We start from the raw sequence: 57,671 nt of genomic DNA, 5'->3' as shown, positions 1-57,671 counted from the left end.
GCGAGCGGGCGGCCGCCTTGACCTTCTCCGCCAGGTCGCCGAAGGGGTGCGGCTCGCCCGGGGAGGGCTTTCCGACACAATCGAACGCACCGATTTCCAGCGCGGCGAGCGTCGCATCCGCCCCGCGATGTGTCATTGTGGATACCATGATGACCGGCATAGGCCGCAGCGTCATGATCTTTTCCAGGAAATCGAGGCCGTTCATGTTCGGCATCTCGATATCGAGCGTGACGACGTCGGGATTGAGCGCCTTGATCGCGGCGCGCGCTTCGAGCGCGTCGCCGGCCTGGCCGACGACGTCGACCTCCGGGTCGGAGCGCAGTACCGCGGTGATCAGGCCACGCATGGTCGGGGAATCGTCGACCACAAGAACACGGGCAGCGGCGCTCATGGTTTTCTCCCCGCGTTTTTACCGAGATAGCGGTAGGTCGTAATGCCGACATTGTCGAAGAGGTGTTTCGCCTCGCCGGAAACCCGCTCGGAATGGCCGATATAGAGGTGGCCACCCTCCTGCAGCTGTCCGGCAAAGCGCGACCAGATCTTCACCTGCGTCGGTTCGTCGAAATAGATGACGACGTTGCGGCAGAAGATGACGTCGAAGGTGCCCTTGAGGGGCCACTGCGCCATCAGGTTCAGCTCGTTGTAGGTGATCAGCCGCTTGACGCGATCGTCGATCTGGAACTTGCGTCGCCCCTGAACATCGACCTCGTGGAACCATTGCTTGCGCATGGCAGGCGAGATCGTCTCGAGGGCTGCTTCGTCATAGGCGCCCGCGCGGGCGAGACTCAGGATCTTGGGGTCGATATCCGTCGCCAGAATCTTGAAGTCGAAGTCCGCGGCATTCGGCATGAGCGCCAGAACCGTCAGCGCTATCGAATAGGGCTCCTGCCCGTCGGAACAGGCAGCCGACCAGATCCGCACACGGCCTCCGGCCTTGGCGCGCGCGAGGAGACCAGGCAGAACCTCATCGCGAAGATGATCGAAATGATGATTTTCCCGGAAGAAACGGGTGAAATTGGTCGTCAGATGCGACAGCATCTCGCGCCGTGCAGCGCTTCCCGCCGGAGAGGAGACCAGCAGGCAATAGTCGCGAAAGCCCGGCAGGCCCAGCGCGCGAATATGCTTCGACAGCCGTGAATAGACCAGCGACGCCTTGCTTTCGTTGAGGGAAATGCCCGCATCCGCATAGATCATGGCGGCGATCTCGGCGAGATCGCGCCGGGTCAGCGGATATTCGCCGCTGGCCAGGACCTCGTCTGGCGATGCCTTGAGATCTATTGCTCCCATCACGCTCATGCAGCTTCGCTTTCGTTTTCAGGGAACAGGGCTTCCAGTTCGATCAGGCAGATCATGCGGCGCTCGATTGCGACGATGCCGCGCGCGAACTGCCGTTCATGGTCGGAAGAGACTTCCGGTGTCGGCTGAATATTGTTGGTCGTGATCGTGAGTATGTCGGACACGGCGTCGACCACAAGGCCGACGACCTTGCGCTTGACCTGCGCCACGATGATGACATGCCGCGCAGTCAGTTCCGCACGCTTCATACCGAGCCGGGCCGAGAGATCGACGATCGGCAGCACCGCGCCGCGCAGGTTGATGACACCAAGCATATAGGCCGGCGCATGCGGCATAGCGGTTGCGGGTGTCCAGCCGCGAATTTCGCGAACCGACATGATGTCGACGCAAAACTCCTGATCGCCTATCCGGAAGGCGATCAGCTCGTTGGCCTCCTGCGTCAGGTTCTTGGCGGCAAGGGACATGGGTCACCCTACCGCCGCGTAGGACATTTCGGCCTTCAGAGACTGACCGCGCGAGGCGCCGACCACCGCATCAACATCGAGGATCAGGGCAACGCGGCCATCGCCGAGGATGGTCGCGGCCGCAATGCCGGGCACATGCGTGTAGTTCGCCTCGAGGCTCTTGATGACGACCTGACGCTGACCCTGGATGGCATCGACCATGAGCGCACGCTGACCGCCACCTTCCGATTCGACCAGCAATGCCACGCCCTCGACCGGATTGGCCTGGGTGGCGCGGAAATTCAGGATGCGTCCGACATCGACCAGCGGGCAGAAGCTGTTGCGGATGGAGATCAGGCGATGGTTCGCGCCGAAGGAATGGATGGCGGCGGCCTCCGGCTGCAGCGTCTCGACGATCGCGGTGAGCGGCACGACCAGGGTCTGGCCGGCAACCGTCACCACCATGCCGTCGAGGACGGCAAGCGTCAGCGGCAGGCTCATGGTGAAGACCGAGCCATGCCCCGGCTTGGAGGTGATGTTGATGCGGCCGCCGAGCGCCTGGATCGAGCGCTTGACCACGTCCATGCCGACACCACGTCCCGAGATGTCGGAAATCTTGTCGGCGGTCGAAAAGCCCGGCAGGAAGATCAGGTTATCGATCTCCTCGTCGGAAAGATTGGCGTCGGCCGCGATCAGATCATTGTCGATCGCCTTCTGGCGCACCTTTTCGCGGTTGATGCCGGCGCCGTCATCGGCAAGCTCGATCAGGATGCGGCCCGAACGGTGCTTTGCCGTCAGGCGAACGGTACCTTCCGGGTTCTTGCCGAGCGTCCCGCGCTTTTCCGGGGTTTCGATGCCGTGGTCGACGGCATTGCGGATCATATGGGTCAGCGGTTCGGCGAGCTTGTCGATAACTGTCTTGTCGACCTCGGTGTTCTCGCCCTCGGTGATCAGGCGGATCGACTTGCCCGTCATGTCGGCGATTTCGCGCACGATACGCGACATGCGCTGGAACACCGGCTTCACCGGCTGGGCGCGGATCGCCATGACGCTGTCCTGGATCTCGCGGGTGAGCTGCTGCAGCTCTTCGAGACCCATGTTGATCGAGGATGCGCCGTTGTTGTCGTTTTCGATGACGCTCTGGGACAGCATGGCCTGGTTGATGACGAGCTCACCCACCAGATTGATCAGCCGATCGACGCGGTCGAGGTCGACGCGAATGGTCTGTCCCGCAGCGGCGGCAGCGCTATTCTGCGCGGCGGCGGCATTGGCAGCGGCGGCGGCCGCCAGGGCTGCTTCCTTCTTTTCGACGCGAGCGGCGACGGCGGCGAGCTGTGTGACATTGCTGGCGGTTTCAGCCGCCGCAACGGCCGCGGCCACGTCACTCTTCGGCAGCGGTGCTTCCTCGATCGGCTCGGCTTCCGGCCCTGTGCCCTCCTCATCGAGGACGGAAAGATCGAAGGGCACGGGCACCATCGGCAATTCTTCGTTGCCGGAAGGCCCGGCGGCATCTGCGACCTGCCGGACATCAAGGTCGCAATCCCATTCGGCAAATTCGAAGACGGTGCGAATTGCATCCTCGCCCTTGTCCGTCTTGATCGAGATCGTCCACTTGAAATAGGCCGCTTCCGGATCGAGTTCGGGAAGACCCGGCAACTCATCCACGTCGCAATAGATGCTCATCTCGCCCAAGCGCGCGAGATCGCGCAGCAGCAGCGTGGCATCATTGCCCTTGGCGTAGAGATCGGAGCGCGGGCTGAAGCTCACTTCGTATTCCGGTACGGCGTCAGTGGCCTCATCGGCACCGAAATCATCATCGAAGCTGAAGGGGATCGGCTGGAAGCCGCTGTCATCCGTCGGCGCGGGCGCGGGTGTGGCGGCCTTCGGAGCCGCCTCGGCGACAACAGCGGCGGATGGTGCCGGCAGGGCACCGTGCGCCAGCGCCTCCAGCTCCTTGACCAGGCCCCGGCTGCGGGCCTGATCGACACTGCCGCCGTCGCGGGCGGCATTGGTCAGGTCGGCCAGAACGTCGGCGGCCTTGAGCATGACCTTCAGGACATCCTGAGTCGGCTCCAGCTTGTTGGATCGAACGCAATCGAGCGTGGTCTCGAAGACGTGGGCGAATGCGACCAGGTCGTCCAGACCGAAGGCCCCTGCCCCACCCTTGATGGAATGAACGGCTCGGAATACGGCATTGACGGTTTCCGGGTCGCGGTCGCCATCATTCATTTTCAGGAGACCGGATTCCAGTTCGGCGAGTTGCTCTTCGCACTCCTGGAAGAAAATCTCTTTGATTTCGTTCATATCCATGAGGGGTGGATCCTGTTTAAGCGGTTACACGCTCGATGGCATCGATCAGCTTGGCGGGATCGAACGGCTTGACGATCCAGCCGGTCGCGCCGGCCTGGCGGGCACGGTTCTTCTTTTCAGCATCGCTCTCGGTCGTCAGCACGAGGATCGGAACGGCGCGGTATTTGTCGTTGCGGCGCACGCCCTCGATGAAGCCGAACCCGTCGAGACGCGGCATGTTGATGTCGGTGACGATGACGTCCGGGTTGGCTTCTTCGAGAATTTCCAGGCCCTCGACACCGTCTTCGGCCTGAATGGTCTCGAAGCCCGCATTGTTGAGGGTGACGAGAAGCATGTTTCGAATGGTCCGTGAATCATCCACGGTCAGCACTTTTTTCTTCATTGCCGGATCTCCTTGGCAAGCAGATGAGAGATATCCACCCCGATCACCTGCATCGTTTTCTGAAATGCGTCCGACACCTTGGAGAAGGTGAAGGACAGCTTGTCTTCATTCCACGTCTTGGCAGCGGCCATGATGACCTGAACGCACAAGGCCCCGATCCTCTCGACGCCGGACGCATCGATCACGACATTGCTGCCGCGCAACCCCATCAACTTGCCGCGAAGTGCCGCGGCCTCGTTGAGGTCCAGCACCGCGGCCAGACTGACTGCCTTTTCGCTTTTCCTGCTCGGCATCGCTTCATTCCTTAGTTGTCTGAAATCGGGCCTGACGGCCCGCATGCGCATGAAACAGAGACATCAATAGGCATTCCGCTCGCCTCCCAGCCCGATCCTGCGAAGCGGAAAGTCGAATTCGGACACATCGTCCTCATCCCGCCCGGCAACGAACTCGTCGCGACCGGGAAGCTGGCGCTGGCGCGCGGCCGCCACCTGCACCGGCGCGGCAGCATGGCGCCGTTCGCGTTCGATGCAGAATTCGCGGATCGTCCGGCCAAGCTCGACGACGACGGTCTGCAAATGATCGGCGCCTTCGTGCGCGCGGCTTGCGAGGTTTTCCCCCGCAGCGGCGCGTTGGCTGAAGCCGCCGATATCGGTCGTGACCGAATGCAGGCCGACGGCCTGCTCATCGCTGGCCGTCGCGATCCCGGAAATGACGTCATTGATGTCGGTCACCTGGCGAACGATGCTGCCGATCGCGTCCTGCGTACGACCGACCATCTGCACGCCGGCATCCACCTGCGCCTTGGTACCGGTTACCAGAACCTTGATCTCGCGGGCGGCATCGGCGGAGCGCTGCGCAAGGGCTCGAACTTCCTGCGCGACAACGGCAAAGCCGCGACCGCTGTCGCCGGCGCGGGCGGCTTCGATGCCGGCATTCAGGGCGAGCAGATTGGTTTGGAAGGCGATCTCGTCGATGACACCGATGATCTGGCCGATCTTTTCGGCCGAGGTCTCGATATCCGACATGGCCGATATGGCCTGGCCGACAATCCGGCCACTGTCTTCCGCAGCCACCCGGGTTGACGCGGCGGCGCGCTCGGCCGAGCGCGTATTGGCCGCATTGCCGCGCACCTGATCGGCCAGTTCGGCGAGCTGTCGCGCGGACGCCGCAAGCCCTTGCGACTGTTCTGCCGAATCCTGGACGAAGGATCTGGACGCGCGGGCGATGGCGTCCGTTGCGGTCTCCGCCGCCTGAACGCCACCGGACAGAGCGACAAATTGCTGCTGGATATCGTCCAGAGCCGCGTTCAGGGCCTCGGCCACTTCCGCATAGGCTTCGGGACAATCCATAGGCAGGCGAACCGTCAGGTCGCGCGCGGCAAGACCGTTGACGACGTCCGCAATGAGATCGGCCGCCTCGGCACGATCGGCGGCCCGCTGCTCCGCAAGCGCGCGCTGATGGCCGACACGCAATTCATTGAACCGCAGCGACACGGCAATCTCGACATCCATCATGACGAGGCGAATGACCGCGGCGACGAGCTCGCTCAATTCACGGGCACGACGTTTGCTTCCCGGCAGGATAGCGCGGCCGCCCATCTCGTCGATGATGCCGGCAAGCATATGCTCCAGAACCACGCCGTGGCCGGCGACATGCCAGCGCGGGTCGAGCCCCATCTTGCTTTCGCTGTCGGAGAGAACCTTGACACGCTCGGCATAGAGGCTGTCGAAGCGCGCATCCGTCAGCACGTCCCAATGCGAGGTTTGCAGATCCTGAAGCCGCTCGAGCTGGCTTTCGCTGGCAAAATTGCGGGCGGCGTCCGGAAAGGTTTGGAACCGGTGGAAAAGATCGCGAAGGCCGGCCTTGAGATGGACTTCGAGCATCGGCCGGTTGCGGCGCACGGTTTCGCATTGTCCGGCGTCGAGACCCGCAAAACGCAAGCGGTCGCGAAGGCTGCCAGCCTGCGCCCTACCTGCCTGATCTGACGGCGAATCCTGCGCCAAAATCGTCCCCGCAACTGCCGCACGCTCAAGCGCCGGCGAAACCGCTGATGATCCGCGCCAGACGCTATGAAGAGGCGAGAAAGGGTACTTAGCCTTCGATCGTGTGATCTAGGCGCTGAAGCTCGCTCGTTCATCAAAGTCTTTTGCGGACCTGTCTGATGAGATGGATACCGGATCTACACGGTACGGCGGGGCGGCTTCATGCCTGGTGAGAACGAGTCACAATTTTCCCATTCCGACGTTCAAGCTCAATGTTTATGGTTAATTCCTTGCCCGAAGGTTAATGACATCAGGCCGAGCGCCCTGTTTCGAACAGCCCTAATTTAGCGATGCACTTCATGAACGTTCAGCCGACCGAAAAAAACTGCCGATCGCAAGTCACGAGCAAGCTTCATGCCCTACTGCTGAAGGCATAGACACCTTCGATGTCGATACGGAGAGAGCAATGATTGTTCTTGGTTTGACCGCTTCGCTGATGGCCGGCTTGACGCTCGTGGCGTTCATGCTTCTCTGCCGCATAGAAGAGGCGCGCGGCAAGGCCGCATCTCGCGTCCTCTAGGGAGGACGAACCCGAGATCTCGGGCGTCGAAATCAGTCGCAAGGCTTTTCGGAGGCGGCGACAGCGGGCGTCCCGCCATCTTTCTCGACCGCCGGGAGCTAGCATTGGGCTTGATAGTTCCGTATTAAGCCTCACGACCCGGCACCGAGATCCATCAGTCAATGCCCGATACCGCCCATTCCCGAACAGACACCCAGAAACTATCGCTGGGGCTCGGCCTTGCAATCATCTTCGGTGTCACGCTTTGGCGCGTGATCATGTTGCTGCCCAACCGGACGGATCTGTTCGTCGACGAGGCGCAATACTGGTTCTGGGGCCAGAACCTGGACTTCGGCTATTATTCCAAGCCGCCGATGATTGCCTGGGTCATCCGCTTCTTCAACGCCATATCGGGATCGGATTCCACATTCTGGATCCGCGTATCGGCACCGCTCTTCCATCTTGCTACCGCCCTGATGCTGATGCGCACGACGCGGCGGCTGATTGACGGAGACGCCGGGCGCGATATAGAGTCGTGGGTCGGCGTGATTTTCATCACCCTGCCGGCCGCTTCGCTCTCGGCCGTGCTGGTATCGACAGACACGATCCAGATCCTGTTCGTGACAATTGCGATCTGGGCTTTTCTCGGCCTGACCAAGCGCTCCTCCGTTTCCGAGGCGCTGATCCTGGGCATCAGCCTCGGCATAGCCTTCCTGACCAAATATTCGGTACTCTTCCTGCTGCCGGGCGTTGGCATCGCCATGCTGACGCTGCGCTCTGCACGCATCGCCTGGCGCGACGTCGCAATCGCCGCCATTGCGGGCGCCATTGTCGTTGCGCCCAATCTGTGGTGGAACCTCACCCATGGTGCGGCGACCGTGCGCCATACGCAAACCATCGCCCATTGGGGCACGGGCGGCGGCGACAACGGCGGGCTGCTGAAACATGTGTTGAGCGCGCTCGGTTTCGTCGGGGCGCAGTTCGGCGTGGTCGGGCCGGTCATCTTCTATGCCATGCTGTGGGCCGCATGGCGGCTGATCCGGGGCCAGAGCGACGACAGAGAAAAGCTGCTGTTCTGGTTTTCCGTTCCGGTGGTGGCCCTGATCACGTTGCAGGCCCTTTTCGCCAAGGCCTATGCCAATTGGGCTGTTACCGCCTATGCCGCCGGTACCATCCTCGCCGTGTGGCTGCTCTACCGGCTGACGAAAAAGGGACTGGTCACCTCATTGATCATCGGTGGCGTCGTCGCCTTCGTCATCCCGGTCCTGACCGTCTTCGCCTATGACATCAAGCTGCCGAACGGCGATCTCATCATGAAGCGCTATGTCGGCCGCAGCGCCATCAGCCTGGAAATCGCCGACATCGCTACAGCGGCGAAGACGCCGGATATCGTGGCCGAAGACCGCGATATTCTCGCCGATCTCTTCTATACGCTGAAGGGCAAGCCGTTCCAGATCTATGCCCGCAACTTCGGCGGCTTCCCGAAGAGCTATTACGAGCAGAACTTCTCTCTGCCGTCGACCGTGACCGGCAGCGTACTCTATGTCTCCGACGATCCGTTCGACTGTGCTGGGGGCCAAGCAGAGCTGGTCAAGAGCTGGTCGCCCGATCTCGGCGACATGAAGGGAAAGACGCTCTACGCCTATCGCGTCCCGGCGGGCTGCCTGGCGCCCAAACCCTAATCGCGAATTACAGGCGCGCGCGGGCAAAGCCCCCAGCCGAGACCCGGCATCTCAGTGAAGACGACGCCGCCTTCCTCGAAGGCGAGGCGCAGTTGCGCCTCGGTCGCCCGGTGGATTTCGTGATGGCCACCTTCATAGTCGCGTATCGTGCTTCGTGATACGCCAGCCTTCTCCGCTATATCCGATTGAGTCCAATCGAGCAGGCCACGTGCCGCGCGACAAAGCGCTGGAGTCAGAATCATTGGTTTCATGCCTTGATTCACAATCAAAAACCAACCATATTGGTCAACATAAACCAAATTATAGCATAATTATACGGGATTTCCAGCATCGAGGAGACGACAATGCCACATGACACACCTTTGATTTCGACCATCGTCATAGGCCTTGTCCTGGCATTCATCCTCGGCGCCATCGCCAATCGCTTCAAACTGCCGCCGCTGGTGGGATATCTTATCGCCGGCGTGCTGGCCGGCCCGCATACGCCGGGGTTCGTTGCCGATCAGAACCTCGCACCGGAACTGGCGGAAATCGGCGTCATCCTTCTGATGTTCGGCGTCGGCCTGCATTTCTCGCTGAAGGATCTCCTGTCGGTGCGCGGCATCGCCGTTCCCGGCGCAATCGTCCAGATCGGCTTTGCCACCCTGCTCGGCTGGGGCCTTGGCACGCTGATGGGATGGCCGCTCGGCGGCAGCCTGGTGTTCGGCCTTGCGCTTTCTGTCGCGTCGACGGTCGTGCTTCTGAAAGCCCTGCAGGAGCGGCGGCTGGTCGAGACCGAGCGGGGCAAGATCGCAGTCGGATGGCTGATCGTCGAAGACCTGGCAATGGTTCTGGCTCTCGTGCTCATCCCGGCCGCGGCCAGCATTTCCGGCGACGGCCACGGCAGCGTCGAGCCGCTGTCGGCCGGCTTGAGCCGCCTGCTCGGCCTCGATCTCGGCATCACCGGCATCATCGGGGTGACGTTGCTCAAGGTCGCGGCCTTCGTCGGCCTGATGCTGGTTGTCGGACGGCGGGTCATTCCCTGGATCCTCCACCGCATCGCTCACACCGGCTCGCGCGAACTTTTCCGCCTCGGCGTCCTCGCCATTGCGCTCGGTGTCGCCTTTGGCGCCGCAAAGCTCTTCGGCGTCTCGCTGGCGCTCGGCGCCTTCTTCGCCGGCATGATCCTTTCGGAAAGCGAGCTCAGCCACAGGGCCGCGCAGGAAAGCCTGCCGCTGCGCGATGCCTTCGCCGTGCTCTTCTTCGTTTCCGTCGGCATGCTGTTCGACCCCAATATCCTGATCGACAATCCGCTGCCGTTGCTCGCGACAGTGTTCATCATCGTCATCGGCAAATCGGTCGCCTCCTTCGTTATCGTGCTCGCCTTCCGCAAGCCGATGAGTACGGCATTGATCATCTCCGCCAGTCTGGCGCAGATCGGCGAATTCTCCTTCATCCTCGCCGCCCTCGGCGTCGAACTCGGCCTGCTGCCGAGCGAAGGTCGCGACCTCATTCTCGGCGGCGCGATCATCTCGATCATCCTCAACCCTCTTGTCTTCATCGCCTGCGACTGGTTGCGCAAGATGCTGGACACCAGGCGGCAGGGCGGCGAGACACCCGAAAGCGGAGAGCAGCCGGCAGTGCAGGCCGATAAGGCGGCGACCGTCGAGCCGTCGCCCATTCCTGCCGAACAGACAGCTGCCGCCGAAGTGGATGAAGAGTTGCGCACGGTCACCATGACCGGTCACGCCGTGCTGATCGGCTATGGCCGGGTCGGCAGCATCGTCGGCGAGAATCTGAAATCGTCCGCTACGCCCTTTGTCGTCATCGAGGATTCCGAAAAGCGGATCGGCGAGCTCAAGCAGGCGGGAATCGAGGCGATCTACGGCAACGCCGCCTCGGCGCTGGTGCTGGGATATGCCAATATCGCCGCAGCCCGCAGCCTGGTCATCGCCATTCCCAACGCATTCGAAGCCTGCAGCATCGCCGAGCAGGCTCGGGCGATCAACCCTCCGCTGCTGATCGTCGCGCGGGCGCATTCCGACATCGAGATCGACGTGCTGAAGCAATACGGCGCCGATACCGTCATCATGGGAGAGCGAGAAATCGCGCTTGGCATGGTTGACCGGCTCGCGCAAGTGCATCATGACAGGCCGCACTATGAAGACGCAGAGCGTCCTGATATCATGACCGAACCGCCGGAGCCCGCGCCGGCAAAGGAATGAAGGCATCTTTTACCGTTGAACCCGCTCGAATTCGGCGTCGCCGACAGCGAAGATAAGGACAACAGGACGCACCGCGCCGGAGCGCGCGTGATCGCCTCGCTGTTCCTCGCCTTCTTCGCTTATCTCGGGCTGGCGCTTGGCGGCGGCATCAATCTTGCTGCGCGGTCGGACGCGGAGGCGCTTTCCTCCGGCAAGGACAATCAGCCGCTTTATCTTTCCCTGCGGGACCCGGTTCGCGGCATCGTCGTCGCCGACCGCACGGCGCTGCCGAAAGCCACCTGGCATGATATCGGGCCGATAACGCTCGCGGCCACTCCATCATTCAGACTTTTCATCGACCCCTGGCAGCCGCGTGAACGCAGCGACGTCACGCAGCCTGAAATCTTTGCGTTTCGCGCCTATCTCGCCCGCGCTCCGCCGGCCGGCCTCGTCTGACCGGTTAACGCGCCCGTCGGCGCATCCCCGACATGACATGACCTACGTCCGCCAGCGGCTCAGCCGCCGGCATCAGCGTATTTCCAAGGATAATACCCATGCGCACTTCACCATGGCTGGTGGCACTCTACTCGGTGATCATCGTGCTTGGCTTTCTCGTTGCCTTGCCGAACGTCCTTCCGCAGTCCGCTCTCAGCAAAATCCCAAACTGGCTGCCGCATAGCCAGGTACCGCTCGGCCTCGACCTTCGCGGCGGTTCCTATCTCGTCCTCGAAGTCGACGAGAAGGACCTGACCAATGGCCGGCTGCAATCGCTGCAGCAGGATTCGCGCCGCGTGCTGCGCGACAAGAACATCCAGACCCGCTCGATTGTCCGCAACGGCAACCAGGTCGTCGTAACGCTCACCGATCCCTCGCAGAGCGGCGATGCGGTGACGCAGTTGCAGACGCTTGCCAACACGGTCACCTCAGGCCTCTCCGCCGGCCAGTCCGACCTGACGATCGCGCCGAATGGCGGCACGATCACCATGTCCTTCTCGCAGGCCGGCATCGCCAGCAATGTCGATTCCGCCGTCCAGCAGAGCCTTGAAGTCATCCGCAAGCGCGTCGACCAGGTGGGCGTTGCCGAACCGACCATCCAGCGTGTCGGCCCGAACCGCGTTCTCGTGCAGCTTCCGGGCGCACAGGACCCGTCACGCCTGCGCGAGCTTCTCGGCTCGACCGCGAAGATGTCCTTCCACCTGCTTGCCGACAATGTCGACCCGAACAATCCCGGCCCAGGCGTTACCATTCTCAAGGACGACCAGGGCAACAGCTATCCGGTCCTCGACCGTATCGAGCTTTCCGGTGACCGCTTGACGGACGCCCGCGTCAGCTTCGACCCGAACACGCATGAGCCGCTCGTCACCTTCCGTTTCGACAGCGCCGGTGCCAATCGCTTTGCCGAAATCACCCGCGAAAACGTCGGCAAGCCTTTCGCCATCGTGCTCGACAACAAGGTGCTGAGCGCGCCGAATATCCGTGAGCCGATCACTGGCGGTTCGGGCCAGATCTCCGGCAACTTCACCGCCGACAGCGCCACCACGCTGGCAGCCCTGCTGCGCGCCGGTGCGCTTCCGGCCAAGCTGACCGTCATCGAAGAACGCACCGTCGGCGCCGACCTCGGCGCCGATGCGATCCAGAAGGGCATCTATAGCGGCCTGGTGGGCTTCGTCTTGGTTGCCGCCTTCATCTTCGTGCTCTACGGCGCCTGGGGGATCCTCGCGAATGTTGCACTGCTCATTCACACGATTCTGACCTTCTCGGCCCTGACGCTGGTCGGCGCCACGCTGACGCTGCCCGGCATCGCCGGCATCGTCCTCGGTATCGGCCTTGCGGTTGATGCCAACGTTCTCATCAACGAGCGTATCCGCGAAGAAACCCGCAAGGGCCGCGGTGCCTTCGCCGCCATCGATAACGGCTTCAGGAAGGCCTATTCGACGATTATCGACGGCAACATGACGGCCCTGATCGCGGCTGCGATCCTATTCTACTTTGGCTCCGGCCCGGTTCGCGGCTTTGCCGTGACCATGGGTCTCGGCCTCATTATCTCGATGTTCACCTCCGTCGCCTTCGTGCGCGTCGTGATGATCGCCATCACCCGTCGCCGCAAGCTGAAGGTGCTCAACATCAGGCCGCTGATCCCCTTTAGCCCCTATGACAAGCATATTCACTTCATGAAGGCCCGCTTCTTTGGCGTCACCGTCTCAGCGATCCTGTCGATCGCCTCGGTGGTACTGTTCATCCATCCAGGCCTCAACTACGGCGTCGATTTCCGCGGCGGCATCCAGATGTCGGTCAAGACCAAGGACGCGGCCGATTTGTCGACGTTCCGCGAGGGCCTGAACACACTCGGCCTCGGCGAAATCGCACTGCAGTCTTTCGGCGACAACAACAGCATCCTTGTCCGCGCCCAGCGCCAGGACGGCGGCGAAGAGGCACAGACAGCAGCGGTGACCAAGCTCAAGGCAGAAATCACCAAGATCGACCCAGCCGCGACCATTGAAGGCACCGATGTCATCGGTCCGAAGGTCTCGGGCGAGCTTGCCTGGGCCGGCATCCTGTCGGTCGTGATCGCCAGCCTGGCGATGCTCGTCTACATCTGGGTGCGGTTCGAATGGCCGTTCGCGGTCGGCGCCATCGTCACGCTGGTACTCGACGTCACCAAGGCGATCGGCTTCTTCGCGATCACCGGCCTCGATTTCAACCTGACGGCCATCGCCGCGATCCTGACGCTTGTGGGATATTCGGTGAACGACAAGGTCGTGGTCTATGACCGCATGCGTGAAAACATGCGGCTCTACAAGTCGATGCCGCTGCGCGAGATTATCGACAAATCGATCAACGAGACCCTGGCGCGAAGCCTCTATACCAACGCCACCGCCTTCCTGGCGCTGGTGCCGATGGCGATCTGGGGCGGTAGCGCCGTCTCCAGCTTCGCGATCCCGATGGTGTTCGGCATACTTGTCGCCGGCGCCTCGTCGATCTTCATCGCAGCACCGATCCTGCTGTTCCTCGGCGACTGGCGCCGTCGCCATGCCAAGCCGGTTGCCAATGACGCGGTACCGGCAGACGGCAAGTCGAGCAAGGGCAACAAGCAGATCCCCGCCGCGGAATAAGCGGTAGCGCGATTGGAACGGGACATGCCCGGCCTCCGGGCATGTCCACCGGCGTTCACACTGGACACTGGAACCCCCTCTAGCACTCGGTGGCTCTATCCAAGCCCATACCCGCCAAAAACCGCCAGCCCGCAAAGGCACGTCTCATTATCATGATGGCGACGGGCGACGAAGACAGGGCGGGAGTGAAAGACCGTTTCTGCAAGCAGGCCGCAACGCCGGTTGCGAACAACGATACGCCCGATTTCTGCTAGGTCTTTTCCGGAGAAGCCCGGTCGATGACGGACATACTTTCGCGGGCACGAGAGCTGCTTCAGCGATCATATCGACGGTGGATATGTAAGCGGCCCGTCGGCTCCTGCGAACCGGCGGGCCGATCTGGCGCTAACTGGCACTAAATTGCGTTATGGATAGCACCTGCAAGCGCCGGAGATCCGCCAGAATAGCCCGAGATCGCTTTCGCAAGTGCCGGATTGGTCGAGGCAAGTTTGGCGTTTACGGCTTGAATGGTCGCTGTAGACAACGGCTTGTTCGCGGCGGCGGACAGGGCGGCCGCGACCTGTGCCAGCGTCGGGGGCGTGCTACCCTGCTGCGGCGACAGGTAATTCTGCAGGAGGCCACCATAAACGACAGCAACCCTGCCGATTTCCGATTTGGCGGAGGCATGTGCCAAAGCTTTGGGCGAGGCGTGCATAAAGCCGTTCAAAGCACCAAGGCTATTCGCCGGTTTGACTTTTGACGTCGAAGGATCGCTCGCCGATGCGTTCTGAGCGGAATTGTCGGCGTTTTTGCTATTTGCATGGCCATTGCCATTGCCGTTGCCGTTGCCAGCGCCATCGCCCTTGCCGTTGTTGGCGAGAGCAGGAGAGGCGACAAGGACTGCGCCAAGCAGGATTGCGGCGACGGATCGCGCGAAAATATTTGTGTGATGTGTGATAAGCATGTGGTTCTCCCAACCAGACCTCGGCAACTTTCCTTACATCGCTTCATGACTACAATGTGACGGGAGATCGAGCCTCTAGATGGACGGTATATGCAACGGCAGCCCGGGACGCGGCGCCGTTATCTTTTCCACAGCACCGTTGTCCTGCTCGCTGACGAGCAAATGCTTGCCGTCGACAGTAAAGGCAATCTTGCCAGGTCGCGCGCCGTTCGTGCGGATATGGCCCGCCATCCTGCCCTCGGTATCGACAAGTGAAATTTCGCCCAATCCGTACATGGCGCAATAGAGCACGCCGCTGCGATCGAAAGCGATGCCGGCCGGCCCGCGCAACGCGTTGACGGCGGGCGATGTCATCGACTGCGCGAACATCTCCTGCCGCCCACCGACGATCTGCCGATGAATTTTTCCGGTCAGGGTCTCGCTGTAATAGAGCAGCCCATCGGCGCCGAAGGCGATGCCATTGGCAAGGAGCAGGCCTGCGGCCAAGACCCTGATGACCCGGCCTTCGGCAGGATCGATCTGATAGACGCAGCCATTGTAGGCTGCCTTGAAGAAATCCGGATGAATATGGCCGCCTTCGAGCAGATCGGCGGTGCGGATGCCCGAATCGGTCATGTAGAGCAAGCCGTCAGGCCCGAAAGCGAGATCGTTCGGATGGAGAAACGAGCCATCCGCGCCACCTTCGATCACCTGCAGCACCCGGCCCTGCGGCGAGAGCTTGACGAGAGAATGCTCCGGGCCGTCGGTTATCCAGAAGCAGCCATCGCCGTCGATCGCAATCCCGGTCGGACGGCCACCGATCCGACAAACTTCCCGGTGCGCGCCGCTTGCGTCGAAAAGCTTCAGACAGCGGCGGGTATGATCCATCTCAACGAGCGCGATGCGCCCATCCGGCAAAGCCACCAGTCCGCCAGGCAGATGCAGCCCAGTGGCGATCGTTTCGTTCATATTCTGAAACCTTTACTCAACGCACTGCTGAAACCCAAAACTCAAAATGCTGCGCCATAGCAATACATAAGCACGAGGATAGTCCTTTTCGAGCCATGCCTGACCAAATCTGGGTAGGATTCTTGCGCAAAAGATCACATCCCCAAGCGAATCCCACAAATCTTGACAGGCTTGGGCAATTCGGAACATTCATAGAACGTCCGGATCATTTCGCCGATTCGATTCGTCGCGGATTTGCGCCTGGCGCGCCCTTCATCCGAGGCATTCAGGAGAGTTCATGAGCGCGGCCTATCTGGAAAAGCTGAACCCGGAGCAGCGGTTGGCGGTGGAGCATGGCACAACGGCCGGCGACGGCCATGTCGCAGGGCCGCTGCTTGTCATCGCCGGGGCCGGATCCGGCAAGACGAATACGCTTGCCCATCGTGTCGCGCATCTGATCGTCAAGGGCGCGGACCCGCGCCGGATCCTGCTGATGACATTCTCACGCCGTGCCGCCGCCGAAATGGGCCGCCGTGTCGAGCGAATCTGCCGCGAAGTGATCGGCGCCAATGCGGGTGTTACAGCCGATGCGCTCGCCTGGAGCGGCACGTTTCACGGCATCGGCGCGCGGCTTTTACGAGATTATGCCGAGCAGATCGGGCTCGACCCGGCCTTCACGATCCACGACCGGGAAGACAGCGCCGACCTCATGAACCTCGCGCGCCACGACCTTGGTTTTTCCAAGCTCGAAAGCCGCTTTCCGACCAAGGCGACATGCCTTGCCATCTATTCACGCTCCGTCAATTCGGAAGCGCCGCTCGCAGAGATGTTGCGCGACTCCTTTCCGTGGTGCGCGACCTGGGAACAGCAGCTGCGTGATCTCTTCGCCGCCTATGTCGAAGCCAAACAAGCACAGAACGTGCTCGATTACGACGACCTGCTGCTCTACTGGGCGCATATGCTGCAAGAGCCGCTGATCGCCGAGGATATCGGCGGTCGTTTCGACCATGTGCTCGTCGACGAATATCAGGATACCAACCGGCTGCAATCGTCGATCCTGCTGGCACTGAAGCCCGACGGCCGCGGTCTGACGGTCGTCGGCGACGATGCGCAGTCGATCTATTCCTTCCGCGCGGCGACGGTGCGCAACATCCTCGATTTTCCGAAAGCCTTCACGCCTGCGGCCGACATCGTCACGCTCGACCGCAACTACCGTTCGACGCAGCCTATTCTCGCCGCCGCCAATGCCGTGATCGACCTTGCTTCGGAGCGCTTCACCAAGAACTTGCGCACGGAACGGCAGAGCGTCGAACGCCCTCGGCTTGTGACGGTGCGCGACGAAAGCGATCAGGCGCGTTACGTCGCCGATCAGGTGCTGGAAAACCGCGAAGGCGGCGCCAGGCTCAAGCAGCAGGCCGTGCTTTTCCGCACCTCAAGTCATAGCGGGCCGCTGGAAGTGGAGCTTACCCGCCGAAATATCCCCTTCGTCAAATTCGGCGGGCTGAAGTTTCTCGACAGCGCCCACGTCAAGGACATGCTGGCCGCACTGCGTTTTGCCCAGAACCCGCGTGACCGGGTGGCCGGCTTCCGGCTGATGCAGCTTCTGCCCGGCGTCGGCCCCTCCACGGCGCAGCGCGTGCTCGACCAGATCGGCGAGGATGCCAATCCGATCGCGGCCCTTGCCGAGCTCCCGTCGCCGCCCCGGACGGGAGAAGATTGGACTGTCTTCGTCGAGACCATGCGAGACGTGAAGAGCGGCAAGGCCGGTTGGCCGGCGGAAATCGGCCTGGTGCGGCAATGGTATGAGCCGCATCTGGAACGGGCGCACGAGGATGCCGCGACACGCCAGGCAGACCTTATCCAGCTCGAGCAGATTGCCGCCGGCTATGGCTCGCGCGAACGTTTCCTGACCGAGCTGACCCTCGATCCACCTGACGCCACCAGCGACCAGGCGGGCGTGCCTTTGCTCGACGAGGACTATCTGATCCTGTCGACCATCCATTCGGCCAAGGGCCAGGAATGGACGAAGGTCTTCATCCTCAATGCCGTCGACGGCTGCATCCCCGCCGATCTCGCCGTCGGCTCATCCGCAGAGATCGAAGAGGAACGACGGCTGCTCTATGTCGCGATGACGCGGGCCAAGGACAATCTCGATCTCGTCACCCCGCAACGGTTCTTCATTCACGGCCAGCATGCGCAGGGCGACAAGCATGTCTTTGCCTCGCGCACACGCTTCATCCCGGCGACATTGCTGCAATTCTTCGAAGTCTGCGGCTGGCCACAGGCGCGTGCGGAGAGCCCCGCCGCCATTCGGGCCCGACAGGTGCGCGTCGATGTTGGCGCGCGCATGCGCGGCATGTGGCGGTGAGTTGCGGGGAGAGGGTTAGGGTGAGGGGCTATACAGAGCCGCCTTCTGTCACAGGGCCGCCCGAGCATTGTCAACAATACTCACGCCTCCCGAAACATCTCTATAATTGCGGAGAAATCGCGGCTGCCATTGCCCAGTTTCTCGAACAGCCCGAAAAGCTGTGCCGCTTCCGCACCCAGCGGCGTCGACGCGCCGCTCGATAGCGCCGCCTCCTGCGACAGGCGCAGATCCTTCAGCATCAGCGCTGCCGAAAAGCCGGGCTTGTAGTCGTTGTTCGCAGGCGATGTCGGCACGGGTCCTGGCACCGGGCAATAGGTATTGATCGACCAGCATTGGCCGGATGAGGTCGAGGCGACATCGAACAGCGCCTGATGCGAGAGACCAAGCTTTTCGCCGAGCACGAAGGCCTCGCAGACGCCGATCATCGAAATGCCGAGGATCATGTTGTTGCAGATCTTCGCGGCCTGTCCTGCTCCGGCATCTCCGCAATGGACGATCTTGCGGCCCATCACCTCCAGCAACGGCTTGGCGGCGGCAAAACTTTCCGGAGAGCCGCCCGCCATGAAGGTCAGCGTTCCCGCCGAGGCCCCGCCCGTGCCGCCCGAGACCGGCGCGTCAAGCGAGAGGCAACCAACCTCACCTGCCATGACGTGAGCCTTGCGGGCACTATCGACATCGATGGTGGAGCTGTCGATCAGCAGCATTCCCTTCGGCACGGAGCGCAGAATATCGGTCCAAACCGTAAGGACATGCTGACCTTTTGGCAGCATGGTGACGACCACCTCAGCCTCCACCAAGGCTTCGGTCAGCACGTTCGCAGCCTTGACTCCCGTTGCCTCGGCGGCCTTCAGCATGTCATGCGAGAGATCGTAACCGATGACAGCGTGACCGGCCTTGACCAGATTGGCGGCCATCGGGCCTCCCATATTGCCGAGGCCGATGAATGCGATCCGTGTCATGATTTTCCTCCCATGATCCGTTAGGCTGCGAAAAGCGGCGGTTGCGCCGGTACGAAGAAGCGGTCGATATCATCAGCCGTGACTTCGGCAAGGCTTGCCGGCGACCATTTCGGGTTGCGGTCCTTGTCGATGACGGCGGCGCGGACGCCTTCGTAGAAGTCATGATTATACAATATGCCCAGGCAGGCGCCGAGTTCACGATTGAGGCACTCGGCGAGATTGGCGCTGGTTCGGCCGGCGCGCAGAAGCCGCAGCGTCAGCTTCAGGCTGGTCGGCGAACGGCTCGCGATCAGGCCGGAGGTTTCAGCGGCGAATTCTCCCGGTTCCCGAGCCAACGCCTGCAGGATGTCCTCGACCGTGTCGCCGGCAAAGGCGCGATCGATCACGTCTCGATTTGCCGCAAGGCGGCTTTCGCCTGCAGCCGTTGCCATGGTCCTGATCAGGGCATGCACATCGGCCGCCGACGTCGAGGCGGGCAGCGCCGCGATCGCATCTATCAATGCAGGGAGCGCCGAGGAGGCAACGCAATGATCGGCAAACCCCGCGTGCAGTGCGTCGGCGGCATCAACGGCAAGGCCGACAAGGCCCATCCAGGTGCCGGCTTCGCCCGGCGCGCACGGCAAGAGCCAGGTGGCGCCGACATCGGGGAAATAGCCGATGCCTGTTTCCGGCATGGCGAGGCGGGTGCGCTCGGTGACGATGCGATGGCTGCCATGCGCCGAGAGGCCGACGCCGCCGCCCATGGTGATGCCGTCCATGAACACCACATAGGGTTTGGGATAGCGTGAAATGGCATGGTTGAGCCGGAACTCCTCGCGCCAGAAGGTTTCTGCGCCGTCCGAACCCTCCTTGCCGCTCTGGTGCAGCAGGCGGATATCGCCGCCCGCGCAGAAGCCACGCTCGCCCTCCCCCTTGACGATGACGGCGGCGATAGCGGGATCGACAGCGAATTCCTCAAGAGCCGAGGTTACCGTCCGCACCATGGGCAGCGTCAGGCTGTTCAGCGCCTTCGGCCGGTTGAGCCGGATGATGCCAGCCGATCCGCGGCGCTCGATGATGACTTCGTCCGTGCTGTCCATCTAAATCTCCCTGTCCTTGCTGCCAGAACGGTTTGCGTTTCATGGAAACGCCGAACCGTTCCGGTTCTTTGTCTTATCGCAACTCCGGACGGAAAACCGCTGCGCACTTTTCCTGGACTTGCTCTCATCAATAGGCGTTCAGCGGTTGTCGGCAAGGATCATCTCAGCCGCCTTTTCGGCGATCATGATGGTCGGCGAGTTGGTGTTGCCCGATGTGATCGACGGCATCACCGAAGCATCGGCGATGCGCAGCCCTGCAAGGGCGCGCAGCCGCAGGCGGGGATCAACAACGCTTTGCGGATCGCTACCCATGCGGCATGTGCCGACGGGATGGAAAATCGTCGTGCCGATGTCGCCGGCGGCACGCTCCAGATCGACATCCGTCTCGTAGGACGGGCCAGGCTTGAACTCCTCCGGACTGAATCTCGCGAAGGACGGCTGCGCCACAATCCGCCGCGTCAGTCGGATGGAGCGCACAGCGATCTCCCGGTCGCGCGATGCGGAGAGATAATTCGGGCTGATCGCCGGCTGCATGGCAAAGTCGGGGCTGCGGACATGCACCGAGCCACGGCTCTCCGGCCTTAGGTTGCAGACGCTGGCGGTGATCGCCGGAAAGGGATGGACGGGATCGCCGAACTTGTCGAGCGAGACCGGCTGCACGTGATATTGCAGATCCGGCATTTCCTTGTCCGGCCCGGAGCGGGTGAAGATACCGAGCTGGCTCGGCGCCATCGCCATCGGCCCGGAGCGGCGGATGAGATATTCGAGCCCGATCGACGCCTTGCCGAACAATGATGTCGCCTTTTCGTTCAAGGTGGGAACGCCGGTTACCTTGTAAGCCATGCGAAGCTGCAGATGATCCTGCAGATTTTCACCGACGGACTTGACCTCGCGGACGACCTCGATGCCGGCCTTGCTCAACACATCGCCCTGCCCGATGCCCGACAGTTCGAGGATCTGCGGCGAGCCGATGGAGCCGGCCGACAGCACCGTCTCCTTGCTTGCGTAGGCGCGCTTCGCCACGCCATCGTGCTGAAACTCGACGCCAGTGACGGCATGGCCCTCGATGATGAGGCGCCGCGCCTGGGCCTTTGTGTAGACTGTCAGATTGCCTCGCTTCATTGCCGGCCGCAGGAAGGCCTTCGCCGTATTCCAGCGGATACCGGAACGCTGGTTGACATCGAAATAGCCGGAACCCTCATTGTTGCCGCGGTTGAAATCGGCCGTTTCGGGGATGCCTGCCTCGCGGGCTGCCGCCTGGAAGGCGTCGAGCACGGCCCAGCGCACGCGCGCTTTTTCGACCCGCCATTCGCCGCCGGCGCCATGCATCTCGTCCTTACCCCGGTAATGATCCTCGGACCTGGTGAAATAGGGCAGCACGTCTTCCCAGCCCCAGCCGGTGCAGCCGAGCTGCCGCCAGAGATCATAGTCTCGCGCCTGGCCGCGCATGTAGATCATGCCGTTGATGGAGGAGCAGCCGCCAAGCACCTTGCCGCGCGGATAATTCAGCGAGCGACCGTTCAGCCCCGCCTCGGGCGTCGTGGTAAAGCACCAATCGGTGCGGGGATTATTGATGCAATAGAGATAGCCGACCGGGATATGGATCCAGTGGTAGTTGTCATTACCGCCAGCCTCCAGCAGCAGCACCCGGTTGTTCCGGTCGGCCGAGAGCCGGTTGGCAAGCAGGCAGCCGGCACTGCCGGCGCCGATGATGATGTAGTCGAAGCGATCCATGTTCAAAACTCAGTCATCCCCTCTCCCCGCATGCGGGAGAGGGAGAGGGTGAGGGGCATGAAGGTTCGGCAAATCCCAGCTTGCGGATCAATCTCGAAATAGCCCCTCATCCGCCCTTCGGGCACCTTCTGCCCGCCCTTCGACAAGCTCAGGACGGGGAGAAGGAAAGGCAAATAATCAACGCCGATATTCAAACCCCAGTTTCCGTCCCAACCGCGATGCGTAGAATTCGCCGATGACGCCGCGGCGGAAGAGCAGGACACAGACCATGAAGACGATGCCGGTGATGATGGTGACGGGGAATTCCGACGTCGCGAGGTAGTTTTCCAGCGTCGCGACGAATCCCGCGCCGAAGAGCGGGCCGATCAGCGTGCCGATGCCACCGAGCAAGGTCATCAGGATCACTTCGCCCGACATCTGCCATGCGACATCGGTGAGCGTCGCGAACTGGAAGACCAGCGCCTTGACGGCCCCCGCGAGCCCCGCCAGCGCCGCCGACATGACGAAGGCGCCAAGCTTGTAATGCGCGACGGAATAGCCAAGCGAAATCGCTCGCTGCTCGTTTTCGCGGATCGACTTCAGGATCATGCCGAAGGGCGAATTTATGAAGCGCCAGATGATCAGAACGCCGATCAAGAATATGGCGAGGACGAAATAATACATGTTGAAGGAATTATTGAGATCGAGGACGCCGAAGAGATAGCCGCGCGGCACGGACTGAATGCCGTCCTCCCCATGGGTAAACTCGGCCTGCAGGCAGAAGAAATAGAACATGTAGGACAGCGCCAACGTGATCATGGCGAAATAGATGCCCTGCCGGCGGATCGCGACGAAGCCCATGACCAGGCCGAGAAGCGCCGCGCCGGCGACGCCGATCAGGATGCCGAGTTCCGGCGGCACGCCCCATTCCTTCACCGCATAGGCGGTGAAATAGGCAGCACCGCCGAAGAAAGTGGCATGGCCGAAGGAGAGCAGGCCGGCATAGCCGAGCAGCAGATTGAAGGCGCAGGCGAAAAGCGCGAAGCAGAGCACCTTCATGACGAAGATCGGATAGATGAAAAACGGCGCCCAGATCAGCCCGACAAGACCGAGAACCAGCAGCAGTTTCTGCGCAGAAAGCTTCTTCTGTGGCCCGGACCTCAATGTGGCTAGATCAACCATCTCACGCATCCCGACCGAAGAGGCCCGCGGGCCTGATGAGCAGCACGATCGCCATGATCACGAAGATGACGATATTCGACGCTTCCGGATAGAAGACCTTGGTCAGGCCTTCGGCGATCCCGAGCATGTAGCCAGTGACGATCGCGCCCATGATCGACCCCATGCCGCCGACGACGACCACGGCGAAGACGATGATGATCATGTTCGATCCCATCAACGGCGAGACCTGATAGATCGGCGCGGCCAGCACGCCGGCAAAGGCGGCCAGCGCCACGCCGAAACCATAGGTCAGCGTCAGGAGCACGGGCACATTGACGCCGAAAACCTGGACGAGCACGGAATTTTCCGTCGCCGCGCGCAGATAGGCGCCGAGCTTGGTCTTCTCGATCAGCAGCCAAGTGCCGATGCAGACGATGAGCGAGGCGATGATCACCCAGCCACGGTAGACGGGCAGGAACATGAAACCGATATTCCTGGCCCCCGCCAGCTCGGCCGGCACGGCATAGGGCTGGCCGGAGGAGCCATAGAGATAGCGAAATGTGCCCTCGATGGTCAGCGCCATGCCGAAGGTGAAGAGCAGGCCGTAGAGCGGATCGATCTTGTAAAGCTGGCGCAGGCATAGCCGCTCGACCAGCGCCCCGAACAGCCCGACGATCAGCGGCGCCACGATCAGGGCCGGCCAGTAGCCGATGCCGGCATAGGCAAGCAGCAGGTAGGCGGTGAAGGCGCCGAGCATATAGAGCGCGCCGTGGGCAAAATTGATCACCCGCAGCATGCCGAAGATGATCGCGAGCCCCAGGCTCAGCAGCGCATAGAAGGAGCCGTTGATGAGGCCGATCAGCAATTGTCCGAGAAGGGCCTGGAGCGGGATGCCGAATATCATCGTCATGGTTCAGACCCCCAGCGCTTTGTGCAGCATGTCCATGCGCTCAGGTAGTTCGCCGACCGGAAACTCCGAGACCATCTGGCCGTGATCCATCAGATAGAAGCGATCGGCGATGCGGCTGGCGAAGCGGAAGTTCTGCTCGACCAGCAATATGGTCATCCCCCGCGCCTTGAGCTTCTGCAGGACCTCGCCGATGCGCTGAACGATCACGGGCGCAAGGCCTTCCGTCGGCTCGTCCAGCAGCAGCATACGCACGCCGGTGCGCAGGATGCGCGCCATGGCGAGCATCTGCTGCTCGCCGCCGGAAAGCTTGGTGCCGGCGCTGTTACGGCGCTCGTGCAGATTGGGAAACAGCTCGAAAATCTCGTCGACCGTCATGCCGCCTGATGCCACGACCGGCGGCAGCAACAGGTTCTCGTAGACGCTGAGCGTCGAGAAGATGCCGCGTTCCTCCGGCACGAAACCAATGCCCTTGTGGGCGGTCTTGTGCAAAGGCACCTGCATCATGTCTGCCCCGGCGAAAGCGATCCTGCCCTTACGTGCACGCACGATGCCGACGATGGTGCGCAAGGTCGTCGTCTTGCCGACGCCGTTGCGGCCGAGGATGGTAATGGTTTCGCCCTCGCCGACCCGCATGTCGACGCCATGCAGGATGTGGCTTTCGCCATACCAGGCATTCAGGCCCTGGACTTCGAGCAACGCCGCCATGCTCAAACCTCCTCCGTGCCCATATAGGCTTCCCGGACGCGCGGGTCGCGGCTGACCGTGGCGTAATCGCCCTGGGCCAGGATCTCGCCACGCTGCAGCACGGTGACATGATGGCAGATATCGGCGACGACGGAGAGATTATGCTCCACCATCAGCACGGCCCTGTCGCGCGCCACCTCGCGGATGATGGCGGAGACGGTGTTGACATCCTCCAGCCCCATGCCGGCCATCGGCTCGTCGAGCAGCAGCACTTTCGGGTCGAGCGCCAGGGTCGTCGCAATCTCCAGCACGCGCTTGCGGCCATAGGAAAGATCGGCGGCAACGGCATCCCGCTCCTTCGAAAGTCCGACGGAAGCGAGAAGCTGCTCGGCGCGGGCGTTGAGGCTGTCGAGCGCCGAGATCGGCCGCCAGAATTGATGGGCGAGATTGCTCGACCGCTGCAGGGCGACGCGAACATTGTCGAGCACGGTCAGATGCGGGAAAACAGCCGAAATCTGGAAGGAGCGCACGAGGCCCATGCGCGCCACCTTGTCGGGTCTCGTCCGGGTAATATCGGTGCCGAGCAGCGTGATCGTGCCGTGCGTCGGCTGCAGGAACTTGGTGAGCAGGTTGAACACCGTCGTCTTGCCGGCGCCGTTCGGGCCGATCAGCGCATGGACGCGGGCATGATGCACATCGAGATCGACATTCTTGACGGCGGTAAAGCCACCGAAATCGCGACGGAGTCCCCGGGCGGACAAGACCACCCGAGGCTCTTCATGCTGATCTATTGCTGACATCGCCATCGGCCGGCCGCAACCTCATTGCTTGACGAGATCGCAACCACTCTTGGCGGGATCGATATAGGCTTCCTTGCCAGGAATGGTTGCCAGCACGTTGAAGTAATCCCAGGGCTGCTTACTCTCCTCAGGCTTCTTGACCTGGAGCAGATACATGTCGTGGATCATGCGGCCGTTGGCGCCGACCGTGCCGCCGCGGCCGAAGAAATCATCGACAGGCATTTCATGCAGTTCCTTGGCGACGGCCTCGGTATCGTCAGTGCCGGCCTTCCGCACCGCCTTCAGATATTGCGTGACGGCGGAATAGGTGCCGGCATGGATCATGTTTGGCATCTTGCCGGTGCGGGCGAAGAAGCGCTTGCCGAATTCGCGGCTCTTGTCGTCGAGGTTCCAGTAATAGCCCTCGGTCAGCGTCAACCCTTGAGCCGCCTGCAGGCCGAGGCCGTGGACTTCGGCGAGCGTGAAGAGAAGTGCCGCCAGATGCTGGCCGCCCTGGGTGATGCCGAATTCCGAGGCCTGCTTGATGGCATTGGAGGTATCGAGGCCGGCATTGGCAAGACCGATGACCTTGGCGCCCGAGGATTGCGCCTGCAAAAGGAAGGATGAGAAATCGTTGGTCGACAGCGGATGGCGAACGGAGCCGAGAATCTTGCCACCGCTTGCCTTGACGTAATCGCTGGTCTGCTGCTCCAGCGAATAGCCGAATGCATAATCGGCCGTCAGAAAGAACCAGGTATCGCCGCCCTGCTTGACCAGCGCGCCGCCGGTGCCGACGGCCAGAGCATGCGTGTCATAGGCCCAGTGGAAGCCATAGGGCGAGCATTGCTTGCCTGTCAGATCCGTCGTCGCAGCACCCGTGACGATATCGATCTTCTTCTTCTCCTTGGCGACGGCCTGTACGGCAAGCGCCACCGACGAGGTCGTCAGCTCCATGATCGCGTCGACCTTGTCCTGGTCGTACCATTGGCGCGCGATGTTCGAAGCGATATCGGGCTTGTTCTGGTGATCGGCATCGACGATCTCGATCGGCGCGCCGAGCACCTTGCCGCCAAAATCCTCGACGGCCATCTTTGCAGCCTCCACCGACGACTTGCCGCCGAAATCGGCATAGACGCCCGACTGGTCATTCAGGATGCCGATCTTGACGACACCATCGGACGCGCCGGCAGCGAAAGCCGCGGTGCTGGTTGCAAGCAGAAGTGCCAGGGATGCAATAAGACTCTTTCGCATATTCTCCTCCCAGAGATTTGGCAAAAATGAATCTGTTCAAAATTGGCCAGCCGCTTTCCTCCAAACGACTTTCCGAGACGGGCAGGATCAAGGAAATCGCGCGTTGACGCAAGTCGCGATTGCAATTAATTCCAAACAGGGTCTGTTCATTTTTGAACAGAAGGGGGAAACATGAAGGGCACGCCGCACTTTACCTGGGACGATCTGCAATTCTTCCTCGCCGTGGCGCGAACCGGGCAGCTTTCGACCGCGGCCCGGCAGTTGCGCACCAGCCATGCCACCGTTTCGCGCCGCATCGACCGGCTGGAATTCGCCCTGAAGGTCAAGCTCTTCGAGCGCAATCCACGCGGCTACATGCTGACCGGCATGGGCCAGCGGTTCATCGACACGGCGGAGCGCATGGAGCAGGAAACCGAGCGTCTTCGGACGGATCTTTCCGCCGGATCAGCGGCGCAGCGCGGTGTAGTGCGCATCAGCGCGCCGGAAGGCTTCTCCAACTTCTTCTTTACCGGCGTGCTGCCGGAATTCACGGCGAAACATCCGACCATTTCGCTGGAGCTGATCACCATCCAGCAGATCATGTCGCTCTCGCGCAAGGAGGCCGACATCGTCGTCGTGCTCGACCCGCCGAAGGCCGGCCCCTACTTCACCGAGAAGCTGACCGATTATCATCTTCAGGTCTATGGATCGCGAGACTATCTCGCCATTCATCGCGCAATCGAGAGCCGCGACGACCTGCCCGACTGCGCTTTCATCGGCTATATCGAGGACATGATCTTCGCGCCGGGCCTGGACTATCTCGGCGATGTCCATCCGCGCATCAGGCCGCAATTCCAGAGCTCGAGCATCTTCGCGCAGCTGACGGCAACGAAAAACGGGCTGGGGCTTTGCGTGCTGCCGTTTTTCATCGCCGGCAAGCATCCGGATCTGCAGGTCGTGCTGCCGCAGGAAGTGGATCTGAGGCGCCACTATTGGATCACCTGCCACCGCGATCTGCGCCAGTCGCCGCGCGTGCGCACCGTCATCGATTTTCTGGCGGAAGCCGTGCGCCGGAATGCCCCGGCCTTCCTCGGGCCTTGGAGACGCGTTGACAGCTGACGCCGTCGGCTCCGGCCTTCCGCCTACCGGATACTTGGGGCAGCGTAGACCTTCTTAAGCCCGCCGGCATCGAACCCTGAACGTTGCGCGAGCTGGAGTTCCCAATCCAGCGACGAGCGCACGATCGTTTCCAGGCAATTGTATTTCGGTGCCCAACCCAGTTCCCGATGGGCGAGCGTCGCATCGGCGACGACGCTGGCCGTGTCGCCCGGCCGACGCGGCGCCATGTGGATGCGGAAGGCACGGCCATGGACGCGCATGACCATGTTGAGCACATCAAGCACGGAATAGCCCAGGCCATAGCCGCAATTGGCGACCAGCGGCCGGCCGCCGCTGCGCAGATGGCGCAGCGCCATGAGGTGCGCATCCGCAAGGTCGCTGACATGGATGTAGTCGCGAACGCCCGTACCGTCATGCGTCGGATAGTCGGTGCCATAGATATCGACCTGATGGCGGCGGCCGAGTGCCGCCTCGCAGGCTACCTTGATCAGATGGGTCGCGCCCTCGGTCGACTGGCCGGCCCGCCCCTTGGGGTCGGCGCCGGCGACGTTGAAGTAGCGCAACGCGACATAGCGGAAATCATAGGCCGCGGCGGCATCGCGCAGCATCAGCTCCGACATGAGCTTGGATTGACCGTAGGGCGATTCAGGCAGCAATGGCGCACCCTCGCTGACCGGCCTGTCCTCAGGCTGCGGACCGTAGACGGCGGCGGTGGAAGAAAAGACGAAATGGCGAATGCCGGCCTTGACGGCGGCACTCATCAGGATGCGGGTCTTGCCGGTATTGTTTTCGTAATAAGCGAGAGGATCCTCGATCGACATCGGCACCACGGCCGAACCGGCAAAGTGGATGATGGCGTCGATGTCGTTTTCGGCGAAAATCTTCTGCAGCAGCGCTTCGTCTGCCATATCGCCGAGATAGAAGCGGGCGGCCGGCGGAACAGCCCAGCGAAAACCGGTCGACAGGCGGTCGACGACGACCACGTCCTCGCCCGCGTCAAGCAATCTCCAGACCATATGGCTGCCGATATAGCCGGCTCCGCCCGTCACCAACACCGTCATTCTTCGCGTCCCCGCCAAGTCGTATCGGCGATATATGAGGCCTTCGCTCTTGCCAATTTGATTAAAAGCGAGCGGCTGGACGAGGAAGATTGGTGGAATGGTTAGGGCAGTCTTTCGCGGATCGATTGCATTTTATTGGTCGGGTGCGCGATGGCTATTATACTGAGCTTGGATAGTGTGCACCCCCTCTGTCACCGTCGTGACATCTCCCCCACAAGGGGGGAGATCGTTGGGAGTTTGCAGTCCGCGCTGTAAAAACAATGGACCTTAGCTTCAGCAGATACGATGCCGGTTTAGATCCGAGAGGCCGCCACGCGTTACCAATCTCCCCCCTTGTGGGGGAGATGTCACGACAGTGACAGAGGGGGGTGACAGAGGTGCGGCAAACAAAAAATGCCCCTCAACCGACACCCACCCACCCACCCACGCCGAAGCGAAAGACTTACAAACTCAAAATATACTGGCTCAACCGCTCGGCGGCATCGGCGACCTGAGCCGGGTCGCGCAGGAAGCAGGCGCGCAGGAAGAGCTCGCCGCCCTGCCCGAAGGCCGTTCCAGGCGCGAGGCCAACGCCGGTCTTGTCGACGATATCGATGGCCGCTCCGCGGCTGTCGGTGACGCCGTCGATCTTGAGGAAGGAATAGAGAGCGCCATCCGGCTTCAGCGTCTGCACGCGATTGGTGGCGATCAGCGCATCGCAGAGAATATCGCGAGAACGGGTGGCCTTGGCGATGTTGGAGCGAATGAAGTCATCGCCCTCATTCAAGGCGGCAACCGCGCCGCGCTGCATGAACTGCGCGACGCCGGATGTCGAATATTGCACGAGATTTTCGATCACCTGGCCGAGCTCAGCCGGCGCGACGATCCAGCCGACCCGCCAGCCGGTCATCGACCAGTTCTTAGAGAAGGAATTGACGAAAAGGATCTTGTCGTCGGCCTCCTTGACATCGAGGAAGCTCGGCGCCCGACCGCCGGCATAATGGTAAAGCGCGTAGATTTCGTCGGCCATGATCCAGAGACCATGCCTTCGCGCCAGAGCCAGAATATCGGCGAGATCCTGATGCGTTGCCGTCCAGCCGGTCGGATTGGACGGCGTATTGATGAAGAGACCTTTCGTCTTCGGCGTGATCGCAGCCTCCAGACGCCCGAGATCGAGGAACCATTTGCCGTTCTCGAATTGCAACGGCACGCCGACCGAGCGGGCGCCTGATATCTCCAGCGCGGCTGCGATATTCGGCCAGGCGGGAGTCAGATAGACCATTTCATCGCCAGGCGAGGTGATCGCCTGCACGGAAAGCTGGATCGCCTGCATGCCGGAACCGGTGACGTAGAAATGCTCCATCGGCAAGGAGGTGCCGAAGTGCCGGCCATAGTAATCGGCAAGTGCCTGGCGCAGCTCCGGAATGCCGCGCTGCCAGGTGTAGAAGGTTTCGCCGGCATTGAGCGAGGCCATGGCGGCACGATTGATGAAATCCGGCGTCGGCAGATCGCCCTCGCCGACCCAGAGCGGCAGGAGGCCTTCACGGCCACGCGCATAATTCACCACTTCGACGATCCCGCTTTCGGGTGCTGCAAGCGCACGCGGGCTGAGGCTATTCAGTATCGACATGCAACGTCTCCGGTTTTCGCCTTCATAGAGCAGAATGGCGGGCAAATCCCATGACTTTGCGTTAGTGACCGATCGATTTTCGTGATGAATAAAGCCCCGGCCTTTATCGGGCCGAGGCTCCAAAATCAGCGGTACGGAGACCCCTCAGCGTTTGGCGAGAAGGTCGCGGATCTCGGTGAGCAACTGGACATCTGCCGGCGGAGGCGCTGCCTCGGCGATCTTCTCTTCCTTGCGCTCGACTTGCCTGCGCAGCGTGTTCACGCCCTTGACCATCAGGAAGATGATCCAGGCGAGGATGAGGAAGTTGATGAGGACGGTGATGAAATTGCCGTAGGCGAAAACCGCACCCTGGGCACGGGCAGCAGCCAAAGTCGGCGCATTGACCGCCGAGGAGAGGCCGAAAAAATAGTTCGAGAAATCGAAGCCGCCAAAAATCGCACCGACGACCGGCATGATGATATCGTCAACCAGCGATTTCACGATGCCGCCGAAAGCGCCGCCGATGATCACGCCGACCGCGAGATCCATGACATTGCCGCGTGCGATAAATGCCTTGAATTCATTAAGCATTGAGCAGACCCCTTCGCGTTGCCGTTGAATTCACTAAAGATAATTAGCATCATCTTTTGCTTTATTTTTCAACAACGAATTGACGAAGGGCCTCATTCCGGTACGCGTATTCCAAGGAAATTCCGTTGCATTGACAATTTTTGCGTGCATTCATCTGTTAACTTGTTCGTCAGTTGCGGGCAACGCAACCAAAGTCGCAAAGAAGACAGCCCGACAGCTTCTGGTGAGTCGTGCGCCGGAATCGACCGCCGTCTCAAGTTCGGGATGTGTCCCCCGGCACCGCTCGTGCGATGAGTTCACGAACATAATCTGCGCTGGGCGCCTGATCGAAAAGGACGCGGTACATGATCGGCGAGATGACGTGATCCATCAGCTCGGCCAGGGTCGGGAAGGCTTCGCCGTATTCCTCGGCCCGGGCAATGAGGACACATAGTTGATGCTGGGTGTAGCCGCTGCACCTTTCGGCATTTGTCGTATCGGCAATGGAGAGCACGTCGCGGATCATTTCGCGGCCGACGCCGGAGGCCATTTCGTCGGCATATTGCTCGACCCAGGCTTCGAGATCGTCGCGCGCGCTGCCGATCTTGGCCGGCGCGCCGTCAGGCTGCAGGCGCGAGGCTGCGACATCGGCCAGGAGCTCCTGCAGATCGCCCCAGCGGCGATAGATCGTCGACGGCGTGACATTGGCGCGCTGCGCGATCAACGGGATCGTCACATCGGCGCGATCCATTGTGGAGAGCATATCGCGGACGGACTGGTGCACCGCGGCCTGTACCCTGGCGCTGCGCCCACCCGGACGCGGGTTTTCCCTGTAGCCCATAAACCTTGCCAATCTTTCCCTTTTGCCTATCGTGAACGGGGTTGATTGTCCACTAACGCAAATTATTTGCTTTTGTCCATGCGGCGCTCTATATGAGCCTAACGCAATCTTTTAGCTTTAAGCAGGATATAGTCGATGCCCGCGCTCGAATCCACTGCCAGCACGCCGATTTCGCCCGCCAGACGTCTGGCGCCGTTCTATTATGCAGCGACCAGCGCCCTATTCTTTGCCGCCTCCTCCGCGCCGACGCCGCTTTATCGCCTCTACCAGCAGGCCTTCGCCTTTTCGCCGGTGCTGATCACGGTGATCTTCGCCGTCTACGCCTTCGCCTTGCTCGTCGCGCTGCTGATAGTCGGTTCGATCTCCGATCATCTCGGCCGCCGCCCGGTGATCTTTGTGTCCATCCTCCTCAATATGGTGGCGATGGCGCTGTTTTTAATGGCCGAGGGTCCGAATTGGCTGATTGCCGCGCGCATCGTCCAGGGTCTGGCAACGGGCGCCGCGGCAAGCTCCATCGGCGCTGCCCTCGTCGATCTCGATCCGATCAAGGGCTCGATCACCAACAGCCTTGCGCCGCTCGCCGGCATGGCGATCGGTGCTCTCGGTACGAGCCTGCTGGTCGAGTACGCGCCGGCGCCAACGCTGCTTGTCTATGCCGTGACGCTCGTCCTGCTTGCCATTCAGGCCGTGCTTCTCTGGCTGGTGCCGGAAACGACCCGCCGCCGGGCCGGGCTTCTTGCATCGCTGAAGCCGGAAGTGGCGGTTCCGCCGCAGGCTCGCCGGACATTGCTGGCGCTGACGCCGATCAATGTCGCCGTCTGGGCCCTCGGCGGCTTCTATCTATCGCTGGTGCCCTCGCTCGTGAGTGCGACGACCGGCAGCACGGCGCCTCTCGTCGGCGGCTCCGTGGTCGCGGCGCTGACGATCAGCGGCGCGGGTGCTGTGTTTCTGCTGCGCAAGAGATCGGCCACGACGGCAATGACATTGGGCATATCGAGCATGACGCTCGGCGTATTGACTGTCGTCGCCGGCGTGCATGCGGCTGAGGTGTCGATCCTTGCCGTGGGAACGCTGATCGCCGGCGCAGGCTTCGGCGCCACCTTCCTCGGCACCGTGCGCAGCATCATGCCCTTAGCAAAGCCGGACGAGCGCGCCGGGCTGCTTTCGGCCTTCTATATCCAGAGCTACCTCGCCTTCAGCGTGCCGGCTATCCTGGCAGGCTTCCTGTCGAAGGCGCTCGGATTTGCCGCGGCAGCCGACATCTATGCAGCAGCTATCCTTTTGCTGGTCGGCTGGGGCGTCCTTGCCCTGCGGGCTGGCAAGGAGAAGCCGTTGAGCATAGCGTAAGACGATACTTACGGTTTCAGTTCGAGCTCGGCGCGGCCACTGCCGTCCATGGCGAAAGGGACCGACGTGTGCTCGTGAACGATCTTCCAGACACCGGCCTGCTTTCTGAGGCCGAGCGTCTGGCGGAACCAGAGGTCGACTTCGGAACCTTCAATCTTCCGGCCAGTCATATGCACAAGCCCGGTCCAGAAGGCGACGTCCTCACCGACGGTCAGCTTGACGTCGACTGCGTCGCCGCCGATCGGGCCTTGCCAGGTCGAGAACCAATTCTCCAAGCCATCTGCACCTTTGCCCTGGTGCACCAGGGGTGCCACCAGCGTGAAGCTGACGATATCGTCGCTCAGATGCCCGACGACGCCGGCCGCATTCTTGTTGCCAAGAGCGGCGGCCCAGCTTGCAAGCACGGCGCCGATGGCTTCGGCCTCGTCGCGATTGCCGATGATCTCTGTCATGTCACTCTCCTCGGTTTGATGGACTGAGCAGAGGACGAACGGAAAGGGCCGCTCCCGACAGGAGCGGCCCAATATTTGCTGTCAGCGATGGATTACGACCTCAAGCCGCCTTCTCGACGCGGTACGGATCGAAGCGCCCGTAGAAGGTCTCGCCCTTCGCGGCCATGTCCTTCAGGAGTGCCGTCGGCTTGAAATGCGGGCCATAGGCGGCCGCCAGCTTTTCGCAGAGATCGACGAAAACCTTGGCACCCATGCCGTCGATGTAGGACAACGCACCGCCGGTATAGGGGGCAAAACCGAAGCCGAGGATGGAGCCGACATCGGCCTCGCGCGGATCGGTGACGATGCCTTCTTCCATGGTGCGGGCCGCCTCAAGCGCGATGGTGACGAGGAAGCGCTGCTTCAGCACGCCGACATCGACGTCATCGGCCTTCTTCTGCGGATAGAGGTCCTTCAGGCCCGGCCAGAGCGACTTCTTGGCCGGCTTCGGCGGATAGTCGTAGAAGCCCTTGGAATTCTTTCGGCCCAGACGCCCTTCGCTCTCAACGAGACCGCTGACCAGCTGCATGTGGCGCGGGTCCACGGCCTTCTCGCCAAGATCGGCGACGGTCGCCTTCAGGATTTTGTAGGAGAGATCGATGGCGACTTCGTCGTTGAGCGCCAGGGGTCCCACAGGCATGCCGGCCATCTTGGCGGCATTCTCGATCATGGCCGCGGGCACGCCCCCGATCAGCATGTCATAGGCTTCGTGGATGTAACGGAAGACGCAGCGATTGACGAAGAAGCCGCGCGTGTCGTTGACGACGATCGGCGTCTTCTTGATGGCGGCAACATAATCCAACGCGACGGCAATGGCACGGTCGCCCGTTTCCTTGCCGAGGATGACCTCGGTCAGCATCATCTTCTCGACCGGAGAGAAGAAATGGACGCCGATGAAATCGGCCGGGCGCTTGGAATTCTCGGCAAGACCGGAAATCGGCAACGTCGATGTGTTGGAGGCGAAGATGGCGCTTGCGGGAAGCACGGCTTCCACGGCCTCGATCACGGCCTTCTTGACATCGCGATCCTCGAACACCGCCTCGATGACGAGATCTACGTCCTTCAGATCGGAGTAATCGGCCGACGGCGTGATGCGGGAAAGCAAGGCTGCTCCCTCATCTTGCGTCAGCCTTCCCTTACCGATTGAATCCTTGACCAGGCCCTCGCCGACACCCTTGCCCTTGATCGCGGCTTCGATGTCGCGATCGATGAGCGTGACCGGAATGCCGGCGGCTGCGGTGACATAGGCGATGGAAGCGCCCATGAAGCCGGCGCCGACGACGCCGACTTTCTTCAACGCCGCCTTCGGTTGCCCCGCCGGGCGGCGAGCGCCCTTGCCGAGCTCTTGCATGGAGATGAACAGCGAGCGGATCATCGAATAGGCTTCGGTGGTCTGCAGCACTTGCGTGAAATAGCGCTGCTCAATCTTGAGGCCGGTGTCGAAGGGAACCTGGAGGCCTTCGTAGACGCATTTCAGGATGGCGAGTGCCGCCGGATAATTGCCCGATGTCTCGCGGCGCAGGATGGCCGGTGCTGCCGGCCAGAGCTGGGCTGCGGCAGGCGTCCAGATGCCGCCGTTCGGCACCTTGAAGCCCTTTTCATCCCAGGGTGCGATCGGCTTCAGGCCGTCCTTGATCATCTGCTTGGCGGCGGGGATCAGCTGATCCGGCTCGACCACCTGATGCAGGAGGTTCATCGCCTTGGCGCGCGCCGCTGTCAACGACTGGCCCGTCGTCATCATCTGCAGGGCCGATTGAGCGTCAGTCAATCGTGACACACGCTGCGTGCCGCCGGCGCCCGGGAAGATGCCGACTTTGACCTCGGGCAGTGCGATCTTGACGCTCTTGGCACTCGACGCGACGCGGCCGTGGCAGGCCAGCGACAGCTCGAAAGCGCCGCCCATGCAGGTGCCGTTGATGGCCGAGACCCACGGCTTGCCGCAGGTCTCCAGCTTACGGAACAGGCCGGTCATGCGGCCAACGAGATTGAAGAGCTTCTGCGTCGCAGCGGTAGGATCCTTCGCCTTCTCATCCTGATAGAAGGAGAACATCGACTTGATCATCGAGAGGTCAGCGCCGCCGGAGAAGGACGATTTTCCTGATGTAAAGACCACGCCCTTGACGGCTGCATCTGCAACGGTTGCGTCGATGATGGCGTTCAGCTCGTCCATCACTTCCGCGGTGAAGACGTTCATGGATTTGCCGGGCATGTCCCAGGTGACGAGTGCGATGCCGTCTGCGTCGGTCTCGACAGTGAAATTTGTGTAAGCCATTGGTTTCCCCTCCCTCAGACGCGTTCGACGATGGTAGCCGTGCCCATGCCGGCGCCGATGCAGAGCGTGACCAGCGCGGTGTTGAGGTCGCGGCGCTCCAGCTCGTCCAGCACCGTGCCGAGGATCATCGCGCCGGTGGCACCGAGCGGGTGGCCCATGGCGATCGCGCCGCCATTGACGTTGATCTTGTCATGCGAAATGTCGAAAGCCTGCATGTAGCGCAGCACGACGGCGGCGAAGGCTTCGTTGAGCTCGAAAAGGTCGATATCGGCAAGCGTCATGCCGCTGCGCTTCAAGAGCTTTTCGGTGACGTCCACCGGGCCGGTCAGCATCAGCGCCGGGTCGGAGCCGATATTGGCGAAGGCCTTGATGCGGCCGCGTGGCTTCAGCCCCATACTCTCACCGCCTGCCTTGGAGCCGAGCAGCACGGCAGCCGCGCCATCGACGATACCGGAGGAATTGCCGGCATGATGGACGTAGTTGATGCGTTCGACTTCCGGATGCGCCTGGATGCCGACGGCTTCGAAGCCGCCCATCTCGCCCGGCATCTGGAAGGACGGATTGAGCGAGGCCAGCGCTTGCATATCCGTGCCGGGGCGCATGTGCTCGTCCCTGTCGAGGATCGTCAGGCCGTTGATATCCTTCACCGGCACGACGGAATTCTTGAAATAGCCCTTCTCCCAGGCATTGGCCGCCCGCTTCTGGCTTTCGACGGCATAGGCATCGACGTCATCGCGCGAGAAGCCGTATTTGGTGGCGATCAGATCGGCTGACACCCCTTGCGGCATGAAATAGGCCGGAAAGTTGACCGAGGGGTCCATGAACCAGGCACCGCCGGACATGCCGAGGCCGACGCGCGACATGCTCTCAACACCGCCGGCGATGACGATATCATCCGCCCCTTGCGCGATCTTGGCCGCACCGAAATTCACGGCATCGAGGCCGGAGGCGCAGAAGCGGGAAATCTGCATGCCGGGCGCCTTGGTGGAGTAGCCGGCTTCGAAGGCAGCGCCCCTCGGAATGACGGCCCCGGCTTCCATGACCGGGTCGACACAGCCCATGATGATGTCGTCAACCGTCGCGGTGTCGAGGCCGTTGCGGTCGCGGATCGCTTCCAGCGTCTTGGCGGCAAGACGTACGGACGGCACTTCGTGCAGCGATCCATCCTTTTTGCCGCGCCCGCGCGGCGTGCGCACATGGTCGTAAATGAAAACCTCGGTCATGTCTCATCTCCCTGCGGCAGCGTGCCGCCTTCCAATTCAGTATATAGCGACCAAAGCCGCGAATTCCCCCTTCTCCCCGCGGGGAGAAGGTGCCCGCCCCTCGACAAGCTCAGGAGGGCGGATGAGGGGGCCGAGGAATAGAGCCCCTGGAGCCTTGAACGGCCAAGGGCGAAACAGCCTTACGGTGCAATGCCCCCTCAACCTGCGCTTAGCGCGTCCTTCTCCCCGCCGGGGAGAAGGTAGAACTCAAAACGCTTCCGCCACCAGTTCCATCATCGTGTCGGCGCCGGTTTCGATGCGGGCCTTGCGCAGCGCCGTTTCCGGTATGATGCGCTCCATGTAGAACCGCGCCGTGACAAGCTTGTTCTTCAGATAATCCTCGCGCGCGGTGTCGCCGTTCGCAAGGGCATCCTGCGCCGCCTTCGCCATCTTCGCCCACATATAGCCGAGGACGACGAGGCCGAAGAGGTGCATGTAGTCGGTCGAGCCGGCACCGGCATTGTCGGGCTTGGCCATGGCGTTCTGCATGAACCACATGGTCGCGGCCTGCACGTCGTTCAAGCCCTTCTTCAGCTGCTTGGTGAAGAAGCCCATCTGTTCGTCGTTGCGATGCTCCTCGCAGAAATCGCCGATTTCCTTGAACATGGCCATGACGGCGCGACCGCCGTTCAGCGCCAGCTTGCGGCCGACGAGATCGAGCGCCTGGATGCCGTTGGCCCCTTCATAGATCATGGTGATGCGGGCATCGCGGACATACTGGCTCATGCCGTGCTCTTCGATATAGCCATGACCGCCAAAGACCTGCTGCGCCATGACGGCATGTTCGAAGCCCTTGTCGGTCATGACGCCCTTGAGGATCGGCGTTGCCAGACCGAGAATGTCGTCGGCGGACTGGCGCTCCTTTTCGTCCGGCGAGCGATGGGCGATATCAGACTTCAGCGCCGTCCACAGCAGGAAGGCGCGACCGGCCTCGTTGAAGGCGCGGATGGTCATCAGCGTGCGGCGGATATCCGGATGGACGATGATCGGATCGGCCTTCTTATCGGGCGCCTTCGGACCGGACAGCGAGCGGCCCTGGATACGCTCGCGGGCGTAGGCGGCGGCGTTCTGATAGGCAATCTCGGCGATCGAAAGCCCCTGCAGGCCGACGCCGAGGCGCGCTTCGTTCATCATGACGAACATGGCGTTGAGGCCCTTGTTCTCGGCGCCGATCAGGAAACCGGTGGCCTCGTCATAGTTCATTACGCAGGTCGCGTTGCCATGGATGCCCATCTTGTGCTCGATCGCGCCGCAGGAGACCGGGTTGCGGGCGCCGAGCGAGCCGTCTTGCCTGACGAGGAACTTCGGAACGATGAACAGCGAAATGCCCTTGGTGCCTTCAGGGGCGCCCTCGATGCGGGCAAGAACGAGATGGACGATATTATCGGTCATGTCGTGCTCGCCGGCGGAAATGAAAATCTTCTGGCCGGAAATCTTATAGCTGCCGTCGCCTTGAGGCACCGCCTTGGTGCGCAGCAGGCCGAGATCGGTGCCGCAATGCGGCTCCGTGAGGTTCATGGTGCCGGACCACGTGCCATCGACCATCTTCGGCAGATAGGTCTGCTTTTGCTCCTGGGAACCATGCACGAGAACCGCGGCGATCGCGCCCTGGGTCAGGCCCGGATACATCATCAGCGACATGTTGGCGGCGGAGGTGTATTCGCCCACGGCGCAATGCAGCACATAGGGAAGTCCCTGGCCGCCGAATTCCTCCGGCACCGCCAGGCCCAGCCAGCCACCTTCGCGATAGGCGCGATAGGCTTCCTTGAAGCCCTTCGGCGTCGAGACGGTGCAGTCATCATGGCGCACGCAGCCTTCCTGGTCGCCCGAATAGTTCAGGGGGAAGAGCACCTCTTCTGACAGCTTGGCCGCTTCGCCGACGATCGCTTCGATCATGTCGGGCGTGGCTTCGGCGTATCCCGGCAGATTGTTGTAGCGCTCGAGCCCGAGCACATCGTTCAGGACAAACAGCGTATCGTTCACCGGGGCCTTGTAGACTGGCATTTCTCGAATTCCTCCAATTCGCCGCCGGACCTCAGATTCCGGCCACCGGGCTACTCATACAAAATATTGACGTTTGCGTAAACGTCAAATGTTTATCGCGCGTTGAAATTTTGGTGAGCGGCGAAGCGGGGAATTGCTGGTCGGAAGTCGACAGGAAACACCGGCTCTGGAGAATCTGCCGGCGCAGTCACTTCATAAGAATATCCGAATATTCAATGATGTAACCGAAATAAAAGGTTAAGACTTCGGCAAAACTTAACGAGTTGTTTACCACGTTCCGTAAATTGTACGAGTTGAGCAGCAATGCTTCGCGTTTTTTCAATTTTATCCTTTGAGGAAACGCCGTTTTGCGGCTCGGTTTGAGGAAAGCCAATACATTTATCCCTTTCCGAATGGTGGGATGCGGGCGGCGCGGAAACGTCGCGATGTCCTCGTCCTGTCAGTCCGGTGGCCCGTAGTGGTCGATAGTTCGAAGCGAGCAAAAGACATGAGCGGATCGCGATCAAATCCTACCGGCACGGGCGACTGGGCGTCGCTGGATGCTTTGAGCCGCACGATCGAGGGGCTGGAGGCGCGCATCGAGGGCTTGATGGGCACCGCCGCCTCCCGGGACACGCGCCAGCGCGTTGCCGGCGGCTATGCAGCCATCCCCGAGCGGACCGCTGCACCGGAGCGCATGCCGTCGCGCGCCGAACGCGAGGCTCCTGTCGGCCGACCCTATGAGCGCCCGCTGCGCGCCGAGCGTCAGGAAAACGATATCCGTCCCGATCCGCTTGCGGAGATCCGCCAGCGCCAGCGCGCCCTCGAGGCGAACCGCGAGCGGCTGCACGCGCGCCGTGACGATATTGCGCATGCCGAACCGCAGCCGGTCCGGCGGCCGATCGATCCCTATACCCCGCGCCAGCCGCAGCGGCCGACCGCCGAAAGCTCAGTCGACATCGCCCAGGCGCTCGTCAACCTTCGCCAGGATCTCAAGCGCGACATCGCCGAAAGCGTGACCCGCGAAGTCGGCGCCTTGCGCCTCGAAATCCGCGACATCCGCGAGAGCGCGCAGGACACGCATTTCGCCGCCGACGTGCGCCAAGACATGGCCCGCCTTGCCGACAGTATCAATCAACTCGCCGGCCAGCCGGAAACGATGGGCTTGAAGGCCGAGTTCGACCAGCTCCGCTCCCTGATGGACGGCCTTGCCCGCGAGGAATCCCTGCATCATGTCGGGCGCCAGGTTAAGGCAATCGACACCGCCGGCCTGCAGGACGAGCTCGTCTCGCTTGCCTATCGCCTCGACGACATGAAGCAGCAGCTGGGCGGCACGAACGACAGCCCGGCCGTGCATGCCCTGGAAACCAAACTACTGACGATCGCGACCGCCATGGAGAGCCTTGGCAGCATGATGCAGCCGCAGGATCAGGCGATGCAACGGCTGGAAGGCCGCATCGGCGGCCTTGCCGATCAGATCGACCTGATGAGCCGTGATGCGGCGCGGCGCCAGCCGGCCGATGATCTCTCCGGTCGTCTTGAAGCGCTTGCCGTGCGTATCGACGAACTGGGCAGCGCCAAGGCCGTCGCCCGGCTCGAGGAACGTCTGGACCAGCTTTCCTACATGATGGAGCGCTCGCAGGAGGCCGCCGCGCAGCCCGAGCTTGTCGGCTATCTCGCCGACATCTCCCACAAGATCGATGCACTGGAGCATGGGTCGGTCGACCACGTGCTGGCGGACCGACTGGATTACCTGGCCCGCCGCATCGACGAGATGGATTTCCATCCGCCGCTACCGGCCGCCAACCTCGACGACGGCATGGCACGCCGGCTTGAAGGGCGCCTCTCCGACATCGCCGCACGGCTCGAGGCCAGCACCGCGGCGGCGCCGACGGACACGCAGGCGCTGCGTAATCTCGAAGAGCAGATTGCCCATCTGTCCGCATTGCTGACGAATGAACCGAGGGCTGCTGCCGACCATATCCCCGTCGATTTCGACCGCCGGATGAGCGCCATCGAAGACCATATGGCGACTAATGACGAATACATCATCGAAGCGGCGCGCCACGCAGCGGAAGCCGTTGTCGAGGCCTATTCCCGGGACGGCGGATTAGGCAGCGGCGCACAGGCCGCCGATATGTCCGCTCTTAGCGCGCTCGCCGAGGATCTTCGCCATTTAGAGGACCTCAGCCGCAGCAGCGACGAACGCACGCACCGCACCTTCGAGGCGCTGCATGGCACGCTGCTGCAGATCGCCGACCGCCTGGATCATATGGAACATCGCCGGCCGGCACCCGCCATGCCCGCCGCAAATTTCGAAAGCAACGTCTTCGCCGAAGAGGACGCGCCGGCCGTGAAGCCGCCGATGACCGCGCAGCAGAAGGCCGGGCCGATCATCCGCACGATTGCGCCCGCCGAATCCGCTGCCTCCTCCGAGGTCGCCATCGCGGAAGCGATCGATGCCAACACCAAAGCCGAAATCAAAGCGGCTGCAAAGAAGAGCGGCTCCAAGGCCGGCCTGCTCGCCAGCCTTGGCAAGCGTCTCTTCACGCCAGAGAAGGCGGAACCGATCTTCCCGCCGGACCGCCCGGTCATCGAACAGGCACCGTCGATCGATCCGGCCGACCTGATGCCTGCCGAAGAGGCCAACGCGCTGCTGGAGCCGGGCTCGGGCGCGCCCGACATCAAAAAAATCCTGGAGCGCGTGCGCGCCAGCCAGAATGCCGCGCGCAACGGCAACAGCCGCCAGCCGACCGAAAACGAGCGCGCCGACTATATTGCCGCAGCCCGCCGCGCCGCACAGGCAGCGGCGATGGAAGTCGACCAGACACAGCGCTCGGCCCCATCGTCCAAGAAGGACGCAAAGAAGGGCGGCGCATTTTCCCGCTTCCGTCGTCCGATCCTGCTTGCCGTCGGCGCAGCCCTGCTCGCCATCATGGCGTTTCCGCTGGTTAACACGCTGACGCGCGGCCAGAAGGCCCTGCCGCCCGCGGAGGTCTCGACGTTGGTCGCGCCGACAGTCGGCGCCGCAAGCAACGGCATCGCCGCCAACGCAAGCCCGATGGTGAACAGCCAGCAGCTCGCAAGCCAATCCGCCTTGCCGGCCGCTTCCACGGGCAATGCCGCGGACGTTCAACAGACCGCAGCCCCGGCCAATCCGGCTCCCGCGCAGACGAGCGATCACCTGACCGTTGCCGCGCCGCTCGACGGCAACCAGGCAAGTGAGGCTCTGGCTCCGGCCGGCAGCGCGGCAACCGCACAGCAGACGGCAGCCTTCGTTCCGGCCGACAAGGCAGCGCCGGCCGCCGCTTCCGCCGCGCCAGCGGACATCAGCGTGCCCGACGGCATCCAGCCACCGTCGCTCGCCGCCGCCGCCAAGTCAGGCGACCCGGTCGCGCTTTTCGAAATCGGCGCACGCTATACGGATGGCCGCGGCGTCACGGCAGATCTCAAGCAGGCGGCAAGCTGGTATCAGCTTTCGGCCGACAAGGGTTACGCCCCTGCGCAGTACCGTCTTGCCAGCATGTACGAGAAGGGCAACGGCATCGACCACGATCTGGCCAAGGCCAAGCAATATTACGAGCAGGCCGCCAATCAGGGCAACGCCAGCGCCATGCACAACCTCGCTGTCCTCTACGCCTCGGGCGCGGCCGGCCAGCAGGATTATGACTCGGCGGCAAACTGGTTCATCCGCGCCGCCAACCTCGGCGTATCCGACAGCCAGTTCAACCTCGCCATCCTCTATGCGCGCGGCAACGGCGTGAAGGCGGACCTCCAGGAATCCTACAAATGGTTCGCGATCGCTGCGAAGAGCGGCGACAAGGACGCCGCGCAGAAGCGCGACGAGGTCGCCAATGCCATGAAGCCAGCCGACCTCGAAAGCGCCCGCGCCAAGGTCGACCTCTGGAAGGTGCAGCCGGCCGACGCCAAGGCCAACGGCACCGACATTCCGGAGGAATGGACGACCGGCAAGGGCGTGAACACCGCCTCCATCGACATGAAGAAGGCCATTCGCAACATCCAGGCGATCCTCAACAAGAATGGTTTCGACGCCGGTGCGCCTGATGGCAGCATGGGCGACAAGACCGTGGCGGCATTGAAGAGCTTCCAGAAATCGGTCGGCCTGCCGTCGGACGGCCGGGTGACCGATCAGGTCGTCAAAGAGCTTCTGGCCCGCAACAAGTAAGCCCTTGCGGAATCTAGGATACGAGCATGCCGGCGCAACCACGCCGGCATTTTTCGTTTTGGGGCCTCGATACGCACCGCCGTCCACATCCTGCCAGCCGTCTGCTGGATCAACGTCACAGAAATGCGGAAAAAGCCGCGTTAGAGTGAAGCCGGCAATTCGAAAGCTGAAGCTGCACGGCTTTTCCTAAGGCTCTGGCAATGATTTCAGATTAGGGTTCGCCGTTTAAAGGGGAAAATGGTTCAGGCTCCGGTCACCGTGCCGTGATGCCTGCAAATGGGAACAGCGCGTGACGATCTATCTGCCGATCGCAGAACTGTCGGTGAATATCCTTATTATTCTCGGCATGGGCGCAGCCGTAGGGTTCCTCTCCGGCATGTTCGGCGTCGGCGGCGGCTTTCTCATCACGCCCCTCCTGATCTTCTACAACATCCCGCCCGTCGTCGCTGTTGCCACCGGCTCCAACCAGGTCGTCGCCTCCTCGGTCTCAGGCGCGCTTACCCATTTTCGACGCGGCTCGCTCGATCTGAAGCTGGGGTCGATACTTCTGGCGGGCGGCCTGGCGGGCGCGACATTCGGCCTCTGGCTGTTCGTGCTGCTGCGACGGTTGGGCCAGATCGACCTGATCATCTCGCTGATCTACGTGCTTTTGCTCGGCACCGTTGGAACGCTGATGCTGTGGGAAAGCGTGCGGGCGATGCGCCGGGCCGCGGGAAAGCTGCCACCGTCTTCCGGCAAGCCGCGCCATCACAACTGGGTGCAGCGCCTGCCCCTGAAGCTGCGCTTCAAGAAATCCAAGCTGTATCTCAGCGCCATACCGGTCGTCGGCCTCGGCTTCTTCGTCGGTATGCTGACGCCCATGGGTATCGGCGGCGGCTTCATCCTCGTGCCGGCCATGATTTATCTGCTGCGCGTTCCGACGAGCGTGGTCGTCGGCACTTCGCTGTTCCAGGTCATTTTCGTGACGGCCTTCACCACCATTGTCCAGGCCGCCACCAACTATTCCGTCGATATCATACTGGCCTTCCTGCTGATGGTGGCGGGCGTCATCGGCGCCCAATATGGCGTGCGCGTCGGCCAGAGGCTGCGCGGCGAGCAGCTGCGCGCCTTGCTCGGCCTCCTTGTTCTCGCCGTCGGGCTTCGCCTGGCGATCGCCCTGGTGGTCACGCCAGCAGACGTCTATTCGGTCGTGCTGGAAGGGGTGAGCAGATGACGCGTTTCGCACTGCTCGTCGCCACGACACTTCTCCTTGCGCCGCTCGGCAGCCAGGCGCAGGTGATGCTCGATCAGCCGACAACCTCGACGACATCGCGCGAGACGATGGAAATCGGCACATCGACCAGCGAAATCGCCATCACCTCCGACTTCGCCGGCGCCGACCTGACGATCTTCGGCGCTCTTTCAAACACCGATCAACTGCTTCTGGCGATCGGCCAGTACGATATCGTCGTCGTGCTCGAGGGGCCACGCGAAAACGCCACGGTGCGCAGGAAAGAGCGCGTCTTCGGCATCTGGGTCAACACCCGCTCGATGACGTTCGAGCATGTGCCGCAGGCTTATTCGCTTTCGAGCACGCGCGCCGTCGACAATATCACCGCGCCGCTGGAGCTCAGCGACCGCGGTATCGGCGTCGACCATATTCCCCTGACCCCTGTCGGCTTCGTCGGCAATGTCGCTGACGTGCCGGAATTCCGGCAGGCCTTCCGTCGGCTGCAATCGGCCGGCGGCCTCTATGAAAGCGATCCGGCCGGCGTGCGCTTCGTCAGCTCCACACTGTTCAAGGCGACCTTGAGGATTCCCGCCGATGTGCCGAACGGCGTCCATACCGTGCGCGCCTATCTCTTCAAGAGCGGCAAGTTCCTGAACGAAAAATCCCTGCCACTGCGCGTCACCAAGACCGGTATAGAGCAGATGATAACCGACGCCGCGCACCAGCGACCGATCAGCTACGGCGTGTTCTCCGTCTTGCTGGCATTGATCACCGGATGGGCGGCAAGCTTCATATTCCGGAAAAACTGATCATTCGCTTTTCTTACGCTCGACGACCTCGAGATAGGCTTGCGTCAATCTGCCAAGCACCGAGGGCGTGCCCGGCGGCAGCACCTTGTCGAGATGCTTGGCGCGCAGTTCGTCCATGAAATCCTCCCAGAGCTTCGGCCCACCCTCTTCCAGCAGCTCGGCGCGGATGGACAGTTCCTCCGATGCCGGAAGATGCTTGCGGCCCCAGGCGCCCATATGGGCAAAGAGCGGTACGAGGTCGATCGCCATTTCCGTGAGGCTGTAGACGGCCTTCTGTTTGTGGGTGGGATCATCGTCACGGGTGAGAAGCCCGCGCTCGACCAGCCGTTTCAGCCGGTCGGCGAGAATATTTGAAGCAATACCCTCCTCCGACTTCTGCAGCAGCTCGCGGAAATGCCTGCGATTGCCGAACATGATGTCCCTGATGATGATCAGGCTCCAGCGATCGCCGAGGATTTCCAGCGTCAGATTGATCGGGCAGCCGGAGCGGTGCAATGCGTCCATAATGGTCTCCAAAAACTGCTTGCATTTTGCCATCAGTCGAACTAGTTTTCAACTGCTTGCTTTTAGCAACCAGTTTTGATTATGATGCAGTTATCGTAGAGGAGAAACCGATGAGAAAGCTTGTTGTCTGGAATCTCATGACGCTCGACGGCTACTTTGAGGGAACCAAGCCTTGGGACCTCGATTTTCACATGCTCGCCTGGGGCGACGAGCTGGAACGCTATGCGACCGAGCTCGGCCGCGAAGGCGACCTGCTGATCTTCGGCCGGAAGACTTACGAGGGGATGGCTGCCTACTGGCCGACCGCGACGGGAACGGCCGAAATCGCCGCCTACATGAACGGCATCGCCAAGATTGCCGCCTCGCGGACGCTCGACAAGGCGGAATGGAACAATACCCGCGTCGTCGGCGACATCGCCGCCGAAGTGAGGAAGCTGAGGCAAGGGCCTGGCAAGACCATGTTCGTCTTCGGCAGCGCCGAGGTGACGGATGTGCTGCTCAAGGCCGGACTGGTGGACGAGATGCGGATCTGCCTCGTTCCGGTCGTTCTCGGCGGCGGCAACCCGCATTTCAAGCCGGCGGCGGAACAGCGGCCGATGACGCTCATCGACTCCAGGCCTCTTAAGACCGGAGCAGTGATCCTGCGTTACGAGCCGGTGAAAACCGCCTAAATTGATTGCGCAATTCCGGACGAAAACCGTTGCGCACTTTTTCTGGAATTGCTCTAAGCCGACAGATTGCCGAACCGCACCGAATAGATGCGGTCGCGGCCGAGCAGATGGGCGATCAGGCTCTCCCGCTCGAACAAGCCGGCCATGGCCTTGTGACGAAGGTCGAGCCCGCCGGCCATGACGCCGAAGGCGGGCATGAGCAGACGCGCGCCATCCGTGGCGAAGCATGGGCGGCGCACCGACTTTTCACGGCGACGGACGGTGGCGGACGGATGCAGGTGCCCGGCGATCTCGCCGGCCTGCCGGCCAGACTTCGGCTCGTGGCGGAATGTCAGTCCGCCATAGTGCATCTCGTCGACCGAATGGCCGGGCAGATCGACCGTACCATCAGGATCATGATTGCCGTTGATCCAGATCCACTCGCGGCCGCGCGCCATGGTGACGATCAGGCTCCGAAATTCCTCCGGCAGATGCTGCGAACCGACCCGATCGTGGAAATTGTCGCCGAGCGAAACGACGAGCTTCGGGTCGTAGCGGGAGATGACGGCAGCCAGCACGGTCAATGTCGCCAGCGTATCGTAGGGCGGCAGCAGCATGCCGCGCCTCGCGAAGGCAGCACCCTTTTCCAGATGCAGATCGGAGACCACGAGAATGCCGGCATCCGGCAGATAGAGCGCACCGAGCGGATCGCAGAGGGCGGCAATGCCGTGAACGACGGCCTCGACGCCCGAAGCTGATGTCGCGCCGTTCCCTTGCCCGTTCATGTCTCGCGCTAGCGCCAAGCGGTTCATCACCGTAATACTCTACCTTTGTCGTCAGCTCATGGCCTCGCGGATCAGATCATCCGCCGCTTCGGCCAAGAGGACATCGTGAGCCTCTCCCGGCACCGGCACCTTGCCGATTTCCAGCATCACCGGCACGGCGAGCGGCGAGATATGATCCAGCGCCCGGTGGGTGATATGGCCTTTGATTCGCTTCAGCATATCCCCAAGACGGCCGATATCCAAAAGTCCGGTCGCCGCATCCTGCCGCGTTGCCTGCAGCAGGATATGATCCGGCTCGTGGCTGCGCAGCACGTCATAGATCAGGTCGGCGGATACCGTCACTTGACGGCCGGTCTTTTCCTTGCCGGGATGCCGACGCTCGATCAAACCGGCAATCACGGCACAATTGCGGAAGGTGCGTTTCAGCAGGAAGGATTCGTCGAGCCAGGCCTCAAGATCGTCGCCGAGCATGTCCTCGTCGAAGAGGTCGGACAGGCTGAGACGCCGGCTGGCGATCATCATCCCAATATCCTCCAGCCCCCAGATGCCAAGCGAATAATCGGTGGCGACAAATCCCATCGGCTTGGCGCCCGCCCGCTCGAGCCGCCGGGTCAGCAGCATGCCGAGCGTCTGGTGCGCCAGCCGTCCTTCGAAGGGATAGGCGACCATGTAGGCACGGCTGCCGCGCGGAAAGGTCTCGATGAGAAACTCGTCACGCCGTGGCAGCAGCGATTTTTCCTTCTGGATTTCCAGCCAGTCGCGCACCTGATCCGGCAGGCGCTGCCGCCGGTCTGGATCGGCGATCATGGCCCGCACCTGATCGGCGAGATAGGTCGAAAGCGGAAACTTGCCGCCGGCATAGGAGGGGATTTTCGGATCCATGGAGAAAGCCTGCGACGCCAGGCACTCGTTCTCGCGGATGCCTTCGAAGCGCAACACCTTGCCGGAAAAAAGGAAGGTGTCGCCGGGCGAAAGCTGTTCGAGAAAATACTCCTCGACCTTGCCGAGCGAAGCGCCACCCCGCCCGAGTGAGCCCAGCGCATTGCGCTTCACCATGCGGATGTTCAGCATCGCTTCTTCGACTATCGTGCCGAGGTTCAGACGGTATTGCTGCGCGACCTGCGGATTGGAGACGCGCCAGCGCCCTTCCGGCGTCTTGCGAATGCGGGCATAGCGCTCATAGGTTCTTAGCGCATAGCCGCCGGTGGCGACGAAATCGACGATCCGCTCGAAGGTTTCCCAGGAGAGATCGGCATAGGGAGCAGCACTCTGCACTTCATCATAGAGTTCGAGCATGTCGAAGGGCTCGGCACAGGCCATGCCGAGCACATGCTGGGCCAGAACATCGAGCGCGCCGGCTCCGATCGGCGGCGTATCCTGCGCGCCGATATAATTGGCATCGAGAGCGGCCTGACATTCCATGACCTCGAAGCGATTGGCCGGCACCAGGATCGCCTTTGACGGCTCGTCCATGCGGTGATTGGCACGGCCGATGCGCTGGGCTAGACGGCTCGCACCTTTGGGTGCGCCAACATGGACGACGAGATCGACATCGCCCCAGTCTATGCCGAGATCGAGCGTCGAGGTGGCGACGACTGCGCGCAGCCGGTTGTCGGCCATGGCGGCCTCCACCTTGCGGCGCTGGCCGACATCGAGCGAGCCGTGGTGCAGGGCAATTGGCAGATTATCGTCATTGGCCGACCATAGCGCCTGAAACAACATTTCCGCCTGCGAGCGCGTATTGACAAAGAGCAGCGTCGTGCGATGGGCCTTCAGCTCGCGATAGATATCGGGGATCGCGTATTTGGCGGAATGGCCGGACCAGGGGATGCGCTCCTCGGTCGAAAGGATCGATATGTCAGGCTTGGCGCCGCCATCGACCAGAACGAGACCGGCATGCCGCTCCTCCCCCTCTTCCTGCGCCACAAGCCATTTCTGCAAGTCCATCGGCTGGGCGACGGTGGCCGAAAGGCCGATGGTCTGGACGCTTGGCGCGAGCTTGCGGATGCGGGCGAGGCCGAGTGACAGCATATGTCCGCGCTTGGAGGTGACAAGCGAATGCAGCTCGTCGAAGACGATGTATTTCAGATCCTTGAAGAAGCGCTCGGCCTCGCGATTGGCAAGCAAAAGCGCCACCTGCTCCGGCGTCGTCAGCAGGATATCGGGCGGATTGAGCTTCTGTCGCTGGCGCTTACCAGCAGGCGTATCGCCGGTGCGGTTTTCGACTGTAACAGGCAGTCCCATTTCGGTAACGGGCTTCATCAGGTTGCGCTCGATATCGACGGCGAGCGCCTTCAACGGCGAGATATAGAGCGTATGAATGCCCGTGAAGGCCGAGCCGGGCGGGATCTTACCGCGACGGGTGAGATCGGCGAGCGACGGCAGGAAGCCGGCCAGCGTCTTGCCCGCGCCCGTGGGTGCAATTAGCAGCGTGCTTTCGCCGGCCTCAGCCCGGGCAAGCAGTTCGAGCTGATGCGCACGCGGCTGCCAGCCCTTTTCCGCAAACCAGCGGAGGAAGGGGGCAGGCAGGGCAAGAAGGTGCTCCGGGTCGATCTGGTCCACGCGGCTAAATGTAATGGATATGCGGTGGATGAGAAGCGGGGATGTTTGACTTCGCATTGTTGGGTTCAGTGGTCGTGGAGAGTGCATACCCCCCTCTGTCACTGTCGTGACATCTCCCCCACATGGGGGGAGATTGTTTGGAGCGTGCTGCTCCCTTCAGCAGAAACAGTGATCCCTGTTCCAGCAGATGCCATGCTCTCTTGGGGCAAGAGCGCTTCGGGGGTTACCGATCTCCCCCCATGTGGAGGAGATGTCACGACAGTGACAGAGGGGGTATCAGAGGCGCGGCATACAGAAAGCCGCCTTTCAGACTCCATGCAGGCCCCATCAAAAGGAAATTGACACACGCCATAATCGCGGATAAAAAATATCCATGATTAGAAAGGCTGAGAAATGAAACTCGGAGACGGCGTCGAACAATCCATCCATTGCGTTGCCATGCTGGCAGGATTGTCGGATGGCGGCGTGCTTTCGGCAGCCGCCCTTGCCGAATATCACGGCGTCTCGGTGAGTTATCTTCTGAAGCATCTGCAGGCGCTTTCGGGCGCCGGCATTCTCGATACGGTTCCGGGGCCGAAGGGCGGCTACCGGCTGGCGCGTAAGCCCGAGGCGATCAGCCTACTTGATATCGTGCTGGCGGCCGAAGGCCCGGCGCCTGCCTTCCGCTGCGCGGAAATCCGCCAGCGCGGCCCGAGCCCATTGCCGGGGCGCTATTTCGCCAAGCCCTGCGGCATCAACGCCGTCATGCTGGCGGCCGAACGCGTCTATCGGGCCGAACTGGCGAAAACCAGCATCGCCGACGTGCTGACCGATCTCAGGCAGACGGACACGGACGGCGGCATAAACGCGAGGGGCTGCGCCTTCCTCGCGATCCATGAACGCAAGACCAAGAGCTGAACCCCCAAGAACGAGAACTCCAGGAGAAGACCATGCATCCCCGTTTCAATTTCGCCAAAGCCTCGCCCGACTCCTACAAGGCTGTCACCGCGCTGGAAAACTTCGTCCAGGCCTCAGGCCTCGAACGCCGCTTCATCCACCTGATCAAGCTTCGCGCCTCGCAGATCAATGGCTGCGCCTATTGCGTCGACATGCATGTGAAGGAAGCCCGGCACGACGGCCTTGGCGAACAGTGGATCAACCTCATGTGCGTCTGGTGGGAATCGCCTGTTTATGACGACCGCGAACGCGCCCTGCTTCGCTGGGTCGACTCCGTCACCAAGATTTCCCAAACGGGCATACCGGATGCCGACTACGAGCCGCTGAAGCAGCATTTCAGCGAAGAGGAGATCGTCAAGATCACGGTGGCGATCGGCGCGATCAACATCTGGAACCGCCTTGCCGTCGGCTTCCGCGCGCTGCATCCGGTCGATGCGGCAAACAAGGCGGCTTGACGGGAATAATACGCTTCGGATTGCAGGGGAGCTTACCCCCCTGTCACTTCGTGACATCTCCCCCACAAGGGGGAGATCGTCGGGCGCTTGCCGCACGCCCACCAAAGACAACAGGCATCAACTTCAGCAGATACGATAGTAGTTTAATGCGAGAGGGCGCTACGCGCCATCAATCTCCCCCCTTGTGGGGGAGATGTCCCGAAAGGGACAGAGGGGGGTGGCGGAGGTGCGACAACTGAACAATCACCCGATTTCGAATTCCATACCCCCAGATACAATTATGGCGTCGATCCAGAAGACCGACGCCATAACTAAAACACTTAGGCAGCAGCCGAAGCGAAGCCTTCAGTCGAGACTTCCGAGATGGTCTTCAGAACCTGCGAAGCGATCTGGTAGGGGTCGCCTTGCGAGTTCGGGCGACGATCTTCGAGGTAGCCCTTGTAGTCGTTCTTGATGAACGAGTGCGGGACGCGGATCGAAGCGCCGCGGTCGGCAACGCCGTAGCTGAACTTGTTCCACGGAGCCGTTTCGTGCTTGCCGGTCAGACGCTTGTCGTTGTCCGGGCCGTAGACGGCGATATGGTCGTCGAGGTTCTTGTCGAACTGAGCCATGAGCGCTTCGAAATAGGCCTTGCCGCCGACTTCGCGCATGAACTTGGTCGAGAAGTTGCAGTGCATGCCCGAGCCGTTCCAGTCGGTGTCGCCGAGCGGCTTGCAATGGAACTCGATGTCGATGCCGTACTTTTCCGTCAGGCGCTGCAGCAGGTAGCGGGCCATCCAGATCTGGTCGGCGGCTTTCTTGGAGCCCTTGCCGAAAATCTGGAATTCCCACTGGCCCTTGGCCACTTCGGCGTTGATGCCTTCGTGGTTGATGCCGGCTTCCAGGCAGAGGTCGAGATGCTCTTCGACGATCTCGCGCGCAACGTCGCCGACATTGCTGTAGCCAACACCGGTGTAGTACGGGCCCTGCGGAGCCGGGTAGCCGGCTTCCGGGAAGCCGAGCGGACGGCCGTCCTTGTAGAAGAAGTATTCCTGCTCGAAGCCGAACCATGCATCTTCATCGTCAAGGATGGTCGCGCGGCTGTTGGAAGCGTGCGGCGTAACGCCGTCCGGCATCATGACTTCGCACATGACGAGAGCACCGTTGGTACGGGCCGGGTCGGGATAGAGGGCGACGGGCTTGAGCACGCAGTCGGAGCTGCGGCCTTCTGCCTGCATCGTCGACGAACCGTCAAAGCCCCAAAGCGGAAGCTGCTCAAGCGTCGGAAATGCGTCGAATTCCTTGATCTGCGTTTTACCGCGCAGGTTCGGTACCGGGGTGTACCCGTCGAGCCAGATATACTCGAGCTTAAATTTCGTCATTACGCACCTCATAACTGTTAATCAGGCGAAGTAGAAAAAATTGCCGGCACGCCCGCCGAAAAATCCTTCACTACAAACGGCTGTCACAGGACATGCATTTGACATGCCAGATTACACGGCCGTTCCACTCGATCGACGAGGATTTCGCAATTCGCGCGCTTTTGCGCGGGGATTTATGAGCACTAAATGCCCGAATCTTTTCAAATCGTAAGCCGCTCGGCGGCAGGGGCTGCCAACTTGTCGCACCCCTGCCGATTCGGTCCGGCCCGGAAAATCGGCAGGCCCGAGCAGGGGTTGCCGATCTGGCGACATCTAAATTGCCTATAATTTCAACGTTTAGCATTTTTTTTGAGCAAAATGCTGAAATCTGCGTTTGGCTCTGCTATATATGAGTTGTCTCTTCAAGCACGCCCGCTTGAACACCAAAAGGAGAGACAAAGAATGGTAATCCGTGTTCAACACGAAACGGCAAAGATCTTTCAGTTTCCCGTCAAGGCCCGCCCTACCGCGGCGAGCCAGCGCGCTAAGCTCAACCTCACCCCGGACATCGGCGCGAGCATCGCAACAGCTGCATTCGACAGCTGGTATCACGAAGCCGCGATCGCTGAATCCGACGAGACCCGCAAACAGTAAATCGCTGGCCGCCTAGAAGGCGATATAACGATCCGAGCGGTGATTGATCGCGAGGAAGAGGTTGAGGGCGATTGCGCCCAACACCGAGCAGATGACCACGAATGGCGAGGTCACTGCGAAGGCGACCGCGAGAACGCACAGGTCGACCGCAAGCTGCACTAACCCTGCACGTATGCCGAAACGCTCCTGCAAATAGATCCCCAATATGCCGACACCGCCCAGGCTGGCGCGGTGACGGTAAAGTGCGAGCAGCCCGAAGCCGAGCAGGACGCCGCCGAGAAGTGCCGACCAGAAGGCATTGATATGGGCCACCTCGAACAGGCGCGGCTGAAGGTTGGTCAGCAGTGAGGTCAGCGCAATGGCGATGAAGGTCTTCACCGTGAAGGCGGGACCGAGCTGCTTCAGCGACAGATAGAAGAACGGCAGATTGACCACGAAGAAGGCCAGGCCGAAGTTCACGCCGATCGCGTAGTGCAACAGGAAGGCGACGCCAGCAGTGCTGCCCGTCAACAGCCCGGCGCTCGAAAGGCAGAAAAGCCCGAGCGACGAAACTAGACTGCCGGAAACTATGCCCTGGATATCCTCGACCAGCGAATGCCGGGTTGCGGACGTGTTCCAGACGCCAAAGGCGCTCTTCAGGTTCGCCATGTGCTTTCCCCTTTGTTTTCGGGGAATTTGCTCAAAGCTTGGCCGACAATCAAGGGAAATATGTAAGGTATACTGACCTATTTGAATTTCGCAAGATTCGATCGGTCAGGCGGATTTGCGGGCAATGAACAGAATGCCATGGACCGGTTTTCCGGCATCCATGCGAATGATGCTGCGGGCTAAGTCCTGCACGTCAAAGCCGTGATCGGCCAGTATCTGCTTCACATAGGCTTCAGAATGGGCGAAGCGCAGAGAATCGCGCAAGGTATAGCCTCCCGGCCGCTCGGCATCCTCGACCGAAAAAGCGAAGATGGCGCCATCCGTTGCCAGCATGCGCGTGATCGCCATGACGCCATGCAGATCGCCTAGATACATCAAGACATCGGCGGCGGTGATGAGATCCGCCCGCCCCGGCGCCAGCCCGGCATCGAAAACGCCCGACAGAAGCGGATCCAGCGACAGATCGGCCTGGCCGAGATGGTCGTAGACACCCTTTTCGGCAGCCTTGGCGAGCATGCCCTTCGACAGATCGAAGCCTTCGAGCCGATCGACGCGCTCGCGGATCTCCGGCCCGAACAGGCCGGTGCCGCAGCCGAGATCGACGGCGAGTTGGAAATGCGCTGATATATTGGCCGTGCCGGCGATCAGGGCCGCAAGCTTGCCCGGAACGCTATAGCCAAGCTTCCCCACCAGCGAAGTCTCGAACCGATCGGCGTAATCGTCGAACAGCCGCTCGACGTAAAGGCTCGGGGGCCGGTCCGGCACCTCGACTGCTCCGAGAACCGCAAGCTTCAGGCGCGCGCCGAAGACGTCGCCGGCATCCAGCGCCAGCACCTCGTTCAATGCCGCGATCGCGCCCGGCGCATCGCCGGCCTTTTCGCGATAGGTCGCGAGGGTGAACCAGCCCGCGGTCCAGCGCGGCACAAGCTCCAGCGCCTGTTCCATCAATTCGGCGGCGCTCGCTGGCTCGCCGCCTTCGGCAAGCATTTTCGCATAGTCGGCACGACGGTCGGCAATGACATCGCCGGAGGAGAGCTGGCTCGGCAGCATGGGTTCGATCCTGTTTGACGCTCGGCTTTGGACGCGGTCACAAAAAAACTCAAGTCCTATTTCAGGCAGACGCGTGTTTGAGATAAGTGCCGGCCAAAAGCGCTTGCGCGTTGCAGCCCGCAGCCCTATCTCAAAACCGACCGACTGCCATTATGGAGACGTCAGCATGTCCGATCAGGTGAACAGATTCCTCGGCGACTCGCCGGGCCGCACAGTAGTGAAGCTCATTGTCGTGTCGCTCGTCGTCGGCTTCGTGATGAAGTTCTTCGGCTGGCGGCCGCTCGATTTCCTCAACGGTGTGCGCCGCTTCGTCGTCGATCTCTGGCACAGCGGCTTTGCTGCGCTCGGTGAGTTCGGTGATTATCTGGTTATTGGCGCATCCATCGTCATCCCGCTCTTCATCATACTCCGATTGTTCAATTATAACCGCTGACATGAACTCCCAGACACTGCCTTATACGCGCCGCGATACGCTGCGCCTCGCCGCCCTTGCGCTCGCTGCCTCCGTCGCGAGCTGCGCCACCCCGCCTGCCCGCCTTTCCAATACGCCGGCCAGCGACCAGACCGCCTCCGCCCTGCCGCTCGTCAACGCGCTGCGTGCCAAGAACGGGCTGCCGCCGCTGAAGATCGATACCGCCGCCAGCACCGCCGCCGTCTATCAGGCGCGACGCATGGCGGATGCCGGCAAGATGGAACATCTGATCGGGATCGGTGACGATTTCGGCAAGCGGGTCAAGGCAAGCGGCGTCAAGCTGCCGGCCGCCGAAAACATCGCCGAGGGCCAGCGCGACGTGAACGCCGCTGTCACGGCCTGGATCAATTCGCCGAAGCATTTGCACAACATGCTCGGCAAATATGACGGTATCGGCGTTGCTCTTGCCTATGCCCCCTCTTCCGGTAGCAAGCCCTATTGGTCCATGGTGCTCTCCACGGTTTGAGGAGGCGCGAAGCAGATATGAATGTTCAGGAAGCGAGCGGAAGGGTCCTGCCCTTCGACGTGACGCATCGGCTCGTGCTGTCGATCGCGCTTCCGATGACCCTCGGCTTCATGACGACGCCGCTGCTCGGTCTCGCCGACACCGCCGTCGTCGGCCATCTCGGCCAGCCGGATGCGCTTGCGGGGCTCGCAATCGGCGCGGTGCTCTTCGATCTCATCTTCGCAAGCTTCAACTTCCTGCGCGCCTCCACGACCGGGCTCACCGCACAGGCCTATGGCCGCCATGACCGGCACGAGCAGCAGGCCGTCTTCTGGCGCGCCCTGATCTCGGCGCTCGGCTCCGGTATCCTGATGGTCGTGCTGTCGCCCGTCCTACTCTGGCTCGGCATCAAGCTGATGGGGCCGCAAGGCACCATCGCCGAGGCGACACGCACCTATTTCTCCATCCGCATGCTCTCCGGCCCGGCAGCACTTGCCAACTACGCGCTGCTCGGCTTCGTGCTCGGTCGCGGCCAGGGCCGCATCGGGCTACTGCTGCAGACCGTCATCAACGGCGTCAACATCGTGCTCGCCATCCTTCTCGGCCTCTGGCTCGGCTGGGGCGTTGCAGGCGTCGCCTGGGGCACGCTGATCGGTGAGGCGACCGGCACAATGCTGGGGCTCGCTATCGTGCTGCGCGGTTTCGCCGGCGAAGACAGGCCGGCGCGCGCCGAATTGCTGTCGCGCGCCAAACTCACGCAGCTCTTCGCGCTCAACCGCGATATCCTCATCCGGACCTTCGTGCTGATCGGCGCCTTCACGCTGATGACGCGCATCGGCAACAGCTTCGGCGCGGTGATGCTGGCGGCCAATGCGGTACTGATGAACTTCTTCCTGCTATCCGGCTATTATCTCGACGGACTGGCGAACGCCGCAGAGCAGATCACCGGCCGCGCGATCGGCGCCAACTATCGGCCCGCCTTCGAACGCGGGGTGAAGCTGACCGGGCTTTGGTCCTTCGGGCTGGCGCTTGCCGCTGCCGTGTTCTTCTTCACCGTCGGCCCGGCGCTGATCCGCCTGCTGACGACTTCGGAGGAAGTTCGCGCCGCTGCCGAAACCTATCTGCCATGGGCCGCCGTCACGGGTCTGACAGGCGCACTCGCCTTCCTGATGGACGGCGTCTTCATCGGCGCCACCTGGTCGCGCGACATGCGCAACCGGATGCTGATGTCCTTCGGCGGCTATCTTATAGCGCTTGCCGTCTTCGTGCCGACGCTCGGCAATCACGGCCTGTGGATGGCCATGAACGCCTTCCTGCTGTTCCGCGGCATCTTCCTGGCCATGGGCCTGAAGAAACGGGCCGATCAGACGTTCCGGTTCGCCCAGTAGTCCAGCCTGATGTCGCGCAGGTCGCGGATCGAGCCGGCGCGCTCGCGATCGAGCAGCTTCGACAGGCCGGCGACGATCTGGCCCGGCAAGCCCCGCCCTTCGTAGACCATGCAGGAATAGAGTTGCACCAGATCGGCGCCTGCCTTGATCTTCTCCAGCGCCGTCTCGGCCGACGAGACACCGCCGACCCCGATGATCGGGAGAGCGCTGCCGACACGGCGGCGCATCTTCGCCAGCACAATGGTCGACTTCTCGAAGACCGGCTTGCCGGAAAGGCCGCCGGTCTCCTTGGCCTGCCGCTGATCCTTCAGCCCGTCACGCGAAAGCGTGGTGTTGGAGA

At 61.8% G+C, this 57,671-nt stretch carries 50 protein-coding genes (2 of these 50 cut by a window edge); 17 read left to right on the top strand and 33 right to left on the bottom strand.

Features of this window, described 5'->3' with window-relative positions; all coding sequences use genetic code 11:
* The 7 genes from cheB to JTP94_RS05380 all read right to left on the bottom strand — a co-directional run.
* Window positions 1-391: the beginning of a chemotaxis response regulator protein-glutamate methylesterase gene (gene cheB / locus JTP94_RS05410; protein ID WP_204849499.1), read on the bottom strand. 653 nt of this gene lie to the left of the window's left edge; the window shows 391 of its 1,044 coding nt (coding positions 1-391); the start codon lies at window positions 389-391; its stop codon lies off the left edge, out of view.
* Entirely contained in the window at window positions 388-1,296 is a 909-nt protein-coding gene (cheR, locus tag JTP94_RS05405; RefSeq protein ID WP_204849498.1) for a protein-glutamate O-methyltransferase CheR, read from the bottom strand. The genes cheB and cheR overlap by 4 nt, the downstream gene beginning before the upstream one ends.
* Window positions 1,293-1,760, bottom strand: a complete 468-nt coding sequence (locus JTP94_RS05400) for a chemotaxis protein CheW (protein WP_204849497.1) — start codon at window positions 1,758-1,760, stop codon at window positions 1,293-1,295. The genes cheR and JTP94_RS05400 overlap by 4 nt, the downstream gene beginning before the upstream one ends.
* Window positions 1,761-1,763: 3 nt before the next feature.
* Window positions 1,764-4,049 (bottom strand): chemotaxis protein CheA, encoded by a 2,286-nt coding sequence (locus JTP94_RS05395; RefSeq protein WP_204849496.1) that lies wholly within the window; start codon window positions 4,047-4,049, stop codon window positions 1,764-1,766.
* A 16-nt stretch (window positions 4,050-4,065) separates the two neighbouring features.
* On the bottom strand, window positions 4,066-4,431 hold the full coding sequence (cheY1, locus tag JTP94_RS05390; RefSeq protein ID WP_034488652.1) for a chemotaxis response regulator CheY1: 366 nt from the start codon (window positions 4,429-4,431) through the stop codon (window positions 4,066-4,068).
* Window positions 4,428-4,724, bottom strand: coding sequence for an STAS domain-containing protein (locus JTP94_RS05385; RefSeq protein ID WP_034513720.1), 297 nt, complete (start codon window positions 4,722-4,724; stop codon window positions 4,428-4,430). The genes cheY1 and JTP94_RS05385 overlap by 4 nt, the downstream gene beginning before the upstream one ends.
* A gap of 63 nt (window positions 4,725-4,787) precedes the next feature.
* Complete coding sequence (locus JTP94_RS05380) at window positions 4,788-6,434, bottom strand: globin-coupled sensor protein (protein WP_204849495.1); 1,647 nt, start codon at window positions 6,432-6,434, stop codon at window positions 4,788-4,790.
* Between the two features lie 720 nt (window positions 6,435-7,154).
* Here JTP94_RS05380 and JTP94_RS05375 point away from each other — a divergent pair.
* Window positions 7,155-8,654 (top strand): glycosyltransferase family 39 protein, encoded by a 1,500-nt coding sequence (locus JTP94_RS05375; protein ID WP_204849494.1) that lies wholly within the window; start codon window positions 7,155-7,157, stop codon window positions 8,652-8,654.
* Here JTP94_RS05375 and JTP94_RS05370 read toward each other — a convergent pair.
* Window positions 8,651-8,896: a helix-turn-helix domain-containing protein gene (locus JTP94_RS05370; RefSeq protein ID WP_409456587.1), complete on the bottom strand. Its 246-nt coding sequence runs from the start codon at window positions 8,894-8,896 to the stop codon at window positions 8,651-8,653. The genes JTP94_RS05375 and JTP94_RS05370 overlap by 4 nt on opposite strands.
* A 102-nt stretch (window positions 8,897-8,998) precedes the next feature.
* Between JTP94_RS05370 and JTP94_RS05365 the strand changes: the two genes are divergently transcribed.
* From JTP94_RS05365 to secD, 3 genes are all read left to right on the top strand, one after another.
* The gene (locus tag JTP94_RS05365) at window positions 8,999-10,858 is read left to right on the top strand and encodes a cation:proton antiporter (RefSeq protein ID WP_204849493.1); all 1,860 of its coding nucleotides are present in this window, start codon (window positions 8,999-9,001) and stop codon (window positions 10,856-10,858) included.
* A 15-nt stretch (window positions 10,859-10,873) separates the two neighbouring features.
* Complete coding sequence (locus tag JTP94_RS05360; RefSeq protein ID WP_204849492.1) at window positions 10,874-11,293, top strand: hypothetical protein; 420 nt, start codon at window positions 10,874-10,876, stop codon at window positions 11,291-11,293.
* A 98-nt stretch (window positions 11,294-11,391) separates the two neighbouring features.
* Window positions 11,392-13,950, top strand: coding sequence for a protein translocase subunit SecD (gene secD, locus JTP94_RS05355; protein ID WP_204849491.1), 2,559 nt, complete (start codon window positions 11,392-11,394; stop codon window positions 13,948-13,950).
* A gap of 394 nt (window positions 13,951-14,344) precedes the next feature.
* On the opposite strand, the gene JTP94_RS05350 is transcribed toward secD, so the two are convergent.
* Window positions 14,345-14,893, bottom strand: coding sequence for a hypothetical protein (locus JTP94_RS05350; protein WP_204849490.1), 549 nt, complete (start codon window positions 14,891-14,893; stop codon window positions 14,345-14,347).
* A 75-nt stretch (window positions 14,894-14,968) separates the two neighbouring features.
* On the bottom strand, window positions 14,969-15,841 hold the full coding sequence (locus tag JTP94_RS05345; RefSeq protein ID WP_204849489.1) for an SMP-30/gluconolactonase/LRE family protein: 873 nt from the start codon (window positions 15,839-15,841) through the stop codon (window positions 14,969-14,971).
* A gap of 277 nt (window positions 15,842-16,118) precedes the next feature.
* On the opposite strand from JTP94_RS05345, the gene JTP94_RS05340 reads away from it, so the two are divergent.
* Window positions 16,119-18,188 carry an ATP-dependent helicase gene (locus JTP94_RS05340; protein WP_204849488.1) on the top strand — a complete coding sequence of 690 codons (2,070 nt, stop codon included), beginning with the start codon at window positions 16,119-16,121 and terminating at the stop codon, window positions 18,186-18,188.
* An 80-nt stretch (window positions 18,189-18,268) separates the two neighbouring features.
* On the opposite strand, the gene mmsB is transcribed toward JTP94_RS05340, so the two are convergent.
* The 8 genes from mmsB to JTP94_RS05300 form a co-directional block, all read right to left on the bottom strand.
* The gene (gene mmsB / locus JTP94_RS05335; RefSeq protein WP_204849487.1) at window positions 18,269-19,147 is read right to left on the bottom strand and encodes a 3-hydroxyisobutyrate dehydrogenase; all 879 of its coding nucleotides are present in this window, start codon (window positions 19,145-19,147) and stop codon (window positions 18,269-18,271) included.
* A 20-nt stretch (window positions 19,148-19,167) separates the two neighbouring features.
* Window positions 19,168-20,226 (bottom strand): enoyl-CoA hydratase/isomerase family protein, encoded by a 1,059-nt coding sequence (locus JTP94_RS05330; RefSeq protein WP_204849486.1) that lies wholly within the window; start codon window positions 20,224-20,226, stop codon window positions 19,168-19,170.
* A gap of 138 nt (window positions 20,227-20,364) precedes the next feature.
* Window positions 20,365-21,960, bottom strand: a complete 1,596-nt coding sequence (locus JTP94_RS05325; protein ID WP_204849485.1) for a GMC family oxidoreductase — start codon at window positions 21,958-21,960, stop codon at window positions 20,365-20,367.
* Between the two features lie 177 nt (window positions 21,961-22,137).
* A complete protein-coding gene (locus JTP94_RS05320; protein ID WP_204849484.1) occupies window positions 22,138-23,121 on the bottom strand; it encodes a branched-chain amino acid ABC transporter permease in 984 nt (327 codons plus the stop codon).
* A gap of 1 nt (window position 23,122) precedes the next feature.
* A complete protein-coding gene (locus JTP94_RS05315; RefSeq protein ID WP_034513737.1) occupies window positions 23,123-24,010 on the bottom strand; it encodes a branched-chain amino acid ABC transporter permease in 888 nt (295 codons plus the stop codon).
* Window positions 24,011-24,013: 3 nt separating this feature from the next.
* Entirely contained in the window at window positions 24,014-24,715 is a 702-nt protein-coding gene (locus JTP94_RS05310) for an ABC transporter ATP-binding protein (protein ID WP_204849483.1), read from the bottom strand.
* Between the two features lie 2 nt (window positions 24,716-24,717).
* Window positions 24,718-25,500, bottom strand: coding sequence for an ABC transporter ATP-binding protein (locus JTP94_RS05305; RefSeq protein ID WP_204849482.1), 783 nt, complete (start codon window positions 25,498-25,500; stop codon window positions 24,718-24,720).
* A 15-nt stretch (window positions 25,501-25,515) separates the two neighbouring features.
* The gene (locus JTP94_RS05300) at window positions 25,516-26,724 is read right to left on the bottom strand and encodes an ABC transporter substrate-binding protein (RefSeq protein WP_204849481.1); all 1,209 of its coding nucleotides are present in this window, start codon (window positions 26,722-26,724) and stop codon (window positions 25,516-25,518) included.
* Between the two features lie 171 nt (window positions 26,725-26,895).
* On the opposite strand from JTP94_RS05300, the gene JTP94_RS05295 reads away from it, so the two are divergent.
* Window positions 26,896-27,822, top strand: a complete 927-nt coding sequence (locus JTP94_RS05295) for a LysR family transcriptional regulator (RefSeq protein ID WP_204849480.1) — start codon at window positions 26,896-26,898, stop codon at window positions 27,820-27,822.
* A gap of 23 nt (window positions 27,823-27,845) precedes the next feature.
* Here the strand turns inward: JTP94_RS05295 and galE are convergent, their stop codons facing one another.
* The 4 genes from galE to JTP94_RS05275 form a co-directional block, all read right to left on the bottom strand.
* A complete protein-coding gene (gene galE / locus JTP94_RS05290) occupies window positions 27,846-28,883 on the bottom strand; it encodes a UDP-glucose 4-epimerase GalE (protein WP_204849479.1) in 1,038 nt (345 codons plus the stop codon).
* 442 nt (window positions 28,884-29,325) lie between these two features.
* Window positions 29,326-30,492, bottom strand: a complete 1,167-nt coding sequence (locus JTP94_RS05285; protein WP_204849478.1) for a pyridoxal phosphate-dependent aminotransferase — start codon at window positions 30,490-30,492, stop codon at window positions 29,326-29,328.
* Window positions 30,493-30,636: 144 nt separating this feature from the next.
* The gene (gene mscL, locus JTP94_RS05280) at window positions 30,637-31,062 is read right to left on the bottom strand and encodes a large conductance mechanosensitive channel protein MscL (RefSeq protein ID WP_204849477.1); all 426 of its coding nucleotides are present in this window, start codon (window positions 31,060-31,062) and stop codon (window positions 30,637-30,639) included.
* Between the two features lie 253 nt (window positions 31,063-31,315).
* Window positions 31,316-31,882, bottom strand: a complete 567-nt coding sequence (locus JTP94_RS05275; protein ID WP_204849476.1) for a TetR/AcrR family transcriptional regulator — start codon at window positions 31,880-31,882, stop codon at window positions 31,316-31,318.
* Window positions 31,883-32,017: 135 nt separating this feature from the next.
* Between JTP94_RS05275 and JTP94_RS05270 the strand changes: the two genes are divergently transcribed.
* Window positions 32,018-33,229, top strand: coding sequence for an MFS transporter (locus tag JTP94_RS05270; protein WP_204849475.1), 1,212 nt, complete (start codon window positions 32,018-32,020; stop codon window positions 33,227-33,229).
* A gap of 8 nt (window positions 33,230-33,237) precedes the next feature.
* Here the strand turns inward: JTP94_RS05270 and JTP94_RS05265 are convergent, their stop codons facing one another.
* The 4 genes from JTP94_RS05265 to JTP94_RS05250 all read right to left on the bottom strand — a co-directional run bounded on the left by JTP94_RS05265 (window position 33,238) and on the right by JTP94_RS05250 (window position 39,258).
* Complete coding sequence (locus JTP94_RS05265) at window positions 33,238-33,681, bottom strand: nuclear transport factor 2 family protein (protein ID WP_204849474.1); 444 nt, start codon at window positions 33,679-33,681, stop codon at window positions 33,238-33,240.
* A gap of 100 nt (window positions 33,682-33,781) precedes the next feature.
* Window positions 33,782-35,992, bottom strand: coding sequence for a 3-hydroxyacyl-CoA dehydrogenase NAD-binding domain-containing protein (locus JTP94_RS05260; protein ID WP_204849473.1), 2,211 nt, complete (start codon window positions 35,990-35,992; stop codon window positions 33,782-33,784).
* A gap of 14 nt (window positions 35,993-36,006) precedes the next feature.
* Complete coding sequence (locus JTP94_RS05255) at window positions 36,007-37,215, bottom strand: acetyl-CoA C-acetyltransferase (protein ID WP_204849472.1); 1,209 nt, start codon at window positions 37,213-37,215, stop codon at window positions 36,007-36,009.
* A gap of 246 nt (window positions 37,216-37,461) precedes the next feature.
* Window positions 37,462-39,258 (bottom strand): acyl-CoA dehydrogenase C-terminal domain-containing protein, encoded by a 1,797-nt coding sequence (locus JTP94_RS05250; protein WP_204849471.1) that lies wholly within the window; start codon window positions 39,256-39,258, stop codon window positions 37,462-37,464.
* A gap of 487 nt (window positions 39,259-39,745) precedes the next feature.
* Between JTP94_RS05250 and JTP94_RS05245 the strand changes: the two genes are divergently transcribed.
* From JTP94_RS05245 to JTP94_RS05235, 3 genes are all read left to right on the top strand, one after another.
* A complete protein-coding gene (locus tag JTP94_RS05245) occupies window positions 39,746-43,423 on the top strand; it encodes a peptidoglycan-binding protein (protein ID WP_204849470.1) in 3,678 nt (1,225 codons plus the stop codon).
* A 289-nt stretch (window positions 43,424-43,712) separates the two neighbouring features.
* The gene (locus JTP94_RS05240; RefSeq protein WP_204849469.1) at window positions 43,713-44,636 is read left to right on the top strand and encodes a sulfite exporter TauE/SafE family protein; all 924 of its coding nucleotides are present in this window, start codon (window positions 43,713-43,715) and stop codon (window positions 44,634-44,636) included.
* On the top strand, window positions 44,633-45,442 hold the full coding sequence (locus tag JTP94_RS05235) for a TIGR02186 family protein (RefSeq protein ID WP_204849468.1): 810 nt from the start codon (window positions 44,633-44,635) through the stop codon (window positions 45,440-45,442). Before JTP94_RS05240 ends, JTP94_RS05235 begins: the two co-directional genes overlap by 4 nt.
* On the opposite strand, the gene JTP94_RS05230 is transcribed toward JTP94_RS05235, so the two are convergent.
* Window positions 45,443-45,946 carry a helix-turn-helix domain-containing protein gene (locus JTP94_RS05230; protein ID WP_204849467.1) on the bottom strand — a complete coding sequence of 168 codons (504 nt, stop codon included), beginning with the start codon at window positions 45,944-45,946 and terminating at the stop codon, window positions 45,443-45,445.
* Window positions 45,947-46,056: 110 nt separating this feature from the next.
* Here JTP94_RS05230 and JTP94_RS05225 point away from each other — a divergent pair, with 110 nt between their 5' ends.
* Entirely contained in the window at window positions 46,057-46,617 is a 561-nt protein-coding gene (locus tag JTP94_RS05225; protein ID WP_204849466.1) for a dihydrofolate reductase family protein, read from the top strand.
* 53 nt (window positions 46,618-46,670) lie between these two features.
* Here JTP94_RS05225 and pdeM read toward each other — a convergent pair whose 3' ends face one another.
* Entirely contained in the window at window positions 46,671-47,408 is a 738-nt protein-coding gene (gene pdeM / locus JTP94_RS05220; RefSeq protein ID WP_204849465.1) for a ligase-associated DNA damage response endonuclease PdeM, read from the bottom strand.
* A 24-nt stretch (window positions 47,409-47,432) separates the two neighbouring features.
* Window positions 47,433-49,943 (bottom strand): ligase-associated DNA damage response DEXH box helicase, encoded by a 2,511-nt coding sequence (locus JTP94_RS05215; RefSeq protein ID WP_204849464.1) that lies wholly within the window; start codon window positions 49,941-49,943, stop codon window positions 47,433-47,435.
* A gap of 393 nt (window positions 49,944-50,336) precedes the next feature.
* Between JTP94_RS05215 and JTP94_RS05210 the strand changes: the two genes are divergently transcribed.
* Window positions 50,337-50,840: an Rrf2 family transcriptional regulator gene (locus JTP94_RS05210; protein ID WP_204849463.1), complete on the top strand. Its 504-nt coding sequence runs from the start codon at window positions 50,337-50,339 to the stop codon at window positions 50,838-50,840.
* 32 nt (window positions 50,841-50,872) lie between these two features.
* The gene (locus tag JTP94_RS05205; RefSeq protein WP_204849462.1) at window positions 50,873-51,334 is read left to right on the top strand and encodes a carboxymuconolactone decarboxylase family protein; all 462 of its coding nucleotides are present in this window, start codon (window positions 50,873-50,875) and stop codon (window positions 51,332-51,334) included.
* 320 nt (window positions 51,335-51,654) lie between these two features.
* Here JTP94_RS05205 and JTP94_RS05200 read toward each other — a convergent pair whose 3' ends face one another.
* Window positions 51,655-52,695 (bottom strand): glutamine synthetase beta-grasp domain-containing protein, encoded by a 1,041-nt coding sequence (locus tag JTP94_RS05200; protein WP_204849461.1) that lies wholly within the window; start codon window positions 52,693-52,695, stop codon window positions 51,655-51,657.
* Between the two features lie 441 nt (window positions 52,696-53,136).
* On the opposite strand from JTP94_RS05200, the gene JTP94_RS05195 reads away from it, so the two are divergent.
* Window positions 53,137-53,328, top strand: a complete 192-nt coding sequence (locus JTP94_RS05195; protein WP_204849460.1) for a DUF2735 domain-containing protein — start codon at window positions 53,137-53,139, stop codon at window positions 53,326-53,328.
* 12 nt (window positions 53,329-53,340) lie between these two features.
* Here the strand turns inward: JTP94_RS05195 and JTP94_RS05190 are convergent, their stop codons facing one another.
* Together JTP94_RS05190 and JTP94_RS05185 are read right to left on the bottom strand one after the other, a co-directional pair.
* A complete protein-coding gene (locus JTP94_RS05190) occupies window positions 53,341-53,976 on the bottom strand; it encodes a YitT family protein (protein WP_204849459.1) in 636 nt (211 codons plus the stop codon).
* Window positions 53,977-54,081: 105 nt separating this feature from the next.
* Window positions 54,082-55,026: a methyltransferase domain-containing protein gene (locus JTP94_RS05185; RefSeq protein WP_204849458.1), complete on the bottom strand. Its 945-nt coding sequence runs from the start codon at window positions 55,024-55,026 to the stop codon at window positions 54,082-54,084.
* 166 nt (window positions 55,027-55,192) lie between these two features.
* Between JTP94_RS05185 and JTP94_RS05180 the strand changes: the two genes are divergently transcribed.
* The 3 genes from JTP94_RS05180 to JTP94_RS05170 are packed head-to-tail and all read left to right on the top strand — an operon-like array spanning window position 55,193 to window position 57,331.
* A complete protein-coding gene (locus JTP94_RS05180; protein ID WP_204849457.1) occupies window positions 55,193-55,459 on the top strand; it encodes a DUF6460 domain-containing protein in 267 nt (88 codons plus the stop codon).
* A 1-nt stretch (window position 55,460) separates the two neighbouring features.
* A complete protein-coding gene (locus JTP94_RS05175; protein WP_204849456.1) occupies window positions 55,461-55,964 on the top strand; it encodes a CAP domain-containing protein in 504 nt (167 codons plus the stop codon).
* A gap of 17 nt (window positions 55,965-55,981) precedes the next feature.
* Window positions 55,982-57,331 carry an MATE family efflux transporter gene (locus tag JTP94_RS05170; protein ID WP_204849455.1) on the top strand — a complete coding sequence of 450 codons (1,350 nt, stop codon included), beginning with the start codon at window positions 55,982-55,984 and terminating at the stop codon, window positions 57,329-57,331.
* On the opposite strand, the gene JTP94_RS05165 is transcribed toward JTP94_RS05170, so the two are convergent.
* Window positions 57,307-57,671 carry the final stretch of a quinone-dependent dihydroorotate dehydrogenase gene (locus tag JTP94_RS05165; RefSeq protein ID WP_204849454.1) on the bottom strand. Its footprint extends 724 nt past the window's final position, so only the last 365 of its 1,089 coding nucleotides appear in the window; its start codon lies beyond the right edge, outside the window; the stop codon is at window positions 57,307-57,309. The two genes, JTP94_RS05170 and JTP94_RS05165, sit on opposite strands and share 25 nt — an antisense overlap.

The organism is Martinezella lusitana, from assembly GCF_016901135.1.
Taxonomy (GTDB): Bacteria; Pseudomonadota; Alphaproteobacteria; order Rhizobiales; family Rhizobiaceae; genus Rhizobium; species Rhizobium lusitanum_D.
Note: the sequence above shows the minus strand (reverse complement) of the source record. Positions and strands in the feature narration are given on the sequence as shown.

Coding starts and splice junctions, on each gene's coding strand:
- cheR (WP_204849498.1), bottom strand. CDS start 1,296: ATGAGCGTGATGGGAGCAATAGATCTCAAGGCATCGCCAGACGAGGTC.
- JTP94_RS05400 (WP_204849497.1), bottom strand. CDS start 1,760: ATGTCCCTTGCCGCCAAGAACCTGACGCAGGAGGCCAACGAGCTGATC.
- JTP94_RS05395 (WP_204849496.1), bottom strand. CDS start 4,049: ATGGATATGAACGAAATCAAAGAGATTTTCTTCCAGGAGTGCGAAGAG.
- cheY1 (WP_034488652.1), bottom strand. CDS start 4,431: ATGAAGAAAAAAGTGCTGACCGTGGATGATTCACGGACCATTCGAAAC.
- JTP94_RS05385 (WP_034513720.1), bottom strand. CDS start 4,724: ATGCCGAGCAGGAAAAGCGAAAAGGCAGTCAGTCTGGCCGCGGTGCTG.
- JTP94_RS05375 (WP_204849494.1), top strand. CDS start 7,155: ATGCCCGATACCGCCCATTCCCGAACAGACACCCAGAAACTATCGCTG.
- JTP94_RS05370 (WP_409456587.1), bottom strand. CDS start 8,896: ATGATTCTGACTCCAGCGCTTTGTCGCGCGGCACGTGGCCTGCTCGAT.
- JTP94_RS05365 (WP_204849493.1), top strand. CDS start 8,999: ATGCCACATGACACACCTTTGATTTCGACCATCGTCATAGGCCTTGTC.
- secD (WP_204849491.1), top strand. CDS start 11,392: ATGCGCACTTCACCATGGCTGGTGGCACTCTACTCGGTGATCATCGTG.
- JTP94_RS05350 (WP_204849490.1), bottom strand. CDS start 14,893: ATGCTTATCACACATCACACAAATATTTTCGCGCGATCCGTCGCCGCA.
- JTP94_RS05345 (WP_204849489.1), bottom strand. CDS start 15,841: ATGAACGAAACGATCGCCACTGGGCTGCATCTGCCTGGCGGACTGGTG.
- JTP94_RS05340 (WP_204849488.1), top strand. CDS start 16,119: ATGAGCGCGGCCTATCTGGAAAAGCTGAACCCGGAGCAGCGGTTGGCG.
- mmsB (WP_204849487.1), bottom strand. CDS start 19,147: ATGACACGGATCGCATTCATCGGCCTCGGCAATATGGGAGGCCCGATG.
- JTP94_RS05330 (WP_204849486.1), bottom strand. CDS start 20,226: ATGGACAGCACGGACGAAGTCATCATCGAGCGCCGCGGATCGGCTGGC.
- JTP94_RS05325 (WP_204849485.1), bottom strand. CDS start 21,960: ATGGATCGCTTCGACTACATCATCATCGGCGCCGGCAGTGCCGGCTGC.
- JTP94_RS05320 (WP_204849484.1), bottom strand. CDS start 23,121: ATGGTTGATCTAGCCACATTGAGGTCCGGGCCACAGAAGAAGCTTTCT.
- JTP94_RS05315 (WP_034513737.1), bottom strand. CDS start 24,010: ATGACGATGATATTCGGCATCCCGCTCCAGGCCCTTCTCGGACAATTG.
- JTP94_RS05310 (WP_204849483.1), bottom strand. CDS start 24,715: ATGGCGGCGTTGCTCGAAGTCCAGGGCCTGAATGCCTGGTATGGCGAA.
- JTP94_RS05305 (WP_204849482.1), bottom strand. CDS start 25,500: ATGGCGATGTCAGCAATAGATCAGCATGAAGAGCCTCGGGTGGTCTTG.
- JTP94_RS05300 (WP_204849481.1), bottom strand. CDS start 26,724: ATGCGAAAGAGTCTTATTGCATCCCTGGCACTTCTGCTTGCAACCAGC.
- JTP94_RS05295 (WP_204849480.1), top strand. CDS start 26,896: ATGAAGGGCACGCCGCACTTTACCTGGGACGATCTGCAATTCTTCCTC.
- galE (WP_204849479.1), bottom strand. CDS start 28,883: ATGACGGTGTTGGTGACGGGCGGAGCCGGCTATATCGGCAGCCATATG.
- JTP94_RS05285 (WP_204849478.1), bottom strand. CDS start 30,492: ATGTCGATACTGAATAGCCTCAGCCCGCGTGCGCTTGCAGCACCCGAA.
- mscL (WP_204849477.1), bottom strand. CDS start 31,062: ATGCTTAATGAATTCAAGGCATTTATCGCACGCGGCAATGTCATGGAT.
- JTP94_RS05275 (WP_204849476.1), bottom strand. CDS start 31,882: ATGGGCTACAGGGAAAACCCGCGTCCGGGTGGGCGCAGCGCCAGGGTA.
- JTP94_RS05270 (WP_204849475.1), top strand. CDS start 32,018: ATGCCCGCGCTCGAATCCACTGCCAGCACGCCGATTTCGCCCGCCAGA.
- JTP94_RS05265 (WP_204849474.1), bottom strand. CDS start 33,681: ATGACAGAGATCATCGGCAATCGCGACGAGGCCGAAGCCATCGGCGCC.
- JTP94_RS05260 (WP_204849473.1), bottom strand. CDS start 35,992: ATGGCTTACACAAATTTCACTGTCGAGACCGACGCAGACGGCATCGCA.
- JTP94_RS05255 (WP_204849472.1), bottom strand. CDS start 37,215: ATGACCGAGGTTTTCATTTACGACCATGTGCGCACGCCGCGCGGGCGC.
- JTP94_RS05250 (WP_204849471.1), bottom strand. CDS start 39,258: ATGCCAGTCTACAAGGCCCCGGTGAACGATACGCTGTTTGTCCTGAAC.
- JTP94_RS05245 (WP_204849470.1), top strand. CDS start 39,746: ATGAGCGGATCGCGATCAAATCCTACCGGCACGGGCGACTGGGCGTCG.
- JTP94_RS05235 (WP_204849468.1), top strand. CDS start 44,633: ATGACGCGTTTCGCACTGCTCGTCGCCACGACACTTCTCCTTGCGCCG.
- JTP94_RS05230 (WP_204849467.1), bottom strand. CDS start 45,946: ATGGACGCATTGCACCGCTCCGGCTGCCCGATCAATCTGACGCTGGAA.
- JTP94_RS05225 (WP_204849466.1), top strand. CDS start 46,057: ATGAGAAAGCTTGTTGTCTGGAATCTCATGACGCTCGACGGCTACTTT.
- pdeM (WP_204849465.1), bottom strand. CDS start 47,408: ATGAACCGCTTGGCGCTAGCGCGAGACATGAACGGGCAAGGGAACGGC.
- JTP94_RS05210 (WP_204849463.1), top strand. CDS start 50,337: ATGAAACTCGGAGACGGCGTCGAACAATCCATCCATTGCGTTGCCATG.
- JTP94_RS05205 (WP_204849462.1), top strand. CDS start 50,873: ATGCATCCCCGTTTCAATTTCGCCAAAGCCTCGCCCGACTCCTACAAG.
- JTP94_RS05200 (WP_204849461.1), bottom strand. CDS start 52,695: ATGACGAAATTTAAGCTCGAGTATATCTGGCTCGACGGGTACACCCCG.
- JTP94_RS05195 (WP_204849460.1), top strand. CDS start 53,137: ATGGTAATCCGTGTTCAACACGAAACGGCAAAGATCTTTCAGTTTCCC.
- JTP94_RS05190 (WP_204849459.1), bottom strand. CDS start 53,976: ATGGCGAACCTGAAGAGCGCCTTTGGCGTCTGGAACACGTCCGCAACC.
- JTP94_RS05185 (WP_204849458.1), bottom strand. CDS start 55,026: ATGCTGCCGAGCCAGCTCTCCTCCGGCGATGTCATTGCCGACCGTCGT.
- JTP94_RS05180 (WP_204849457.1), top strand. CDS start 55,193: ATGTCCGATCAGGTGAACAGATTCCTCGGCGACTCGCCGGGCCGCACA.
- JTP94_RS05175 (WP_204849456.1), top strand. CDS start 55,461: ATGAACTCCCAGACACTGCCTTATACGCGCCGCGATACGCTGCGCCTC.
- JTP94_RS05170 (WP_204849455.1), top strand. CDS start 55,982: ATGAATGTTCAGGAAGCGAGCGGAAGGGTCCTGCCCTTCGACGTGACG.